The organism is Enterobacter sp. 186315 (assembly GCF_053290175.1).
The window spans coordinates 57,672-98,069 of record NZ_JBPTTK010000016.1 but is presented as its reverse complement, the minus strand read 5'-3'; the positions used below and the strand labels follow the sequence as shown (position 1 = coordinate 98,069).

The window sequence follows — 40,398 nt, the reverse complement described above, 5'->3', positions numbered from 1 at the left end:
CATGTCACTTTGAGTGCCCACACAGATTGTCTGATAAATTGTTAAAGAGCAGTGCAACGCGGCTTTCGCTCACCGTTGCGAGGTGGCGTATATTACGCTTTCCTCTTTCAGAGTCAACCCGTTATTTCAGGATTTTTTCTCTTCAACCGACCGGGTTGTTTGTGAAGTGATTCACATCCGCCGTGTCGATGGAGGCGCATTATAGGGAGCTCCCAAGGAATGACAAGCGGAAAAATACAATTTTATTTCAACCGCTCACCTTTTCGCCAAAACGCCTATTTTTGATGCTTTTTAATCTCTTTTGGCAGTTCTGCCAGGCTATTAACCACCCAATCAGCCGCATTCTCGGCTTCTGGGGTAACGGGCTTACCGGTACGAACGAGAACTTTAGTGCCTACGCCGGCAGCCGCCGCCGCCTGCATATCTTCCAATTTATCGCCCACCATATAAGAAGCCGCCATATCGATGTGCAGGAATTCTTGTGCGGAGATAAACATGCCCGGATGCGGCTTACGACAGTCGCACGTCTGACGGTACTCTTCTACTGTTCCCTGAGGATGGTGCGGACAATAATAGATACCGTCGAGATCGACGCCGCGATCGGCCAATGACCAGTCCATCCATTCGGTCAGCGTTTCAAACTGCGCTTCGGTGAATTTACCGCGTGCAATACCCGACTGATTGGTGACCACCACCAGCGCATAACCCATCTCTTTCAGCTGGCGCATTGCATCTATTGCGCCCTCGATAAACTCGAACTCATCGATCTCATGGACATAACCGTGATCCACATTAATAGTGCCATCACGGTCGAGAAAAATTGCGGGTACTGATTTTGCCACCGGTTTGCTCCTGAAAAAGGCATGTTCAGCTAGTATCTCATGAATCGCAGCGCAATAAAGTGCTCATCGCACAGAGTTGGATTGATTTAGACGTCTGGATGCCTTAACATCCATTTTGTTTACGGGCATCACCCGTATCTGGCAGAAGAAAATGCCACGGCTAACTTACATACGATAAAAATAATCTAATGATTAAACTTTCCAATATCACCAAAGTGTTCCAGCAGGGGAACCGAACCATTCAGGCGCTGAACAACGTCAGCCTGCATGTTCCTGCTGGTCAAATTTATGGCGTCATTGGCGCATCGGGTGCGGGCAAAAGTACGCTGATCCGTTGTGTTAACCTGCTTGAGCGGCCAACGCAGGGCACCGTGGACGTTGGCGGACAGGAACTTACCGCCCTCTCAGAGAAAGAATTAACCAAAGCGCGTCGTCAGATCGGCATGATTTTCCAGCACTTTAACCTGCTGGCATCCCGCACGGTATTTGGCAACGTTGCCCTGCCGCTTGAGCTGGACAATACCCCGAAAGATGAAATCAAGCGCCGCGTGACCGAGCTGCTGGATCTGGTGGGCTTAGGTGATAAGCACGACAGCTATCCGGCAAACCTTTCCGGCGGTCAAAAACAGCGTGTGGCAATTGCCCGTGCGCTGGCAAGCAATCCAAAAATTCTGCTGTGTGATGAAGCCACCAGCGCGTTAGATCCGGCAACGACCCGCTCTATTCTGGAACTGCTGAAAGACATTAACCGTCGCCTCGGTCTGACCATCCTCCTTATTACGCATGAAATGGACGTGGTGAAACGCATCTGCGACTGCGTTGCCGTGATCAGCAACGGTGAGCTGATTGAGCAAGACACCGTGAGCGAAGTGTTCTCGCATCCTAAAACGCCGCTGGCACAGCAGTTTATTCAGTCCACGCTGCATCTGGATATTCCGGAAGATTATCTGGAGCGTCTGAAATCAGAATCGACGGCGGACAGCGTGCCGATGCTACGCATGGAGTTCACCGGTCAGTCCGTGGATGCGCCGCTGCTTTCCGAAACCGCGCGCCGCTTCAACGTAAACAACAACATTATTAGCGCGCAGATGGATTACGCAGGCGGCGTGAAGTTCGGCATCATGCTGACTGAAATGCACGGCACACAGGAAGAAACACAGGCGGCGATCGCCTGGCTGCAAGAACATCATGTAAAAGTAGAGGTACTGGGTTATGTCTGAACCGATGATTTGGCTGCTGGTTCGCGGCGTGTGGGAAACGCTGGCAATGACCTTCGTATCAGGTTTCTTTGGTTTCGTGATTGGCCTGCCGGTCGGCGTTCTGCTGTACGTGACGCGTCCTGGGCAAATTATTGAGAACGCGAAGCTCTACCGTACGCTCTCTGCCTTCGTGAACATCTTCCGTTCGATCCCGTTCATTATTCTGCTGGTGTGGATGATTCCCTTTACCCGCGTGATCGTTGGGACCTCTATTGGTCTTCAGGCGGCGATTGTCCCGCTGACCGTCGGTGCAGCACCGTTTATCGCCCGTATGGTGGAAAACGCCCTGCTGGAAATTCCAACCGGTTTGATCGAAGCGTCACGCGCTATGGGTGCAACTCCGCTTCAGATCGTGCGTAAAGTTCTGCTTCCTGAAGCGCTGCCGGGCCTGGTGAACGCCGCGACCATCACGCTTATCACGCTGGTTGGCTATTCCGCGATGGGCGGTGCCGTTGGCGCGGGCGGTTTAGGTCAGATTGGCTATCAATACGGTTATATCGGCTATAACGCTACCGTGATGAATACGGTTCTGGTATTGCTGGTCGTTCTGGTTTACTTAATCCAGTTCTCTGGCGATCGTATCGTCCGGGCTGTTACTCACAAATAACGTTAAACACAACACAAACTCGACGAGTTAAGGATAAAACATGGCGTTTAAATTAAAGACCTTTGCAGCGGTAGGCGCGCTGATCGGCTCTCTGGCACTGGTGGGTTGTGGTCAGGACGAGAAGGATCCGAACCATATTAAAGTGGGCGTGATTGTGGGCGCAGAACAGCAGGTTGCTGAAGTAGCGCAGAAAGTCGCGAAAGAGAAATACGGTCTGGACGTTGAGCTGGTGACCTTCAATGACTACGTTCTGCCAAACGAAGCGCTGAGCAAAGGCGACATCGACGCGAACGCCTTCCAGCATAAACCGTACCTGGATCAGCAGATCAAAGACCGTGGCTATAAGCTGGTTGCTGCCGGTAACACCTTCGTTTATCCAATCGCGGGCTACTCCAAGAAAATTAAATCTCTGGACGAATTACAGCCGGGTTCTCAGGTTGCGATTCCTAACGATCCAACCAACCTGGGCCGCTCCCTGCTGCTGCTGCAAAAAGTGGGTCTGATCAAACTGAAAGACGGCGTTGGCCTGCTGCCGACCGTTCTGGACGTGACCGAGAATCCAAAAAATCTGAAACTGGTTGAGCTGGAAGCACCACAGCTGCCGCGCTCCCTGGACGATGCGCAGATTGCCCTGGCGGTTATCAACACCACCTACGCAAGCCAGATTGGTCTGACCCCTGCGAAAGACGGTATCTTCGTTGAAGATAAAGACTCTCCGTACGTCAACCTGATCGTAACCCGTGAAGACAACAAAGATGCCGAGAACGTGAAGAAATTCGTTCAGGCGTATCAGTCTGACGAAGTTTATCAGGAAGCCAACAAGGTCTTTAACGGCGGCGCTGTTAAAGGCTGGTAATCTGACCTCAGTGTAATATCATCAGGACGGGCATTTGCCCGTCTTGTCATTTATGCAGCTAACTGATTCAATATCTGCCGATTTGATTATCCACTGAGGAACTATTATGCGTGCTTTACCGATCTGTCTTTTAGCACTGATGCTGAGCGGCTGTTCTATGCTAAGCAGATCTCCTGTTGAACCTGTTCAAAGCACTGCAACCCCGCCAAAAGCGGAGCCAGCGAAACCGAAAGCCCCTCGCCCTGCGCCGGTAAGAATTATCACCAAAGCCGAAGACTTAGTGGGCAAGCCGTTCCGCGAGCTGGGTGAAGTAAGCGGCGATTCCTGCCAGGCGACAAATCAGGATTCCCCACCGAATATCCCAACCGCCCGCAAGCGTATGCAGATCAATGCTTCCAAAATGAAAGCGAACGCAGTTCTGCTGCACAGCTGCGAAGTCACCAGCGGTACGCCGGGCTGCTATCGTCAGGCCGTTTGCGTCGGTTCTGCGCTTAACATCTCTGCTAAATGAGTTCATTTCAGTTCGAGCAGATAGGCGTTATCCGCTCCCCGTATAAAGAGAAGTTTGCCGTTCCGCGCCAGCCTGGTCTGGTGAAAAGCAGCGGCGGCGAGCTTCACTTAATCGCGCCTTACAATCAGGCCGATGCGGTGCGCGGGCTGGAAGCATTTAGCCACCTGTGGGTTATTTTTGTGTTTCACCAGACGATGGAAGGCGGCTGGCGTCCAACCGTGCGCCCTCCTCGTCTGGGTGGGAATGCAAGAATGGGGGTGTTCGCCACCCGCTCAACCTTCCGCCCGAATCCGGTGGGCATGTCTCTGGTTGAACTGAAAGGGATCCGCGCTCACAAGGAGCAGGTTATCCTTGAGCTGGGCAGCCTCGATCTGGTGGATGGCACGCCGGTTATCGACATCAAGCCTTACCTTCCTTTCGCAGAAGCTCTGCCTGACGCACGCGCAAGCTATGCCCAGCAGGCGCCGCAGGCCGATATGCCGGTCTGCTTCACGCCGGAACTGGCCATTCAGCTTATTGAGCTGGAAAAGCGCTACCCGCGCCTGCGGGATTTTATCGTTGAAGTGCTGGCTCAGGATCCACGTCCTGCCTATCGAAAAGAAGAGGACGCCGGGAAAACCTACGCCGTCTGGCTGCTGGATTTTAACGTCCGCTGGCGCGTCACCGAGGCGGGATTCGAAGTCTTCGCCCTGGAACCCAGGTAATTTTATTTTCCTCTCTTTTGGCATCTTTGCCACACTGGTAAACTAAACCACTTTTTTTGTGTCAGGCTGGCGTTTCAGCCTGTTCCAATCGTAGAAATGGAACCGTAACAACATGCGTACTAGCCAATATCTGCTCTCCACTCTGAAGGAGACACCTGCCGACGCCGAAGTGATCAGCCACCAGCTGATGCTCCGCGCCGGGATGATCCGCAAGCTGGCCTCAGGTTTATACACCTGGCTGCCGACCGGCGTGCGCGTCCTGAAAAAAGTCGAAAACATCGTGCGTGAAGAGATGAACAACGCCGGTGCAATCGAGGTGTTAATGCCGGTTGTTCAGCCCTCTGAGCTGTGGCAGGAGAGCGGTCGCTGGGAGCAGTACGGTCCTGAACTGCTGCGTATTGCCGATCGCGGCGATCGTCCGTTTGTTCTCGGCCCAACGCATGAAGAAGTCATCACCGATCTGATCCGTAACGAGCTGAGCTCTTACAAACAGCTGCCGCTGAACTTCTTCCAGATCCAGACCAAGTTCCGTGATGAAGTCCGTCCGCGCTTTGGCGTGATGCGCTCTCGCGAGTTCCTGATGAAAGATGCCTACTCTTTCCATACCTCTCAGGAATCCCTGCAAGAGACTTACGACAAGATGTACGACGCCTACAGCAAAATCTTCTCCCGCATGGGTCTGGATTTCCGCGCCGTGCAGGCTGACACCGGCTCGATCGGCGGTAGCGCATCTCACGAGTTCCAGGTACTGGCCCAGAGCGGCGAAGACGATGTGATCTTCTCTGACTCCTCAGACTACGCGGCGAACATCGAATTTGCAGAAGCGCTGGCACCGAAAGCGCCACGCGCGGCGGCAACCGAAGAGATGAAGCTGGTAGATACGCCAAACGCTAAAACCATCGCCGAGCTGGTCGAGCAGTTCAATCTGCCGGTTGAGAAGACCGTTAAAACCCTGCTGGTGAAAGCGGTTGAAGGCAGCAAAAGCCCGCTGGTTGCCCTGCTGGTGCGTGGCGATCACGAACTGAACGAGGTGAAAGCAGAAAAACTGGCGCTGGTTGCCAGCCCGCTGACCTTTGCAACCGAAGCGGAAATCCGCGCGGTGGTGAATGCCGGTCCTGGCTCACTGGGCCCGGTCAATATGCCTGTTCCGGTTGTGATTGACCGCACCGTTGCGGCAATGAGCGATTTCGCTGCTGGCGCCAACATTGACGGTAAGCACTACTTCGGCATCAACTGGGATCGCGATGTAGCGACGCCAGAAGTGGCGGATATCCGTAACGTGGTCGCCGGCGATCCAAGCCCGGACGGTCAGGGTACACTGATGATCAAACGCGGTATCGAAGTGGGCCATATCTTCCAGCTGGGCGATAAGTATTCCCGCGCGATGAACGCAGCGGTTCAGGGCGAAGATGGCCGTAACCAGGTGCTGACCATGGGTTGCTACGGTATCGGGGTGACCCGCGTGGTGGCGGCGGCGATTGAGCAGAACTATGACGAGCGCGGCATCGTCTGGCCAGACAACATCGCACCGTTCCAGGTTGCTATTCTGCCAATGAACATGCACAAGTCTTACCGCGTGCAGGAGCTGGCCGAGAAGCTGTACGCTGAGCTGCGTGCGAAGGGCATTGACGTGCTGATGGACGACCGTAAAGAGCGTCCGGGCGTGATGTTCGCGGATATGGAGCTGATCGGTATTCCACACACCATCGTTATCGGCGACCGTAACCTCGACAGCGACGAGATTGAATACAAATACCGTCGTAACGGTGAGAAGCAGATGATCAAGACGGGCGACATTCTTGATTACCTGGTCAACGCCATCAAGGCGTAAAAAACAAAAACCCCGCTGATGCGGGGTTTTTTATAGGGCTGAACCGCTTATTGACTGGAACAGTCTTTGCCCGCAACAAACTTCGCCTCTTTATCGGCCACCAGCGTTTTCACCATTTCACCGCTATCCGGATTCGGCTCCATCGTAAAATGACCGTCAAGCGTCAGTAATACCGGCTTGCTGTCGTTGCCGCGCGCGACGGCGAAATCACGCTCCAGCTGCGCGTTGTTCGCCACGCTGACTTTCTTACCGGTGGCACAGTCGGTAAAGATTGCCGCATCGGCCATATAGAAGTACATGCCGCGCATTGCCATCGGTGTCGCTGGCAGTGCCGCTTTCACCGGGGCCAGGGTGTAGTTGAACTGCGACTCAATCGGGTTGCCTTCACGATCGAGCATCTCCATCCCTTCACCTTTGGCGCGGAAATAGATCTTATCGCCGGTGGTGTCGGTCAGGATCAGCTTCTCAGCGGTACGCGCCCAGGTGCCGTAGGTGGCGAACGAAGACGGTTCTTTTGCCCCCTGATAGCGCTGGTTCATCACCCAGGTACCATCTTTTTCCAGGAACAACGAGGTTTCGATCCCTTCACAATCCGCGCAGGGCAACACGCCGCGCCAGCTTTGCTGCATAGGCTTTAATTCTTGCGCCTGCGCAGGTTGCAGGACCTGCGTTTCCGCACGGTTGTTACACCCGAAAAGTGCAAAGAGCGTACTCACTGCCAGGACTGACAATAGTGCTTTTCTCACTGAAAATTCCTTATAAAAATTGGTGTTCCTTTTCGTCACTCGGTGGGGCGACGAACTTTACCGCGTAGTGCTTTGACTGTGGATTTCTGCGACTTCGACGACAATCGGCGCTCTTTCGATGCGCGGGTAGGTCGCGTCGGCCGACGGCTTTTTTGCACTGCGGTTAACTCTTTAATCACGGCGACCAGCCTGGCGAGCGCCGCTTCCCGGTTCAGCTCCTGGCTGCGGTACTCCTGGGCTTTAATCACCATCACGCCGTCGCTGGTGATCAGATGATGGCTGGCGGCCAGCAGGCTTTCTTTATAATACTCTGGCAGGCTGGAGGCCCGGATGTCAAAGCGCAAATGAATAGCCGTTGAGGCCTTATTAACGTGCTGCCCGCCCGCTCCCTGAGCGCGGATCGCGGTGATCTCCAGCTCATTATCCGGAATGCTGACGTTACGGGAGATAACGATCATGCGGACGGTTGCCAGGCGGTCAGATGAATTTCAAGATTATTCTGAGAATCAGAGAGCCAGATCGCCCCGTCCTGAATGGTTGCCTGGAGGACCATCGTTCTGCCAGCAAAGGCGCTCAGCTGCGCCAGCTGCTCATCGTCCAGATACCAGACGGTGAGGTTTTTAAACTGTCCGCATTTGTTCTTGTTCTGCTGCCACCAAATCTCCGCCGCGCGCTGGTTATAGGCGAACAGCGCCACCTCGCCGGACTGGGTACAGGCTTTTTTGATTCGGCGCTCGTCCGGCAGGCCGAGTTCAATCCACAGATCGATGCCCATATGGTCGTTACGCAGCCAGGCTTCCGGCTCGTCTTCCGCACTCAGACCACGGGTGAACTGTAATCGTTCATCGGCATATTTGATCCACGCCAGCAGGCGCAGCATCATGCGCTCCTGGGTTTCAGACGGGTGGCGCGCCAGCGTCAGTGACGCATCGAGAAACTGGTTGCGGTCAAGATCCGCCACGTTGACCACAGCTTTATAAATTGTCGCTTTCAGCGCCATGAGAGAACTCCTTTCGATTCAGGGATACATTGTAGCGAATCCGGGACCAAAAGGCTGTTACGAGGTGATGTTGCCCGCCATCAAGGCGCTGATATTGCTTGAATGAGTGTGGTATAGTCACCTTGCTAAACCGAGTTTATCTTCGTAGGCTTAATGATATCTCACAGTAAAGTCAGTACGCTGGCAGGAGGGGATGTGAATAATTATTGTGAGCTAATTCGCAAACGGTATGCGGAAATCGCCAGCGGCGATCTGGGATACATTCCTGACGCGTTGGGCTGTGTATTGAAAGTGCTAAATGAAGTGGCCTCTGATGAGAGCCTTTCAGAATCGGTCAGGGAAAAAGCAGCGTATGCTGCGGCGAATTTACTGGTGAGCGATTATGTCGATGAATGATACCTATCAACCCATCAATTGTGATGACTATGACAACCTCGAACTCGCCTGCCAGCATCATCTGGTTCTGACGCTGGAATTAAAAGACGGCGAAGTGTTGAAGGCCAAAGCCAGCGACCTGGTTTCACGTAAAAATGTGGAATATCTGGTCGTGGAAGATGCCGGTGCGACGCGGGAGCTTCGCCTGGACAAAATTGCCAGCTTTAGCCATCCGGAGATCGGCACCGTCGTGGTGAGCGAATCCTGAATATCGTCAACGGGCAGCCTGGCTGCCCGTTATCTTTTCCACGTCAGACACACGCCCTCTTCCGCCCATCCCTCTTCGGTAATAAAGACGCCCGCAGCCGCAATCAGCGTTTCTCCATAAAAAAGCAGCGGCGTGGTATCGCGCAACCAGGGCGGCACATTGCTCTCCTGCCAGATTTTCTTCAGCTTGCGCCCGCCGTTACGCCCGACGATATGCAGCATTCCGCTGGCCTTAAAGCGCACGGTGACGGGCTCATGAGCCTGCGGCAGGCGAATATGACCCGGACGGGTCAAGGACACAACGCCCGCATCAAACGGCAGAACGAGCGGGTCAGCAGGCGCAGGCCAGTCGAGAACCACCTCAGCGAGCGAGGGTCGGGACTTTACCCACCACAGCTGGCTTTTGTAGCGCCGGATCTCAAAGCCGTTGAGATGCAAACAGGGGGTGGCGTCTTCGCGCGCCAGAGCCACTTCATCCCAGATACGCTGGAGCATAGCCCTGGACGGCATTGCCGCGTTCTGCCCGGCCAGCCAGCGTCGCAGCAGCGCAGCACGACGCGCAGCGCTCAGCGTTTCCAGCGGCGCGATAGCCAGCGCACCATCAGGGGAAACCATCTTAGCCAGCTCTTCGCTTAACAGCTCATCAAGCAAACTTTCCTGCTCGGCACAAAGCTGCGCGCTTCTGGCGGAGGCCTGCGCAAAATGCGGCCAGCGAGCAGCGAGCAAAGGCAGCACGCGAAGACGCAGAAAGTTGCGGTCGAAGCCGTCGTCCTGATTGCTGTCGTCCTCAATCCAGCGCAGGCTGTGTTCCTGCGCCCAGGCCTCCAGCGAGGCGCGGCTCTCGCCGAGCAGCGGGCGAATAAGCTGCGTGCCGGCAAAACCGCTGCGCTCGGGCATGGCGGATAATCCCGCCGGGCCGCTTCCCCGCTTAAGGGCGAGCATCAAGGTTTCGCACTGATCGTCTATATGCTGCGCCGTCACCAGCGCTTCACCGGCGTTCAGCGCACCGGCAAAGGCGGCATAGCGGGCCTTACGCGCCTGCGCCTCGATCCCCAGCCCCTCGTCCTCAAGCGTGACCCGTTCAACCCGCAGCGGGATATCCCATTCGGCACAGAGCGCTTCGCAGTGCGTCACCCAGTCGTCGGCATACGGGCTTAAGCCATGATGAATATGGATAGCGCGAAGCTGCACGTCCGGCGCCTGGTCGCGCCAGAGCATCAGACGGTGCAGCAGAACGGTGGAGTCCAGACCACCGCTGAATCCCACCAGCAGCTGGCGGTAGGGTGAAACGGCGTGAGCGATAGCGGGTAGGGTCATAGAGATTTTGCGCAAAAAAATGCCCGAACAAGACGGGCATTATCACACATGACGGGCATCACTGCTGGTAAAGCTCCAGCGGCAGGCCATCGGGATCGTTGAAAAAGGTGAATCGCTTGCCGGTAAAGGGATCGACCCGAATCGCTTCGCACTTCACGCCGTGGTCTTCGAGATGCTTCACGGCGCCGTCGATGTCATCCACGCTAAAGGCGAGATGGCGAAGGCCGCAGGCTTCCGGACGGGAAGGACGAGCCGGCGGGAAAGGGAATGAAAACAGCTCGATCACGTACTGCCCGTTCAGAGCGAGATCGCCTTTCCAGGAATCGCGCTCTTCACGATAGGCTTCGCCAAGCAGCGTAAAGCCCAGAATGTCGCAGTAAAACGACTTACTTTTCTCATAGTGGGTCGCAATGATCGCTATATGATGAACCTGTTTTAAACCCAGCATAGCTTCTCCTTTTTTTGAAGCCGAAACGTTACAACCGAAAACCCGCCTCGCGCAAGCGCTCGCCTTTATTTTAGGACTCGAACCCAATAGACGCCCTGCTCATCGCGCTTCGCGCCGTGGATGTCGGTTTCAAAGCCCGGATAGTGGCGGCCAACGGAGCAGAGCATCAGCAGGAAATCGAGCACCGCCCTGCTCTGTTCGGTGATCATCTCACCCGGCATCAGCAGCGGCACGCCTGGCGGATACGGCAGGATCATGTTTGCCGACACGCGACCAACCAGATTTTCCAGCTCGACCGTTTCGACCTCTCCCTTCACCTGCCGCTGCCAGGCCTTGTGCGGCGTAAGCTTCATTTCCGGCAGCACGTCGAATGCCTGAAGCATCAGACGCGGCAGATCGTGCTGGCGGATGAGCTTGTGGATCCCCTGCGCCAGATCCTGAATGCGCATATTGCGGTAGAAGTCCGGATCTTCCGCATAGAGATCCGGCAGCATATTTTTGACCCGCAGGTTGAGATCGTAGGCACGCTTAAACTCCATTAGCCCGCGCAGCAGCCCCATCGCTCGGGTTTTGTCGATCCCGATGCTGAACAGGAACAGCAGATTATACGGCCCGGTTTTTTCGACCACCACGCCACGCTCGTCGAGGAATTTCGCCACCAGCGCGGCGGGGATCCCCTCATCGTTCATCACGCCCTGCTCGTCCATGCCCGGCGTCAGGATCGTCACTTTTACCGGATCGAGGAACATATGGTCAGCGTCCGCATCGCGGAAGCCGTGCCAGCTCTCACCGGGCGAAACGGGCCAGCATTCGGCCTCGTCGATCTCTTCCGGCTGCCAGATATCAAAGAACCAGCCGTCGGCTTCATCTTTAAGGCGCTGGACCTCTTTGCGGAAGTGCAGCGCGCGCTCCACCGAACGGTTGATCAGCCGCTTGCCGGGATTGCCGCGCAGCATCGCCGCCGCCGTTTCGATAGAGGCCACCAGCGGATAGCTCGGCGACGTGGTGGTGTGCATCATAAAGGCTTCGTTGAAGGTGTCTTCGTCGTACTCGCCTTTGATGTGAATCAGCGACGCCTGGGAAAACGCGGCCAGCATTTTGTGGGTCGATTGCGTTTCGAAGAACACTTTGCCCGGCACGCGTTCGCCGCTCATCCCGCTTTTGCCCGAATAAATCGGGTGGAAATTGGTGTAGGGCACCCACGCGGAATCAAAGTGGATCGACGGCACGTCGAGCGTCTGCTTGATCCAGTTGGTGTTATAGAGCAGCCCGTCATAGGTGGAGTTGGTAATAACAGAGTGAACGGGCCAGCTCGCGCCGGGGATCGCCGCTACCTTGCGTTCGATAGCATCATGGGTAAATTCGCGACGCGGAATGCCGCCCAAAATCCCAAGCGCGTTGCGCGTTGGTGAGAGCCAGAGCGGCACGACGTCGCTCATCATCAGCAGGTGCGCCAGCGATTTATGGCAGTTACGGTCAATCAGCAGCGTGCTGCCCGCAGGCGCGGCGTACATGCCGACGATTTTATTCGACGTCGAGGTGCCGTTGGTCACCATGTAGCTCTGCTCGGCGCCAAAGGTGCGGGCGATGTACTCTTCGGCCTCCAGATGCGGCCCGGTGTGATCGAGCAATGACCCTAACTCGGTGACCGAAATCGAGACATCCGCCTTCAGCGTGTTGCCGCCAAAGAAATCGTAAAACAGGCAGCCAACCGGGCTTTTCTGGTAAGCCGTGCCCGCCATGTGCCCCGGCGTGCAAAAGGTGTATTTTCCCTCTTTCACGTAGGTGAACAGCGCGCGGGTAAACGGCGGCGTGATATTTTCGAGATATTCCTTCGTGTACTGCTGAATACGGGTCGCAATATCGTCCGCAACGCCGAGGGAGTATTCAAAGAACCACAGCGCCATGCGCATATCATTGGCGCTGACGTCCATCGTCGAATGGGTGTTGATAAACGCATACAGCGGAAGATATTCGTTCAGCTTATTGATGTCGCTGCACAGCTCCAGATCGTACTCGTCCCAGTCAAAAATGACGCCGCAGATGCGCGGGTTGTGTTCGATGAATTTCAGCAGGTCTGCGCTGTTGTGCGGCCATATCAGCTGATATCCGCGAGCCTGCAATGATTGCTCAAGCTCCTTGATGGGTTCATCTTTGTAAAAGACGCCGTGTGGCCCCATGATGGCAATGATGTTCACGGTCTACCTCCTTGAAAAACATTAGCTAAGCATAGCCAGGGTAAACCGCAGCTATAAAAAAAGCCGCAACAATGTGCGGCTTTTCAGATAATTGTGAAGCTTATGCGTAACCGTAGGTCATCAGACGCTGATAGCGGCGGTTGAGCAGGTCTTCTTTGCTCAGCACGTCGAGATCGGCCAGGTCAGCCAGCAGCTGCGCCTTCAGGGAAGCAGCCATCACTTCCGGCTTACGGTGCGCGCCACCCAGCGGTTCTGGGATCACGGTGTCGATCAGTTTCAGCTCTTTCAGACGCGGCGCAATAATGCCCATCGCTTCTGCTGCCAGAGGCGCTTTGTCGGCGCTCTTCCACAGAATAGAGGCACAGCCTTCCGGGGAGATAACGGAATAGGTGCTGTATTGCAGCATATTCACTTTATCGCCCACGCCGATTGCCAGCGCACCGCCGGAGCCACCTTCACCGATAACGGTACAGATGACTGGCACCTTCAGGCGAGACATCTCGCGCAGGTTGCGCGCAATGGCTTCAGACTGACCGCGCTCTTCCGCGCCCACGCCCGGATACGCACCCGGGGTGTCGATGAAGGTGATGATTGGCATGTTGAAACGCTCAGCCATCTCCATCAGACGCAGCGCTTTACGGTAGCCTTCTGGCGCTGGCATACCAAAGTTACGGCGAATTTTCTCTTTGGTTTCACGGCCTTTCTGGTGACCAATGATCATCACCGGGCGACCGTCCAGACGAGCGATACCGCCGACAATTGCTTTGTCGTCAGCATAAGCGCGATCGCCTGCCAGTTCGTCAAATTCATCAAACGCCAGGCGGACATAATCCAGGGTGTACGGGCGCTGTGGATGACGCGCCAGCTGGGCAATCTGCCATGCGCCGAGATCGGCAAAGATTTTGCGCGTCAGTTCTACGCTTTTTTCGCGCAGACGATGCACTTCTTCGTCGATGTTAATATCCAGTTTTTCATCCTGACGGCTCACTGCTGTCAGAGAATCGATTTTCGCTTCCAGCTCTGCAATCGGCTGTTCGAAATCAAGGAAATTCAGACTCATAGTATTCCTGTATTAGTCAAACTCCAGTTCCACCTGCTCCGAACCAATGAGGCCACGGAGATCGTTTAGTAAACGATCGCTCGGAGAGACACGCCACGTTGCACCAAAGCGCAACCGCGCACGTGCATCCGCCCTCTGATAGTAGAGATGTACTGGAATTGTCCCCGAGCGGTGGGGTTCCAGAGACTGACGGAGTCGGTTTAAAAGCTGGTCATCAATTTGCCTGTCCGTCAGCGAGATAGCAAGCCCGCGAGCATATTTTTCACGGGCTTCGTCAATGTCCATCACTTCGCGGGCGGTCATTTTAAGCCCCCCGCTGAAGTCATCAAAGCTGACCTGTCCGCTGACGATAAGTATGCGGTCTTTTTCCAGCAATTGCTGGTATTTATCCAGCGCGTCGGTGAACAACATCACCTCCAGACGCCCGGAACGGTCATCCAGCGTACAGATGCCGATACGATTGCCGCGCTTGGTGACCATTACCCTTGCAGCAATCACGAGCCCCGCAGCCGTGGTGATTTTACCACGATCTGTCGGATGCATGTCTTTTAGCCTGTGGCCGCCGACATAGCGCTCAATTTCTTTAATGTACTGGTTGATCGGGTGACCCGTCAGGTACAGACCTAACGTTTCACGTTCGCCATCCAGCACCACCTGTTCTGGCCAAGGCTGGCAGTTGGAATAGGACTGTTCTATCTGCTCTGGCTCTTCCGCCAGCACGCCGAACATATCCGCTTGCCCTATCGCTTCCGCTTTAGCGTGCTGATCTGCCGCTTTCAGCGCATCGCCCAGCGAGTTCATCAGCGCGGCGCGGTGCGGACCAAGCCTGTCGAACGCCCCGGACATGATCAGCTTTTCAAGCACGCGGCGGTTCAGTTTTTTGGTGTCGGTACGGGCGCAAAGATCGAACAGCTCGCGGAAATAGCCGCCGTTGTTACGCGCTTCGATGATAGCCTCAATCGGCCCTTCACCCACGCCTTTGATCGCGCCGATGCCGTAAACAATTTCCCCGTGCTCGTTAACGTGGAAATGGTACAGACCCGAGTTGATATCCGGCGGCAGGATCTTCAGCCCCATACGCCAGCACTCGTCCACCAGGCCAACAACCTTCTCGGTGTTGTCCATATCGGCGGTCATTACCGCCGCCATAAATTCGGCAGGATAGTGCGCCTTCAGCCACAGCGTCTGATAAGAGACCAGCGCATACGCAGCGGAGTGGGATTTGTTAAAGCCGTACCCGGCAAATTTCTCTACCAGGTCGAAGATTTTTATCGCCAGTTCGCCGTCAACGCCGTTCTTTCTCGCCCCTTCTTCGAAGGTGCCGCGCTGCTTGGCCATCTCTTCCGGCTTTTTCTTACCCATCGCACGACGCAGCATGTCCGCGCCGCCGAGGGTGTAGCCAGAGAGCACCTGGGCAATCTGCATAACCTGTTCCTGATACAGGATGATGCCGTAGGTTGGCTCCAGAACCGGCTTCAGGCTTTCGTGCTGCCACTGAACGTCCGGGTAGGAAATCTCTTCGCGCCCGTGCTTACGGTCGATGAAGTTATCTACCATCCCTGACTGCAACGGGCCCGGGCGGAACAGCGCCACCAGTGCGATCATATCTTCGAAGCAGTCGGGTTGCAGGCGCTTAATCAGATCTTTCATGCCGCGGGATTCAAGCTGGAATACCGCCGTGGTTTCCGAGCGTTGCAGCATGTCGAAGCTTTTCTTGTCATCCAGCGGGATGGCGGCGATATCCAGCGGCGGCTCGCCGTTCTTCTCGCGGCGGGCGTTGATCATCTCCAGCGCCCAGTTGATGATGGTGAGCGTACGCAGGCCGAGGAAGTCGAACTTCACCAGCCCGGCGTATTCCACGTCGTTCTTGTCAAACTGGGTAACCGGGTGCTGGCCCGCTTCGTCACAGTACAGCGGCGCGAAATCGGTAATTTTGGTCGGGGCGATAACCACCCCACCGGCGTGTTTACCGGCGTTACGCGTCACCCCTTCAAGCTTACGCGCCATGTCGATCAGCGCTTTGACCTCTTCGTCCGCCTCGTAGATTTCCGGCAGCTGCGGTTCGGCTTCAAAGGCTTTTGCCAGCGTCATGCCCGGATCGGGCGGCACCAGCTTGGAAATGCGGTCAACGAACCCGTACGGGTGACCCAGCACGCGGCCCACGTCGCGGATAACCGCCTTCGCGGCCATCGTACCGAACGTAATAATCTGCGATACCGCGTCGCGGCCATACATGTCCGCCACGTGTTCGATAACCTGGTCGCGTTTCTCCATGCAGAAGTCGACGTCGAAGTCGGGCATTGAGACACGTTCCGGGTTAAGGAAACGTTCGAACAGCAGGTCGAACTCCAGCGGGTCGAGATCGGTAATTTTCAGCGCATAGGCCACCAGCGAACCTGCACCGGAACCACGGCCCGGCCCTACCGGCACGCCGTTATCCTTCGACCACTGGATGAACTCCATAACGATCAGGAAGTAGCCGGGGAAGCCCATCTGGTTGATCACCTGGAGTTCAATATCCAGACGCTCATCGTACGGAGGACGTTTTTCTTTGCGTTCGGCTTCATCCGGGAACAGAAATTCCAGGCGCTCTTCGAGACCTTCTTTGGATTTCGCGACCAGGAAATCTTCCGTGGTCATGTCGCCCGTCGGGAACTGCGGCAGGAAGTATTCGCCGAGGCGCACGGTCACGTTGCAGCGCTTGGCAATTTCTACGCTGTTTTCCAGCGCTTCCGGCAGATCGGAGAACAGCTCGCACATCTCGTCTTCGCTGCGCATGTACTGCTGCGAGGAGTAGTTACGCGGACGTTTGGGATCGTCGAGGGTAAAGCCGTCGTGGATGGCAACGCGGATCTCATGAGCGTCAAAGTCGCCAGGCTCAAGGAAACGGACGTCGTTGGTCGCCACTACCGGCAGGCCGCGCTCTTCAGCCAGCGCGACCGCCGCGTGAAGATAGCTCTCTTCATCGGCACGACCGGTGCGGATCAGCTCCAGATAGTAGCGATCCGGGAAATATTCTTCGTAGAACGATACGCACTGATCAACGAGCGCGCTATTGCCGCGCATCAGGCATTTGCCAACGTCGCCCATCCGGCCGCCGGAGATCAGCAGCAGCCCTTCGTTGAGCTCCGCCAGCCAGTCCCGGTCTATCCACGGGCCAAGCGCGCCGTAGCCGCGCTGATAGGCTTTCGAAATCAGCAGCGTGAGGTTCTGATAGCCGGTATTATTCATGGCCAGGACGGTGATCTGCGTCAGTTCATCGCCGATCAGATCGCTTTGCACATGAAAATCAGCGCCGACGATAGGTTTCAGCCCTGCGCCATGCGCCGTTCCGTAGAACTTCACCAAGCCACACAGGTTGGTAAAATCGGTGATCGCCAGTGCAGGCATACCTAACGCGGCCGCCTTTTTCACCAGCGGCCCGGTCTTTGCCAGCCCATCGATCATGGAGTAGTCGCTATGCACCCGCAGGTGTACGAAACGTGGTTCAGCCATCTTCAGATTCCGCGTTACTTAATTGCTTGCGTCTTGATTCAGGACACCAGTCCCAGCGCGCGTTTCACCGGGCCAAAACTGCGCCGATGATGTTGAGTTGCGCCATGTTCAGCCAGCTTTTCCAGATGGAAAGCGGTCGGATATCCCTTGTGCTGGGCGAAGCCATACTGGGGATAAGTGAGGTCCAGCGCGGCCATTTCGGCGTCGCGTGTCACTTTGGCAATAATAGAAGCTGCGCTAATTTCTGCGACCCGGCTGTCGCCTTTCACCACCGCCATAGAAGGCACAGGCAGTGCGGGACAACGGTTGCCGTCAATCAGCACATATTCCGGGGCAATTTTCAGGCCCGCTACCGCACGCTGCATGGCCAGCATGGTCGCGTGCAGAATGTTCAGTTTGTCGATCTCTTCCGGCTCGGCACGCCCGAGGCTCCAGGCCAGGGCTTTCTCCGTGATTTCGTCAAAGAGCGCGAGGCGGCGTTTTTCAGACAGTTTTTTAGAGTCATTCAAGCCGATAATCGGACGCGCAGGATCGAGGATCACCGCCGCCGTCACCACGGCACCGACTAACGGGCCGCGACCAACTTCATCCACGCCCGCCACGAGATGCGTGTGTGGGTAAACAAATTCCATCATTGTGCGAGCTCCAGCACCGCGTCAGCCGCCTGCTCATCGGCATTACAGCGGATCTGCTGGTGCAGTTCACGGAAAGTATCGTGCATCTGGTGGCTGGTTTTTCCGTTCGCAATAAGCGGCAGCAGCGCATCGGCTAACGCCTGCGGCTGACACTCTTCCTGCAACAGCTCTTTGACCAGCTCGCGCCCGGCAAGGAGGTTTGGCAATGAAACGTAGTCCGTTTTCACCAGCCGTTTCGCCAGCCAGAAGGTGAACGGCTTCATGCGATAGCCCACCACCATCGGACATTTCGCCAGCATACACTCGAGCGCCGCCGTACCGGATGCCAGCAGTGCCGCATCGCTCGCGACCATCGCCTCGCGGCCCTTGCCGTCCAGCAGATGAACGTGAAGATCCGGTGCGACCTCCGCTTTGATGCGCTCAAACTGCTCGCGGCGTTTGGCATTCACCAGCGGCACAACCACTTCGAGATCGGGATAGGTCTGGCGAAGGATCTGCGCCGTTTTCAGAAAATCAGCGCTGAGCATTTCCACTTCGGCACCGCGGCTTCCAGGCAGCAGCGCCAGACAGTGTGTGTCGTGGGGAATGCCCAGCACGTCACGCGCGGCGTTTTTATCCGGATCCAGCGGCATGGCATCCGCCATGGTGTGTCCGATAAAGCGGCACGGGACATTAAATTTGTCGTAAAACGCTTTTTCGAAAGGCAGAAAAGCCAGCACCAGGTTGGTGGACCGTCCGATTTTGAAAACGCGTTTCTGTCGCCACGCCCAGACGGACGGACTGACGTAGTGAATAGTTTTGATGCCCTGCTTTTTCAGGTTCCCTTCAAGAGTGATATTGAAATCGGGCGCATCGATACCGACAAACACGTCGGGTTTGAGGTCGGTAAAACGGCGGGTGAGATCGGCACGGATATGCAGCAGACGACGCAGGCGACCCAGCACTTCGACGATGCCCATCACGGCCAGCTCTTCCATTTCATACCAGGCTTCACAGCCTTCTGCCTGCATCAGCGGGCCGGCAACGCCAACAAAGCGCGCGTTAGGGACGCGGGCCTTGAGTGCGCGGATAAGGCCTGCACCAAGAATATCGCCGGAGGTTTCTCCGGCGACCAGGGCTATCGTAAGCGGACGACTGTCGACCATTAACGAATCAGACCCCTTGTTGAACGCTCAAAGAACTCCATGAACGCGTTCACTTCCGGGTGCTTATTCGCCAGCTCGGCAATTTCCGGCTTCGCCTCTTCCAGCGTTTTTCCGTTGCGGTACAGTTGCTTGTACGCGTTACGGATAGCTGTGATTGCTTCGCGGCTAAAGCCACGACGCTTGAGGCCTTCGATGTTTACGCCAAACGGCGTTGCATGGTTGCCCTGCGCAATAACGTACGGCGGGACGTCTTGCGCCACGCCGGAGCAGCCGCCGACCATCACGTGTGCACCAATGATGCAGAACTGATGAACCGCGGTCATGCCGCCAATAATTGCGAAGTCATCGACCGATACGTGTCCTGCCAGCGTTGCGTTGTTGGCAAGAATACAGCGGTTACCCACTACACAGTCATGCGCAATGTGCGCATTAACCATAAACAGGTTGTCGCTGCCCACCTTCGTCAATCCACCGCCCTGTACTGTTCCACGATGAATGGTGACGCTTTCGCGAATGCGGTTACGATCGCCGATTTCCACACGAGTCGGCTCGCCAGCATACTTAAGATCCTGGTTAGCTTCGCCGATGGAGGCGAACTGATAGATCTCGTTATTGCAGCCAATAGTCGTATGACCATTCACCACAACGTGAGATTTCAGAACTGTACCCTCACCAATTTCGACATGGGGTCCAACAATACAGAATGGGCCAATGTGAACATTCGCACCAATAATGGCGCCAACTTCCACAATCGCAGTAGGATGAATAAAGGCGGATTTATCAATCACGTATCAGGCCTCCCGGCTACGAGCACACATCATTGTCGCTTCGCAAACAACTTTACCGTCAACCAGAGCTACGCCTTTAAAGCGAGTCAGGCCACGGCGCGTTTTTTCAAAAGTGACTTCCATGATCATCTGATCACCAGGCACGACTGGACGCTTGAAGCGCGCTTCATCGATACCCGCGAAGTAGTACAGCTCACCTGGCTCCAGTTTGCCTACGCTTTTAAACGCAAGAATACCGGTAGCCTGTGCCATCGCTTCCAGGATCAACACACCCGGGAAGATAGGCTTACCAGGGAAATGCCCCTGGAAGAATGGCTCGTTAACGGAGACATTTTTCACTGCGCGCAGAAAACGACCTTCTTCAAAATCCAGCACACGATCTACCAGCAAAAACGGGTAGCGGTGCGGCAGAAGTTCTAAAATCTCTTCAATATGCAGAGTATGAGTGTCGGTAGTCAAAATACTCTTCCTGTCAAAATGTACTGAATAGCAATAATAACACGGCCTGCCGGTTTATAAGAAAGCCGACAGGCCGGGAAATTTAGCATTTAATTGATGAATGCTTAGTCTTGTTGATCGATCTTGCGCTCAATGGCTTTGAGTCGCTTGCTCATATCATCAATATTCATCACCAGAGCTGCTGTTTTACGCCACACCTTGTTAGGTTGCAGCGGGATACCAGAGGAATAGACGCCTGGCTCGGTGATAGGACGCATCACCATACCCATTCCGGTCACCGTGACTTTGTCGCATATTTCCATATGCCCGTTAATCACGCTGGCACCACCAATCATACAGTAACGGCCAATTTTGAGGCTGCCCGCCATGATGACACCACCAGCAACGGCAGTATTGTCGCCAATCACAACGTTATGTGCAATCTGACACTGATTATCGATGATAACACCGTTACCAATAATGGTGTCGTCAAGCGCACCACGGTCGATGGTCGTACAGGCACCGATCTCAACGCGATCGCCAATAATAACGCGACCAAGCTGTGGGATCTTCACCCAGTTGCCACGATCGTTGGCGTAGCCAAAGCCGTCAGAACCGATGACGGTGCTGGACTGAACGAGGCAATTCTCGCCGATCTCGACTTCGTGGTAAACGGACACATTCGCCCATAAACGGGAACCTGCGCCGATCTTTGTGTTTTTCCCAACGAAGCAACCCGGGCCGATCACGACGTTATCACCGAGCACAACCCCGGACTCGATAACGGCATTCGCACCGATTGAAACGTTGTTACCCAGCGTCGCCGTCGGATCGATTGCTGCACTGGCAGCAATGTTCTGCGCCGGCTGCGGCGTGGTATCAAGAATTTGAGCCATGCGTGCGTAGGTCAGGTAGGGATTTTTCACTACCAGCGCAGCGCCTGTGGCAAAGGGAAGATCGTCCTGCGTCAGAACAACGGCAGACGCCTGGCATTGAGCCAGATGTTCACGGTACTTAGGGCTTACCATGAAGGTGATGTTGCCCTTTTGAGCAGATTGCATGGACGCAACAGCGGTGATGACGATATCGCCATCACCGTGTAATTCTGCATCCAACTGCTGAGCTAAATCAGCCAGTCGAATAGAAGGCATTACTTATTTAACCTGTTTCAGAACATCAGCGGTGATGTCTTTAACATCGCTGCTGTTGAAAGCAACGGCATTCGCATCAACAACCAGATCGATGCTCTGATCGGCAGCTACTGATTTAACAGCAGACTGAATGCGGGTAACCAGTTTGCCACGTTCTTCGTTAGAACGACGCTGACGATCCTGCTCGAAAGCTTGTGCTTTCTGAGAGAAGGTCTGGCGCTGAGCCATTACGTCTTTTTCCAGCTTGCTACGATCAGCAGACTTCATGGTAGAACCATCACGCTGCAAACGCTGCATTTTGGACTGAAGATCGTTTTCCATACGTTGCAGTTCGCTCGCACGGCCTTTGAATTCGTTTTCCAGAGTCGCAGAAACGCCAGTTTTCTGTGCAACCTGCTGGAACAAATTACCCATGTTGACGATTGCAATTTTGTCTGCTGCCTGAGCAGAAGTTGCCATCGCTAAACCGAGACCTGCAGCTAATAACCACTTTTTCACAATTAACTCCTTACCATCCCATTGGCACCCGAAAGTACCGTTCTTTGCGTGGCAAGGCGATCGTTTTACCGATCGCCGGTTGTCAGCGCTACACAGCCAACGCATTCCTTTGCAGCGGATTATTACCAGGTTTTACCAATGTTAAACTGGAATTGTTCCGCTTTGTCTCCATCGTATTTCTTAAACGGCTGGGCGTAAGAGAAGACCAACGGCCCCAGCGGTGACATCCATTGTAATGCGATACCGGCAGACATGCGAATGTTGCTCGGATCGCTGTAGTCCGGAATACCTGCCGCGCGCGTCTGGGCAGTGTTCTCCCAGTTGGTATCCCAAACGGTACCCGCATCCACGAAGAACGAGGTACGCACAGAGTTCGCATACTTGTCGCTGATGAACGGCGTAGGCGTGATGAACTCCAGGCTTGCAACACCCATGGCGTTACCGCCTACTGCATCATCTGAGCTACAGACGTTGGCATTGCCCGCGCCATCTTTCGCTGGTTTGTCGCAGTTATCCGAGTCGTTCCCGCCGTAATACGCTGCTTTCGGACCAATGTTGTTGGACTGGAAGCCACGAACGGTACTTGAACCACCGGCGTAGAAGTTTTCATAGAACGGCAGCTCTTTGCCACCTAAACCATCGCCATAGCCCCAACGTGTACGGCCCAGAACAACCCACTTGTGGTCGTCATCAATTGGGAAGTACGACGCGGTGTCCAGCGTCACTTTGTAGAACTCGTTATCAGAACCTGGAATCGTCACTTTACCGTTCAGGTTGACACGCGAACCCTGCGTCGGGAAGTAACCACGGTCGAGGCGGTTATACGTCCAGCCATAGTTGAAGGTGAAGTCATCGGCGGCAAAGCCGTTGCTGTCACTCGACGTGCTCGCTGACTGACCGATGGAATCCAGATAACGCCACATCGCCACCTGCGGTTGCATATTGGACAGGTCGTTATGCACGTAACCTAAACCAGCACGCAGGGTGTTGTATTCGTTGATCGGGAAGCCAAGCGTGCCATCTACACCGTAGCTCTTGTTGGTATAGGTAGACAGGTCTGCGTCGTCTGCTTTGAAGTCGTTATAGAAAATACGACCGCCCAGGCTCACACCGTCAACGGTGAAGTATGGGTTAGTCACAGAGAACTCAGAGTAGGTCTGGTAGTCGTTTTTCGTGCCGTTGATACCAACAGAGTAACCCGTACCCAGCCAGTTATCCTGCTGGACACCGACCTGGAAGCTCACGCCACTTTCAGTACCGTAACCCACACCGAAGTTGAAGCTACCGGTGTTACGCTCTTTAACCTTATAAACGACATCAACCTGATCGGGACGACCCGGTACACGCTGCGTATCGGTATCAACCGTTTCGAAGTAGCCCAGACGGTTCAGACGCTCTTTACCCTGGTCTACCAGATCGCTTCCCAGCCACGCCCCTTCCATCTGACGCATTTCACGGCGCAGAACGGAATCTTTAGAGGTATCGTTGCCTTCGAAGCGGATCTTACGCACGTAGAAACGGTTACCCGCGTCCACATTGACGTGTAGCTTAACGGTTTTATCCGTGTCGTTGATCTCTGGTTGAGTTTGTACGCGCGGGTAGGCATAACCATAGCGGCCGAGCAGCTTCTTAATGCTGTCTTCCATTTTGGTGACTTTAGAGCCACTGTACAGATCGCCCGGCTGAATTTTTGTCAGCGACTCAATCTCAGCAGAATGCCCGGCCAGGTTGCCACTTACTTCAACGCCAGAAAGCTTGTACTGATCGCCTTCAGTGATGTTAACCGTAATGTAGATGCCTTTCTTGTCCGGAGTCAGACTGACCTGAGTCGAATCAATGTTGAAACGCGCGTAGCCGCGATCCAGGTAGTAGCTGCGCAGGGTTTCAAGGTCGCCCGCCAGCTTCTGTTTCTGGTATTTACGATCGCCTACCACGTTCCACCACGGCACTTCATCGCGCAGCTGGAAGGTGGAGATCAGTTCGTCGGTGCTGAAAGCGTGGTTACCGACGATGTTGATCTGTTGGATCTTCGCCGAAACACCTTCCTGGAACACCAGCTTCAGATCGACGCGGTTACGCGGCAGCGGTGTAACAACCGCCTTCACGCTGGCGCTGTATTTACCGACGCTGTAGTAGAAGTCTTCCAGACCTTTTTCAATGTCTGAAAGGGTTGTGCGGTCCAGAGATTCCCCCACACGAACGCCAGATGCTTCAAGGTTCTGCTTGAGCATGTCATCTTTTACCGACTTGTTGCCGGAGAAAGTGATACTGGCGATCGTTGGACGTTCTTTTACCTGAACCAGCAGCGTATCACCATCGCGTAGGACGCGGACGTCCTCAAAGTTGCCGGTGGCAAACAGAGCACGGATGGTGTTACTGATATCATCATCATTAACCGTATCGCCAGGGCGCACAGGCATACTGAGGAGGGCCGCACCAACGGCGACACGCTGAAGGCCTTCGAAATGAATGTCTTTCACTACGAACCCGTCAGCACCGTATACGGTGGCGCTGCTAAACAGCAGCGACGCTATGAGCAACTTTTTCATCGCCATCGTTATTATGCGTTCTTCCTAACTAACTCTCTTACAACCGAGAGAAATCATTGAAAAGTGCAAGCCCCATTAACAGCACCAGCAAAATCGAGCCAATGCGATAACTAAAGTCTTGAACTCGCTCGGATACCGGTCCGCCTTTTAGCTTTTCAATCGCCAAAAACAGCAGATGACCCCCGTCTAATACGGGAAGCGGGAACAGGTTGATTATCCCGAGGTTCACGCTAATGAGCGCGAGAAACATGAGATAGTAAATCACCCCGAATTCCGCTGACATCCCAGCCCCCTGAGCTATCGAAATAGGCCCACTGAGGTTGTTCAGTTTCACATCACCGGTTATCAATTTCCCCAACATGTTGACCGTTAGCTTCATCAGTTGCCATGTTTTATCCGTGGCTTCAAGGATGGCGCTAAACGGCCCATACTGGCGTATTGTCTTGTACTCATCTGGCAGTGGGATCACTTTCGGCACTACGCCAGCAAAACCTTCCGCTTTTCCGCCGCCCGATTTGGTATCCGGGATTAGCGTCAGTGAGAGCGGACTCCCCTGCCTTTCAACGTCCAGTGCGAGTGACGTACCTGGATTATCGCGCACCAGATTAACAAAGGTCATCCATTGTGTTAATGGTTGACCATCGACTTTAACGATCCTGTCGCCCGCTTGCAAACCCGCTTTACTCGCCGCCGAGTTCGCCTGTACTTCGGCTAATACCGGTTCGATCTGCGCGCCGCGCGGTCGAATCCCCAGTGATGAAACCGGATCTTCTTTGTCAGGCTCGAAACGCCAGTGGCGTAAATCCAGAACTTTCTCCTGCCGCTGGTCAGCACCGAACGGCGACACGCTGACGGTGGTCTGCTCGTCGCCGATTTTCGCTACCAGTTGCAGTCGCACGGCATCCCAATCAGGGGTTTCGATACCGTCAATCGCTTTAAGTTCCATCCCCGGCATAATTTGCGCACTCGCCGCGATGGAGTCAGGGGCAATTTCACCCACAACCGGGCGTACGCCAGGGACGCCGATGATAAACACCAGCCAGTAGGCGAAGATAGCGAAGATGAAATTGGCTACCGGTCCGGCAGCAATGATGGCGGCACGTTGTCCAACGGTTTTGTTGTTAAACGCGCTGTGTCGTAGTTCAGGGGCAACCGGCTCGACGCGTTCGTCGAGCATTTTGACATAGCCGCCCAGAGGAATGAGTGCGATGACAAACTCGGTGCCACGCTTGTCGGTGCGCTTCCAGAGCGATTTACCAAATCCGATGGAGAATCGCTCTACCCGCACACCGCAGCGCCGAGCAACCCAGAAATGGCCAAATTCATGCACGGTAATCAGTACACCCAGTGCAACAATGAACGCCGCCAGATTCCAGAGAATGCTCAGCATAAAACCTTCCGTTAAATCGTCCCGAATACCAGTAAAAGCAGGCAAGCAAACACTGGAACAGCCGCTGTCAGGCTGTCAATGCGATCCAGTATACCGCCATGTCCTGGGATAAGGTGACCACTATCTTTAATCCCTGCTTCGCGCTTAAACATGCTCTCGGTTAAATCACCAAGAACAGAGGCCAGCGCAGCGAAAATAGAGCATACCAGCAGCGTTGACGGTGCAACTTCAAGATTCGCCCAGACGCCGTAGCCCCAGGAGATAATCGCTGCTGTAAACAGGCCGCCAATGAATCCTTGCCAGGTTTTTCCCGGCGAAACTTTCGGTGCGAGCTTATGTTTGCCAAACAGTTTACCAAACATATAAGCACCGGAGTCAGCTCCCCAGACGAGGATCATCACGTAGAGCAGCCACAATGCACCGCTGTAGTGGTTGTCATCATAGTGCCACGCGCGCAGCGCGAGCATTCCCCAGAAAAAGGGAACAATGGTGAGCAGACCAAAAATCAGGCGTAAGATTTTAGAGTTACGCCACAGCGCCGCCGAGCCTGGATAAAAAAGCACCAGCAACAGCGCCGCAACCCACCAGCCTAACGACACCCACAGTGCGCCAGCCACCAGCGGTTGATGAATATCATGGTGATATTCAGGCAAAGTAAACAGCATCAGGGCCAGGATTAAGCCACAGAGCACCGCCAGCCATACCCGCTGCGTGCGCGAGGTAAAGCCGCTAAACTGTCCCCATTCCCACGCGGCGAGCATACACACCACCAGCGTGACAATAGCGAATCCCACTGGAGGCAGTAAAAACAGCGCCGCAATGACAATGGGTATTAATACAAAAGCGGAAATCAGGCGATACTTCAGCAAAAGCTACCCCCATCAGGCTTTGTCGCCACCAGGCTCTGTACCGCCGAAACGACGCTCTCGGTTGGCAAAGGCATGAAGCGCACCTTCAAAGTCTTGTTCATCAAAATCGGGCCAAAGAACATCAGTAAAGTAAAGTTCGGCATAGGCGATTTGCCAAAGCAAAAAGTTACTTATGCGGTGTTCTCCCCCTGTCCTAATTACCAAATCCACGGGAGCCAGTTCATTCATGCAGATTTGCTGACCCAGCGCCTCTTCATCAATCTGGTCGGGTCTCAACAGCCCTTCCTGAACCTGTTCGGCCAGATGCCGAACGCCCTGGATAATATCCCAGCGTCCGCCGTAATTCGCCGCGATATTGAGCGTCAGACCGGTATTATTTTCCGTCAACGCTTCTGCTTTACGAATCCGTTCCTGCAAACGTGAGTTAAAACGACTGGTTTCACCGATGATACGCAGACGGACATTGTGGCGGTGCAGGCTTTTTACTTCGCTGTCGAGCGCCCACACGAACAGTTCCATCAACGCAGTCACTTCCTGCGCAGGTCGGTTCCAGTTTTCACTGCTAAAAGCATAGAGCGTTAACGCATCAATGCCGTTATTGGCGGCAAAAGAAACGGCGCGGCGAACGGATTTCGCCCCAGCTTTATGCCCAAAGGCTCGTATCTTCCCTTGTCTTTTCGCCCAGCGGCCGTTGCCATCCATGATGATTGCTACATGACGGCAGCCATGAGCTGGCAAGTTTTCGCTTATTGGTTGATTCGCAGACAACATAACGCGTTTTTAGTCCCTGAAAAGGATTTAACGGTACTCAGGAATACTGAAGCCTAAACATAAAAAAGCCGTGTCAAACCACGGCTTACCTGACCACATAAAGCCAAATACCTGCGATCAGGTGGCGCAGACTATATCACTGAAGCCCTACGCTAACAAATGGCACGACGACTACTGGTTGGTTTATCACCAGCTTGCGAGATGCGTCACCTGTTTACGTGCAATAATACGCGCCCGTTCATCCACCGCCAGCACCTCTTCCACGCTCTGTGGCTCACGCAAATCCATCATGTCCAGCACCGACAAATTCAGTGCCGCAATATCGGTAAAGCGGATTTGCTGATTCAGAAATGCCTCAACGGTAATCTCATTGGCTGCGTTAAGTGCCGTCGTTGCCGCCTGGCCCCGATCGAAGGCCGTCATCGCAAGCTTCAGACACGGATAACGGTCGTAGTCAGGCTCACTGAACGTCAGCGAACTCAGCTTGCAAAAATCGAGCGGCTTCACGCCTGATTTCACCCGGTTTGGCCACGCCATGGTGTGCGCGATAGGGGTTCGCATGTCCGGCTCACCCAGCTGTGCCAGCACGCTACCGTCCTGATATCGCACCATCGAATGAATCACCGACTGCGGGTGGATCAGCACTTCCATCTGTTTCGCCGACGCGTTAAACAGCCAGCGGGCTTCAATGTATTCCAGACCTTTATTCATCATGGTGGCGGAATCAACGGAGATCTTACGCCCCATCGACCAGTTCGGATGACGACACGCCTGATCCGGCGTCATTGCGCTCAGTTCAGACAGCGGCGTTTCACGGAACGGGCCACCAGACCCGGTAAGCAGAATGGATACCACGCCATTTTGCTCCAGGTCAGCGTACCCCAGGTTCTGTTGAAAGGGTTGGGGTAAACTCTGAAAAATCGCGTTGTGCTCGCTATCTACGGGCAACAACCGCGCCCCGCGCTGCTTCACCGCTTCCATGAACAGGCGTCCGCAGGTCACCAGAGACTCTTTGTTGGCCAGCAGCACCGTTTTACCGGCATCAATAGCGGCAAGCGTCGGCAGAAGACCCGCCGCCCCGACGATTGCCGCCATCACCTGATCGACCTCGCTCAATGCCGCCATGTCGCAGGCCGCCTTTTGACCGCTCAACACTTCCGTGCGGCTGCCTTTCTCAGAGAGGTGCGCTTTAACCTGGCGCGCGCTGTTCTCATCATCCATGACCGCGTAGCGAGGCGAAAACTCCAGACACTGCTCTACCATGCGCTGCACGTTCTTTCCGGCCACGAGAGCCGTCACGGTATAGAGGTCAGGATTATGGCGAACAACGTCGAGAGTGCTGCAACCTATAGAGCCCGTTGAGCCAAGGAGAGTTAAATGCTTCATGAGATGCCCGGAGAAAGTTAGACCAGATAAAAGCAAAACGCCGCCAGCAAGCCAAAGGCTCTCTGAACGGCGTTTATCAGTTTACGACAGAAATCAGAACTGCATCAGTTCCGCTTCTTTTTCTGCCAGCGCCGCGTCAATTTTCTTGATAGCGGCGTCAGTCATTTTCTGCACGTCGTCCTGGGAACGACGATCGTCGTCTTCGCTGATCTCTTTGTCTTTCAGCAGGGCTTTCACTTTATCGTTCGCATCGCGACGCACGTTACGCACGGAGACACGACCCTGCTCGGCTTCACCACGCACCACTTTGATTAGGTCTTTACGACGCTCTTCGGTCAGCGGAGGCAGCGGAACGCGGATATCAGTGCCGGCAGAGCTTGGGTTCAGGCCCAGGTCGGACGCCATGATCGCTTTCTCAACGGCAGGACCCATAGAACGGTCGAATACGTTGATTTTCAGCGTACGGGTATCTTCAACGGTGACGTTAGCCAGCTGACGCAGCGGGGTAGGCGTGCCGTAGTATTCCACAACGATGCCATCCAGCAGGCTTGGGGAAGCACGGCCGGTACGAATTTTGCTGATTTGGTTTTTGAACGCTTCTACGCATTTTTCCATGCGTACTTCTGCATCTTTTCTGATGTCGTTAATCACGTTACGGATCCTTGAAAACTTGTCTCAGGCAGACTATCCGCCAGCACAGCTGCTACAGGTGTGCTAAGTATAGTCGCGTTTAATTCATGACAACGCCAAAGGCGCGTCCGGGTAAGATACCACTACAAAATAAAGCGGAATCTTACCTGTATTTATCGTCAACGGAAATTATTCCGTGATCAAAGTGCCTTCTTTTTCGCCCATGACAACGCGACGCAGCGCGCCAGGCTTGTTCATGTTAAAGACACGGATCGGCAGTTTGTGGTCGCGAGCCAGCGTGAAGGCGGCAAGATCCATCACTTTCAGCTCTTTATCCAGCACTTCGCTGTAGGTCAGCTGATCGTACATGGTGGCAGACGGATCTTTTGCCGGATCGGCAGTAAACACGCCGTCAACTTTGGTCGCTTTCAGCACCACATCGGCTTCGATTTCGATACCGCGCAGGCAGGCGGCGGAATCGGTAGTAAAGAACGGGTTACCCGTACCGGCGGAGAGGATCACCACGCGGTTGTTGCGCAGCAGGCTGATGGCTTCTGCCCAGCTGTAGTTATCGCAAACGCCATTCAGTGGAATTGCGGACATCAGGCGGGCGTTCACATAGGCGCGATGGAGCGCATCACGCATCGCCAGGCCATTCATTACGGTTGCCAGCATCCCCATGTGGTCGCCCACAACGCGGTTCATCCCCGCTTTCGCCAGACCAGCACCACGGAAAAGGTTGCCACCGCCAATGACCACGCCAACCTGAATACCCAGTTCGACCAGTTCTTTGATTTCCTGTGCCATGCGATCAAGGATGCTTGCGTCAATACCGAAGCCTTCGGATCCTTGCAGCGCTTCGCCACTCAGCTTAAGCAGAATGCGTTTGTACACGGGTTTTGCATTGGTAGCCATGTTTCTTTCCTGAGACTGTCAACGATTAAGATGGGGGTTAATTCTGGCGACATCATATGTCGCATATCAGCACAGAGATAGGGAGCCTGTCTGATTTGATGTGACGGGTGACAAAAAGAAGCCGCCCTCAGGCGGCTCCTTTTTCATCATTAAGACTGCTTGGACATTGCAGCAACTTCTGCTGCGAAGTCAGTCTCAACTTTCTCGATGCCTTCGCCCACTTCGAAGCGGATGAAGCCAGTTACGTCAGCGTTGTGCTCTTTCAGCAGCTGAGCAACAGACTTGCTTGGATCCATTACGAAAGGCTGGCCAGTCAGAGAAACTTCGCCGGTGAATTTCTTCATGCGGCCTTCAACCATTTTCTCTGCGATTTCTTTTGGCTTACCAGACTGCATCGCGATGTCCAGCTGAACCTGGTACTCTTTCTCTACCACTTCAGCAGACACGTCTTCTGGCTTAACGAATTCTGGCTTGCTTGCAGCGATGTGCATTGCCAGCTGTTTAACCAGCTCTTCGTCAGCGCCTTTAGCCGCAACCAGAACACCGATACGTGCGCCGTGCTGGTATGAACCCAGAACGTCACCTTCCAGAGAAGATACGCGACGGATGTTGATGTTCTCACCGATTTTAGCAACCAGAGCAACACGTTCTTCTTCGAACTGTGCTTTCAGAACTTCAACGTCAGTGATTTTGCCAGCAACAGCTGCGTCCAGAACTTTGTTCGCAAATGCCTGGAAACCGCCATCTTTTGCTACGAAGTCAGTCTGGCAGTTAACTTCCAGAATGATGCCGTAGTTGCCGTCGATCTTGGTGATGATCACGCCGTCAGCAGCAACGTTGCCTGCTTTTTTAGCTGCTTTGATCGCACCGGATTTACGCATGTTTTCGATTGCCAGCTCGATGTCGCCGTTCGCTTCAGTCAGCGCTTTTTTGCAATCCATCATGCCTGCGCCAGTACGCTCACGCAGCTCTTTTACCAGGGATGCGGTAATTTCAGCCATTCTTAAATCCTCGGGAGATGTGAACTGCCCGGCCAGAAGCCAAACAGTATAAATTGAAAAAAGGGGCCGATAATTGGCCCCTATTCATACACGGTACTAATAAGGGGTGTCGCCTTATTATTCAGCTTCTACGAAGCTTTCTTCCGCCTGAGAAGCCAGATCCTGAGAACGGCCTTCACGAACGGTAGCTGCTACAGCACCCAGGTACAGGCTAACGGCACGGATTGCATCGTCGTTACCCGGGATAACGAAGTCAACACCGTCCGGATCGGAGTTGGTATCAACGATAGCGAATACCGGGATACCCAGGTTGTTAGCTTCTTTGATTGCGATGTGCTCGTGGTCTGCATCGATTACGAACAGCGCGTCTGGCAGGCCGCCCATATCTTTGATACCGCCCAGGCTGTTTTCCAGCTTGTCCAGTTCACGAGTGCGCATCAGCGCTTCTTTCTTAGTCAGCTTATCGAAAGTACCGTCCTGAGACTGGGTTTCCAGATCTTTCAGGCGTTTGATGGACTGACGAACGGTTTTCCAGTTGGTCAGCATGCCGCCCAACCAGCGATGGTTCACGAAGAACTGATCGCAGCTGTTAGCAGCATCTTTCACAGCTTCGCTTGCAGCGCGCTTAGTACCAACGAACAGAATCTTACCTTTACGGGAAGAGATCTTGCTCAGCTCAGCCAGGGCTTCGTTGAACATTGGTACAGTTTTCTCAAGGTTGATGATGTGAACTTTGTTACGCGCGCCGAAGATGAAAGGCTTCATTTTCGGGTTCCAGTAACGGGTCTGGTGACCGAAGTGAACACCAGCCTTGAGCATGTCGCGCATGGAAACAGTTGCCATGTTTAAAACCTCTATTTAAAAGTTGGGGTTATGCCTCCACGTATCCCATGTTACCGACCCCAAGGGGCACCCCGGAACATGTGCCGATACGTGTGTGTTATTACACAAAGTGAGATTTGTCGCCTCCGTCCATACTGTGTATATGAAATGGATCGGAAGTCCGGCGCGCTTTATACCACAAAACGCCGTCGGAAACCAACAGTTGTTGGCGGAGTGTGCTGCTAATGATTCTCAATTTGGCACGGGGTGCGCCTGACTGATACCATTAACGGCACTCAGACTAGTATTGTCGAAAAAATCGACACCGATGGACAGATTACATGGCTATCTCTATTAAGACCCCTGAAGAAATTGAAAAAATGCGCGTCGCCGGTCGTCTGGCCGCTGAAGTGCTTGAAATGATCGAGCCGTTTGTTAAACCGGGCGTCAGCACCGGCGAACTGGATCGCATCTGTAACGACTATATTGTCAACGAGCAGCACGCCGTTTCTGCGTGTCTCGGCTATCACGGTTTCCCGAAATCCGTCTGCATCTCCATTAATGAAGTGGTGTGCCACGGTATTCCGGACGACGAAAAGCTGCTGAAAGATGGCGACATCGTGAATATCGACGTGACCGTCATTAAAGACGAGTACCACGGCGACACCTCGAAGATGTTCATCGTGGGCAAACCCACCATTCTGGGCGAACGTCTGTGTAAAGTGACGCAAGAGAGCCTCTACCTGGCGCTGAAAATGGTGAAGCCGGGTATTCGCCTGCGCACTATCGGTGCGGCTATCCAGAAATTTGTGGAAGCAGAAGGCTTCTCCGTGGTGCGCGAATACTGCGGTCACGGCATTGGCCGCGTCTTCCACGAAGAGCCGCAGGTTCTGCACTATGATGCCGATGACGGCGGTGTGGTGCTGCAAAAAGGCATGACCTTCACCATCGAGCCAATGGTTAACTCCGGCGATTACCGCATCCGCACCATGAAAGATGGCTGGACGGTGAAAACCAAAGACAGAAGCTTGTCTGCGCAGTACGAGCATACTATTGTGGTAACAGACAACGGCTGCGAAATTATGACGTTGCGCAAGGATGACACCATCCCGGCAATACTGACGAACATTGAATAATAAAAAGCCGGCAAATGCCGGCTTTTTTAATGGCGATAGCTTTTTCTTATGGGTGGCACGCGATGAGTAATCTCTTACCCGAACAGTATGCTAACACTGCACTTCCCACCCTCCCCGACCAGCCCGATAACCCGGGCGTCTGGCCGCCGCAGGAGCTGACCTGTGCCCATATCAAAGCGCACCTGATCGCGTTCCAGCGCTGGCTGGGCAGCGCGTTTGACGCGGGCATTTCGGCTGAAGAGCTTATTGAGGCGCGCACCGAATTTATCGACCAGCTTCTGCAACGTCTGTGGATCGATTACGGCTTCGGCCAGATAAGCGACGTGGCGCTGGTTGCCGTCGGGGGATACGGTCGCGGTGAGCTTCATCCGCTTTCGGATATCGACCTGCTGATCTTAAGCCGCAAAAAGCTGCCGGACGATCGGGCGCAGAAAATCGGCGAGCTGCTCACGCTGCTGTGGGACGTGAAGCTGGAGGTCGGGCACAGCGTGCGTACTCTGGAAGAGTGTCTGCTCGAAGGGTTATCGGATCTGACCGTCGCCACCAACCTGATTGAAACGCGCCTGCTGATTGGCGATGTCGCCCTGTTTCTGGAGCTGCAAAAGCACATTTTCAGCGACGGCTTCTGGCCGTCTGAGAAGTTCTTCGCCGCGAAGGTCGAGGAGCAAAATCAGCGCCACCAGCGCTACCACGGCACCAGCTATAACCTCGAACCCGATATCAAAAGCAGCCCCGGCGGCCTGCGCGACATCCACACCCTGCAATGGGTCGCCCGTCGCCATTTCGGCGCCACGTCGCTCGACGAGATGGTCGGTTTCGGCTTTTTGACCGAGGCCGAGCGTAACGAGCTGAACGAGTGCCTGCACCTGCTGTGGCGCATCCGTTTTGCCCTGCATCTGGAGGTGACGCGCTACGATAACCGCCTGCTGTTTGACCGCCAGCTGAGCGTTGCCCAGCGCCTGAACTACAGCGGCGAAGGTAACGAGCCGGTCGAGCAGATGATGAAGGATTTCTTCCGCGTCACCCGCCGCGTGGGCGAGCTGAACCACATGCTGCTGCAACTCTTCGACGAAGCGATCCTGGCCCTGACCGAAGATGAAAAGCCGCGCGCGATCGATGACGAATTCCAGCTGCGCGGCACGCTTATCGATCTGCGCGATGAAACGCTGTTCATGCGCGAGCCGCAGGCGATCCTGCGAATGTTCTACACCATGGTGCGCAACAGCACCATCACCGGCATCTACTCCACTACCCTGCGCCATCTGCGCCATGCCCGTCGTCACCTGACCCAGCCGCTGTGCTACATACCCGAAGCGCGCTCGCTGTTTCTCAGTATGTTGCGCCATCCCGGCGCGGTTCGCCGTGGCCTGCTGCCCATGCACCGCCACAGCGTGCTGTGGGCCTATATGCCCCAGTGGTCGCACATCGTCGGGCAGATGCAGTTCGATCTTTTCCACGCCTACACGGTGGATGAACACACCATCCGCGTGATGCTCAAGCTCGAAAGCTTCGCGCAGGAAGAGACGCGTTCGCGCCATCCGCTGTGCGTTGAGCTGTGGCCGCGCCTGGCGCACCCGGAGCTGATCCTGATCGCCGCGCTGTTCCACGACATTGCCAAAGGGCGCGGCGGGGACCACTCAATTCTCGGCGCGCAGGACGTGCTGAAATTTGCCGAACTGCACGGTCTGAATTCACGCGAAACCCAGCTAGTTGCCTGGCTGGTGCGTAACCACCTGCTGATGTCGGTCACGGCGCAGCGTCGCGATATTCAGGATCCCGAGGTGATTAAACAGTTCGCAAAAGAGGTGCAAACGGAGAACCGCCTGCGCTATCTGGTGTGCCTGACGGTGGCGGATATTTGCGCCACCAACGAAACGCTGTGGAACAGCTGGAAGCAGAGCCTGCTGCGCGAGCTCTATTTCGCCACCGAGAAACAGCTGCGTCGCGGGATGCAAAATACGCCGGACATGCGCGAGCGCGTTCGCCATCACCAGCTTCAGGCGCTGGCGCTGCTGCGGATGGATAATATTAATGAAGAGGCGTTGCATCAGATTTGGGCGCGCTGTCGCGCCAACTACTTTGTGCGTCACAGCCCGAACCAGCTTGCCTGGCACGCGCGCCACCTGCTTAAGCACGATCTGTCGAAACCGCTGATCCTGCTGAGCCCGCAGGCCACGCGCGGCGGGACGGAGATCTTTATCTGGAGCCCGGATCGCGCCTACCTGTTTGCCGCCGTGTGTGCCGAACTCGACAGGCGTAACCTGAGCGTTCACGACGCGCAGATCTTCACGACCCGTGACGGGATGGCAATGGATACCTTTATTGTGCTTGAGCCGGACGGCAGCCCGCTGTCGCCAGACAGGCATGAAGGCATTCGGTTTGGTCTGGAGCAGGCGATTACCCAGCACAGCTGGCAGCCGCCGCAGCCGCGTCGCCAGCCGGCGAAGCTGCGCCACTTTACGGTGGATACCGAGGTCAATTTCCTGCCGACCCACACCGAGCGAAAATCGTTCCTCGAACTGATCGCGCTGGACCAGCCAGGGCTTCTCGCCCGCGTCGGCCAGGTGTTTGCGGATCTGGGAATTTCGCTTCATGGGGCAAGAATTACAACCATTGGCGAGCGAGTAGAAGATTTATTCATAATCGCTACGGCCGACCGGCGTGCCCTTAATAATGACCTGCAACTTGAAGTGCAACAACGGTTGACAGCAGCCCTCAATCCAAACGATAAAGGGTGACGTTTTTTTTAGTGAAATGGAAAGAGTAAACAATGCAGCAGTTACAGAACGTTATTGAGTCCGCTTTTGAGCGCCGCGCCGAGATCACTCCGGCAAATGTGGATACCGTTACCCGTGAAGCCGTAAACCAGGTGATTTCCCTTCTGGATTCCGGCGCACTGCGTGTGGCTGAGAAAATCGACGGTCAGTGGGTAACTCATCAGTGGCTGAAAAAGGCCGTGCTGCTCTCTTTCCGTATCAACGATAACCAGGTTATCGACGGAGCAGAAAGCCGCTACTTCGATAAAGTGCCAATGAAATTTGCCGATTATGACGAAGCGCGTTTCCAGAAAGAAGGTTTCCGCGTAGTGCCGCCTGCGGCAGTTCGCCAGGGCGCATTCATCGCGCGTAACACCGTGCTGATGCCATCCTACGTCAACATCGGTGCTTACGTGGATGAAGGCACCATGGTAGACACCTGGGCGACCGTGGGTTCTTGCGCGCAGATCGGTAAAAACGTTCACCTGTCCGGCGGCGTCGGCATCGGTGGCGTTCTGGAGCCACTCCAGGCTAACCCAACCATCATCGAAGACAACTGCTTCATCGGCGCACGCTCCGAAGTGGTTGAAGGCGTGATCGTGGAAGAAGGCTCCGTGATCTCTATGGGCGTTTACATCGGCCAGAGCACCCGTATTTACGACCGCGAAACCGGCGAAGTGCATTACGGCCGCGTTCCGGCTGGCTCCGTGGTGGTATCCGGCAACCTGCCGTCGAAAGATGGCAAATACAGCCTGTACTGTGCGGTGATTGTGAAGAAAGTCGACGCGAAAACGCGTGGCAAAGTGGGCATCAACGAACTGCTGCGCACCATCGACTAATCGGGTATAACAAAAAGCGGGGGCAACCCCGCTTTTTTTATATCTGATGGTGGCGAAAATAGATTTTTTCGTTAATTATTCAAAGGTTATGTTGAGCTCAAAGGTACCGCTATGTACGATAATCTGAAAAGTCTGGGCATTACCAATCCTGATGAAATTGATCGTTATAGCCTCCGTCAGGAAGCGAACAACGATATTCTGAAAATCTATTTTCACAAGGACAAAGGAGAGTTTTTCGCTAAAAGCGTGAAGTTTAAATACCCACGCCAGCGTAAGACCGTTGTGGCTGATGGTGTCGGTCAGGGATACAAAGAGGTTCAGGAAATCAGCCCTAACCTGCGCTATGTGATTGATGAACTCGATCAGATTTGCCAGCGCGATCGTACCGAAGTCGATCTTAAGCGTAAGATCCTTGACGATCTGCGTCATCTCGAAAGCGTTGTGACCAATAAGATCAGCGAAATCGAAGCGGATCTTGAGAAGTTAACGCGTAACAAATAAGTTAGGTGCGGCCTGATGCCCTCACCCCGGCCCTCTCCCACAGGGAGAGGGTGAAATTCTTATCTCTGCTCATCCAGCTGTAACGCCACGTACAGCAAAAGCCTGTCGTCAAAATTCCCCAGATCCAGCCCCGTCAGCTCTGAAATGCGGTTAAGCCGATACTCCAGCGTATTGCGGTGAATAAACAGCGCCTTCGAGGTTGCCAGCGGCTGCACGTTATGGCGAAACCACGCCTGTAGGGTGCGGCGCAGCAGGCCGTTGTTGTCCATCGCTTTCAGGCGCACCAGCGGACGCGCCAGCTCGTTGGCCTGCCAGCCGCCGCGCAGGCTGTCGAGCAGCACCGGCAGCATCAGATCCTGGTAAAAATAGCTGCGGCTCTCCGGCATTCGCTGTTTGCCCACCATCATGGTGGTACGCGCGGTACGCCACGAACGGGCGATGCTCCCGGGGCCGGTGAAGTAGTTTCCCAGCGCGACGCGAAAACGCAGCTGGCCGTTCTCTTTCATCCGCGCGATAAGCTGATCCACGCGGCGGCGATGATCTTCCGCGTCCCAGCGGCCAAACTGATTCAGGGCGGGCTTCAGCACGACCATTTCGGTCAGGGACACAATCGCCACCAGGTTGTTACGCTCCGGGGTGGCGAGCGCGTTTTGCAGCTGTTGCAGCTCCGCCATCGCGCTGTCGACGCCGAGCTGGCCGCTGTCCACCTCAATGACGGCGACCACGCGCGGCTGGTTGAGGTCGATCCCCAGACGCTGCGCCCACTCGCTCAACGCGGGCGTGTGTTCTTCTGCCTGGATCAGGTTCATCACCAGTTCTTCACGCAGGCGGCTGTCCTGGGCCAGCAGATGCATCAGGCGCGACTGCTCCAGCATCATCTCCGCCGTCATGCACACCAGCTCGCCGTATTTACGTAGCGATTCCGGTTCGCCCGTCAGGCCGATGACGCCGACGATTTCGCCCTCCAGACGCAGGGGTAAGTTAATGCCCTGGCGGACGCCGTGAAGGTGTTTGGCGACCGCATCGTCAATATCCACCACGCGTCCCTGTGAGAGCACCAGCAGCGCACCTTCGTGCAATTCCCCAATGCGCTCACGATCGCCGCTGCCAATAATGCGCCCACGGGCATCCATTACGTTGATATTGGTATCGATGATGCGCATCGTGCGCGCCACGATATCCTGCGCCATTTTGGTATCAAGATGCCAGCCAGCCATGTAACCCTCCTCTGAGCAGAGCTCAAGCATAGGGGAGTTCGATCGGCGCTGCATTGTGCGGATGCACAAACTGAGGGGGAGAAGTATGGACTTGTGGAAAGGGTCACAGAAAAAAGAAACCCCCGCCCGGTGGCGGGCAGGGGTTGGCGGGGATTACTGCATCAGCAGGTAGAGCGAGGAGTCACCGCGCTGAATATTCAGGGCCAGCACGGAAGGTTTGCTGTCGAGAATTTTGCGCAGTTCAGCGATGTTTTTCACCGGCTGCTGGTTAGCGCCCATGATGACATCGCCTTTTTTCAGGCCGATACGGGCAGCCGGAGAATTCGCTTTCACGTTATTCACCACCACGCCTTTATCGTCGCCCTTGTTGCTCATCTCGGCACCTTCGATGCCGCTGAAGATAGAGCTGGAATCCACCTGATTCTGGCTGCTCTGCTGCAATTCAAGGCTGACGTTCACCGGTTTACCGTCACGCAGCAGACCGAGGGAGATTTTGCTGCCCACCGGCATAGAACCGACTTCCGCACGCAGCGCGGCGAAGCTGCTGATTGGCTTACCGTTCAGGGAGGTGATCACATCACCCGCCTTGATACCCGCTTTCGCCGCCGACGAGTTCGGCATCACCTGGCTTACGAACGCGCCGCGCTGGGCGTCAACTTTCATCGCTTTCGCCAGCTCTGAGTTCAGTTCGGTGCCGAGGATCCCCAGCTCACCGCGTTTCACCTGGCCGTACTGCACCATCTGCGCCGTCAGGTTTTTCACCATGTTGCTTGGGATAGCAAAGCCGATCCCGATGTTACCGCCGTCCGGTGCCAGGATCGCGGTGTTGATACCGATCAGCTCACCGTTAAGGTTAACCAGCGCGCCGCCGGAGTTACCACGGTTGATCGCCGCATCGGTCTGGATAAAGTTTTCGTAGTTTTCAGCGTTGAGGCCGCTACGACCCAGTGCGGACACAATCCCGGAGGTCACGGTTTCGCCCAGACCAAACGGGTTACCGATCGCCACAGTGTAATCACCTACGCGCAGCGCATCGGAGTCGGCAAGCTTAATCGCCGTCAGGTTTTTCGGATCCTGGATCTGGATAAGCGCAATGTCGGAGCGCGGATCTTTGCCGACCACTTTAGCGTCGAACTTACGGCCATCGCTCAGCTGTACTTTAATGGTGCTGGCGTTATCGACAACGTGGTTGTTGGTGACGACATAGCCTTTGGCCGCGTCAATAATGACGCCGGAACCCAGCGCCATGAATTTCTGCTGCTGGCCGCCGTTGCCGCCCTGGGAGTCATCCCCTGCGCCACCGCCCTGACAGAACGGCGAGCTCTGGAACGGTGAACCGTCCTGGCAGAACGGCGAGTTGTCGCCGAAGAACTGCTGGAAGTTGCGCGGCATACGCGGCGTGTTGACCGTCGTGCTGCCCTCAACGTTAATACTCACCACCGATG

38 protein-coding genes (1 of these 38 cut by a window edge) are annotated in these 40,398 nt (G+C 54.9%); 12 read left to right on the top strand and 26 right to left on the bottom strand.

Features of this window, described 5'->3' with window-relative positions; translation table 11 throughout:
• Positions 1-275: 275 nt before the first annotated feature.
• The gene (gene gmhB / locus ACSVHP_RS17040) at positions 276-842 is read right to left on the bottom strand and encodes a D-glycero-beta-D-manno-heptose 1,7-bisphosphate 7-phosphatase (RefSeq protein ID WP_447552518.1); all 567 of its coding nucleotides are present in this window, start codon (positions 840-842) and stop codon (positions 276-278) included.
• Positions 843-1,030: 188 nt separating this feature from the next.
• Between gmhB and metN the strand changes: the two genes are divergently transcribed.
• From metN to proS, 6 genes are all read left to right on the top strand, one after another.
• Positions 1,031-2,062: a methionine ABC transporter ATP-binding protein MetN gene (metN, locus tag ACSVHP_RS17035; RefSeq protein WP_447552517.1), complete on the top strand. Its 1,032-nt coding sequence runs from the start codon at positions 1,031-1,033 to the stop codon at positions 2,060-2,062.
• Positions 2,055-2,708: a methionine ABC transporter permease MetI gene (locus ACSVHP_RS17030; RefSeq protein ID WP_234675589.1), complete on the top strand. Its 654-nt coding sequence runs from the start codon at positions 2,055-2,057 to the stop codon at positions 2,706-2,708. The genes metN and ACSVHP_RS17030 overlap by 8 nt, the downstream gene beginning before the upstream one ends.
• Positions 2,709-2,748: 40 nt before the next feature.
• The gene (gene metQ / locus ACSVHP_RS17025) at positions 2,749-3,564 is read left to right on the top strand and encodes a methionine ABC transporter substrate-binding lipoprotein MetQ (protein WP_119938460.1); all 816 of its coding nucleotides are present in this window, start codon (positions 2,749-2,751) and stop codon (positions 3,562-3,564) included.
• A 106-nt stretch (positions 3,565-3,670) separates the two neighbouring features.
• Positions 3,671-4,075: an Rcs stress response system protein RcsF gene (gene rcsF, locus ACSVHP_RS17020; protein ID WP_234675587.1), complete on the top strand. Its 405-nt coding sequence runs from the start codon at positions 3,671-3,673 to the stop codon at positions 4,073-4,075.
• The gene (gene tsaA, locus ACSVHP_RS17015) at positions 4,072-4,779 is read left to right on the top strand and encodes a tRNA (N6-threonylcarbamoyladenosine(37)-N6)-methyltransferase TrmO (protein WP_447552516.1); all 708 of its coding nucleotides are present in this window, start codon (positions 4,072-4,074) and stop codon (positions 4,777-4,779) included. The genes rcsF and tsaA overlap by 4 nt, the downstream gene beginning before the upstream one ends.
• Positions 4,780-4,891: 112 nt before the next feature.
• A complete protein-coding gene (proS, locus tag ACSVHP_RS17010) occupies positions 4,892-6,610 on the top strand; it encodes a proline--tRNA ligase (protein ID WP_417315146.1) in 1,719 nt (572 codons plus the stop codon).
• 47 nt (positions 6,611-6,657) lie between these two features.
• Here the strand turns inward: proS and nlpE are convergent, their stop codons facing one another.
• Genes nlpE through ACSVHP_RS16995 form a run of 3 tightly spaced genes read right to left on the bottom strand, consistent with a single transcriptional unit; the run spans position 6,658 to position 8,356 of the window.
• Positions 6,658-7,356, bottom strand: a complete 699-nt coding sequence (nlpE, locus tag ACSVHP_RS17005) for an envelope stress response activation lipoprotein NlpE (protein ID WP_447552515.1) — start codon at positions 7,354-7,356, stop codon at positions 6,658-6,660.
• Between the two features lie 35 nt (positions 7,357-7,391).
• Complete coding sequence (gene arfB / locus ACSVHP_RS17000; RefSeq protein ID WP_417315143.1) at positions 7,392-7,814, bottom strand: alternative ribosome rescue aminoacyl-tRNA hydrolase ArfB; 423 nt, start codon at positions 7,812-7,814, stop codon at positions 7,392-7,394.
• Entirely contained in the window at positions 7,811-8,356 is a 546-nt protein-coding gene (locus ACSVHP_RS16995; RefSeq protein WP_234675582.1) for a YaeQ family protein, read from the bottom strand. Before ACSVHP_RS16995 ends, arfB begins: the two co-directional genes overlap by 4 nt.
• Before the next feature lie 195 nt (positions 8,357-8,551).
• Here ACSVHP_RS16995 and ACSVHP_RS16990 point away from each other — a divergent pair, with 195 nt between their 5' ends.
• Together ACSVHP_RS16990 and rof are read left to right on the top strand one after the other, a co-directional pair.
• Positions 8,552-8,752 (top strand): YaeP family protein, encoded by a 201-nt coding sequence (locus ACSVHP_RS16990; protein ID WP_006173580.1) that lies wholly within the window; start codon positions 8,552-8,554, stop codon positions 8,750-8,752.
• Positions 8,739-8,999: a Rho-binding antiterminator gene (gene rof / locus ACSVHP_RS16985; RefSeq protein WP_234675581.1), complete on the top strand. Its 261-nt coding sequence runs from the start codon at positions 8,739-8,741 to the stop codon at positions 8,997-8,999. Before ACSVHP_RS16990 ends, rof begins: the two co-directional genes overlap by 14 nt.
• A gap of 29 nt (positions 9,000-9,028) precedes the next feature.
• Here the strand turns inward: rof and tilS are convergent, their stop codons facing one another.
• The 20 genes from tilS to rpsB form a co-directional block, all read right to left on the bottom strand.
• Positions 9,029-10,315 carry a tRNA lysidine(34) synthetase TilS gene (gene tilS / locus ACSVHP_RS16980; protein ID WP_447552520.1) on the bottom strand — a complete coding sequence of 429 codons (1,287 nt, stop codon included), beginning with the start codon at positions 10,313-10,315 and terminating at the stop codon, positions 9,029-9,031.
• A gap of 58 nt (positions 10,316-10,373) precedes the next feature.
• Positions 10,374-10,763: a VOC family protein gene (locus ACSVHP_RS16975; protein ID WP_234675580.1), complete on the bottom strand. Its 390-nt coding sequence runs from the start codon at positions 10,761-10,763 to the stop codon at positions 10,374-10,376.
• 65 nt (positions 10,764-10,828) lie between these two features.
• A complete protein-coding gene (locus ACSVHP_RS16970; RefSeq protein ID WP_447552513.1) occupies positions 10,829-12,961 on the bottom strand; it encodes a lysine decarboxylase LdcC in 2,133 nt (710 codons plus the stop codon).
• Positions 12,962-13,061: 100 nt separating this feature from the next.
• Positions 13,062-14,021, bottom strand: a complete 960-nt coding sequence (accA, locus tag ACSVHP_RS16965; protein ID WP_013095666.1) for an acetyl-CoA carboxylase carboxyl transferase subunit alpha — start codon at positions 14,019-14,021, stop codon at positions 13,062-13,064.
• Between the two features lie 12 nt (positions 14,022-14,033).
• Complete coding sequence (gene dnaE, locus ACSVHP_RS16960) at positions 14,034-17,516, bottom strand: DNA polymerase III subunit alpha (RefSeq protein WP_447552512.1); 3,483 nt, start codon at positions 17,514-17,516, stop codon at positions 14,034-14,036.
• 38 nt (positions 17,517-17,554) lie between these two features.
• Positions 17,555-18,151 carry a ribonuclease HII gene (gene rnhB, locus ACSVHP_RS16955; RefSeq protein ID WP_234675577.1) on the bottom strand — a complete coding sequence of 199 codons (597 nt, stop codon included), beginning with the start codon at positions 18,149-18,151 and terminating at the stop codon, positions 17,555-17,557.
• A complete protein-coding gene (lpxB, locus tag ACSVHP_RS16950; RefSeq protein ID WP_447552511.1) occupies positions 18,148-19,296 on the bottom strand; it encodes a lipid-A-disaccharide synthase in 1,149 nt (382 codons plus the stop codon). Before lpxB ends, rnhB begins: the two co-directional genes overlap by 4 nt.
• Positions 19,296-20,084 (bottom strand): acyl-ACP--UDP-N-acetylglucosamine O-acyltransferase, encoded by a 789-nt coding sequence (gene lpxA / locus ACSVHP_RS16945; protein WP_234675575.1) that lies wholly within the window; start codon positions 20,082-20,084, stop codon positions 19,296-19,298. Before lpxA ends, lpxB begins: the two co-directional genes overlap by 1 nt.
• A 3-nt stretch (positions 20,085-20,087) precedes the next feature.
• A complete protein-coding gene (fabZ, locus tag ACSVHP_RS16940; RefSeq protein ID WP_007373234.1) occupies positions 20,088-20,543 on the bottom strand; it encodes a 3-hydroxyacyl-ACP dehydratase FabZ in 456 nt (151 codons plus the stop codon).
• A 104-nt stretch (positions 20,544-20,647) separates the two neighbouring features.
• Positions 20,648-21,673: a UDP-3-O-(3-hydroxymyristoyl)glucosamine N-acyltransferase gene (lpxD, locus tag ACSVHP_RS16935; protein ID WP_234675574.1), complete on the bottom strand. Its 1,026-nt coding sequence runs from the start codon at positions 21,671-21,673 to the stop codon at positions 20,648-20,650.
• Positions 21,674-21,676: 3 nt separating this feature from the next.
• A complete protein-coding gene (gene skp / locus ACSVHP_RS16930) occupies positions 21,677-22,171 on the bottom strand; it encodes a molecular chaperone Skp (protein ID WP_234675573.1) in 495 nt (164 codons plus the stop codon).
• Between the two features lie 122 nt (positions 22,172-22,293).
• The gene (gene bamA, locus ACSVHP_RS16925; RefSeq protein ID WP_234675572.1) at positions 22,294-24,726 is read right to left on the bottom strand and encodes an outer membrane protein assembly factor BamA; all 2,433 of its coding nucleotides are present in this window, start codon (positions 24,724-24,726) and stop codon (positions 22,294-22,296) included.
• Between the two features lie 31 nt (positions 24,727-24,757).
• Positions 24,758-26,110, bottom strand: a complete 1,353-nt coding sequence (rseP, locus tag ACSVHP_RS16920) for a sigma E protease regulator RseP (protein ID WP_234675571.1) — start codon at positions 26,108-26,110, stop codon at positions 24,758-24,760.
• 11 nt (positions 26,111-26,121) lie between these two features.
• Positions 26,122-26,979, bottom strand: coding sequence for a phosphatidate cytidylyltransferase (gene cdsA / locus ACSVHP_RS16915; protein WP_417315127.1), 858 nt, complete (start codon positions 26,977-26,979; stop codon positions 26,122-26,124).
• A gap of 12 nt (positions 26,980-26,991) precedes the next feature.
• Positions 26,992-27,750: a (2E,6E)-farnesyl-diphosphate-specific ditrans,polycis-undecaprenyl-diphosphate synthase gene (gene ispU, locus ACSVHP_RS16910; protein ID WP_234675569.1), complete on the bottom strand. Its 759-nt coding sequence runs from the start codon at positions 27,748-27,750 to the stop codon at positions 26,992-26,994.
• A gap of 186 nt (positions 27,751-27,936) precedes the next feature.
• The gene (gene ispC, locus ACSVHP_RS16905; RefSeq protein ID WP_447552510.1) at positions 27,937-29,136 is read right to left on the bottom strand and encodes a 1-deoxy-D-xylulose-5-phosphate reductoisomerase; all 1,200 of its coding nucleotides are present in this window, start codon (positions 29,134-29,136) and stop codon (positions 27,937-27,939) included.
• Positions 29,137-29,229: 93 nt separating this feature from the next.
• Positions 29,230-29,787, bottom strand: a complete 558-nt coding sequence (gene frr, locus ACSVHP_RS16900; protein WP_234675567.1) for a ribosome recycling factor — start codon at positions 29,785-29,787, stop codon at positions 29,230-29,232.
• A gap of 168 nt (positions 29,788-29,955) precedes the next feature.
• Positions 29,956-30,681, bottom strand: coding sequence for a UMP kinase (pyrH, locus tag ACSVHP_RS16895; protein WP_004098747.1), 726 nt, complete (start codon positions 30,679-30,681; stop codon positions 29,956-29,958).
• A 149-nt stretch (positions 30,682-30,830) separates the two neighbouring features.
• Entirely contained in the window at positions 30,831-31,682 is an 852-nt protein-coding gene (gene tsf, locus ACSVHP_RS16890) for a translation elongation factor Ts (RefSeq protein ID WP_014882627.1), read from the bottom strand.
• A 117-nt stretch (positions 31,683-31,799) separates the two neighbouring features.
• Positions 31,800-32,525: a 30S ribosomal protein S2 gene (gene rpsB, locus ACSVHP_RS16885; protein WP_234675566.1), complete on the bottom strand. Its 726-nt coding sequence runs from the start codon at positions 32,523-32,525 to the stop codon at positions 31,800-31,802.
• A gap of 320 nt (positions 32,526-32,845) precedes the next feature.
• Between rpsB and map the strand changes: the two genes are divergently transcribed.
• From map to ACSVHP_RS16865, 4 genes are all read left to right on the top strand, one after another.
• The gene (gene map / locus ACSVHP_RS16880; protein ID WP_234675565.1) at positions 32,846-33,640 is read left to right on the top strand and encodes a type I methionyl aminopeptidase; all 795 of its coding nucleotides are present in this window, start codon (positions 32,846-32,848) and stop codon (positions 33,638-33,640) included.
• A gap of 62 nt (positions 33,641-33,702) precedes the next feature.
• The gene (glnD, locus tag ACSVHP_RS16875; protein WP_417315121.1) at positions 33,703-36,378 is read left to right on the top strand and encodes a bifunctional uridylyltransferase/uridylyl-removing protein GlnD; all 2,676 of its coding nucleotides are present in this window, start codon (positions 33,703-33,705) and stop codon (positions 36,376-36,378) included.
• 32 nt (positions 36,379-36,410) lie between these two features.
• Positions 36,411-37,235, top strand: a complete 825-nt coding sequence (dapD, locus tag ACSVHP_RS16870; RefSeq protein ID WP_008501915.1) for a 2,3,4,5-tetrahydropyridine-2,6-dicarboxylate N-succinyltransferase — start codon at positions 36,411-36,413, stop codon at positions 37,233-37,235.
• Between the two features lie 111 nt (positions 37,236-37,346).
• Complete coding sequence (locus ACSVHP_RS16865; protein WP_008501916.1) at positions 37,347-37,736, top strand: DUF3461 family protein; 390 nt, start codon at positions 37,347-37,349, stop codon at positions 37,734-37,736.
• A gap of 59 nt (positions 37,737-37,795) precedes the next feature.
• On the opposite strand, the gene cdaR is transcribed toward ACSVHP_RS16865, so the two are convergent.
• Positions 37,796-38,953: a DNA-binding transcriptional regulator CdaR gene (cdaR, locus tag ACSVHP_RS16860; RefSeq protein ID WP_014068966.1), complete on the bottom strand. Its 1,158-nt coding sequence runs from the start codon at positions 38,951-38,953 to the stop codon at positions 37,796-37,798.
• Positions 38,954-39,106: 153 nt separating this feature from the next.
• Positions 39,107-40,398, bottom strand: the 3' portion of a protein-coding gene (gene degP, locus ACSVHP_RS16855) for a serine endoprotease DegP (protein WP_417315119.1). It continues 151 nt past the right edge of the window; the window shows 1,292 of its 1,443 coding nt (coding positions 152-1,443); the start codon falls outside the window, past its right edge; the stop codon is at positions 39,107-39,109.

What these genes read in the sequence shown, in the direction of transcription:
- ACSVHP_RS16975 (WP_234675580.1), bottom strand. Translation starts at nt 10,763, where the DNA reads ATGCTGGGTTTAAAACAGGTTCATCATATAGCGATCATTGCGACCCAC.
- dapD (WP_008501915.1), top strand. Translation starts at nt 36,411, where the DNA reads ATGCAGCAGTTACAGAACGTTATTGAGTCCGCTTTTGAGCGCCGCGCC.
- ACSVHP_RS16995 (WP_234675582.1), bottom strand. Translation starts at nt 8,356, where the DNA reads ATGGCGCTGAAAGCGACAATTTATAAAGCTGTGGTCAACGTGGCGGAT.
- pyrH (WP_004098747.1), bottom strand. Translation starts at nt 30,681, where the DNA reads ATGGCTACCAATGCAAAACCCGTGTACAAACGCATTCTGCTTAAGCTG.
- proS (WP_417315146.1), top strand. Translation starts at nt 4,892, where the DNA reads ATGCGTACTAGCCAATATCTGCTCTCCACTCTGAAGGAGACACCTGCC.
- rcsF (WP_234675587.1), top strand. Translation starts at nt 3,671, where the DNA reads ATGCGTGCTTTACCGATCTGTCTTTTAGCACTGATGCTGAGCGGCTGT.
- rpsB (WP_234675566.1), bottom strand. Translation starts at nt 32,525, where the DNA reads ATGGCAACTGTTTCCATGCGCGACATGCTCAAGGCTGGTGTTCACTTC.
- bamA (WP_234675572.1), bottom strand. Translation starts at nt 24,726, where the DNA reads ATGGCGATGAAAAAGTTGCTCATAGCGTCGCTGCTGTTTAGCAGCGCC.
- dnaE (WP_447552512.1), bottom strand. Translation starts at nt 17,516, where the DNA reads ATGGCTGAACCACGTTTCGTACACCTGCGGGTGCATAGCGACTACTCC.
- ACSVHP_RS17030 (WP_234675589.1), top strand. Translation starts at nt 2,055, where the DNA reads ATGTCTGAACCGATGATTTGGCTGCTGGTTCGCGGCGTGTGGGAAACG.
- metN (WP_447552517.1), top strand. Translation starts at nt 1,031, where the DNA reads ATGATTAAACTTTCCAATATCACCAAAGTGTTCCAGCAGGGGAACCGA.
- rof (WP_234675581.1), top strand. Translation starts at nt 8,739, where the DNA reads ATGTCGATGAATGATACCTATCAACCCATCAATTGTGATGACTATGAC.
- tilS (WP_447552520.1), bottom strand. Translation starts at nt 10,315, where the DNA reads ATGACCCTACCCGCTATCGCTCACGCCGTTTCACCCTACCGCCAGCTG.
- lpxD (WP_234675574.1), bottom strand. Translation starts at nt 21,673, where the DNA reads ATGCCTTCTATTCGACTGGCTGATTTAGCTCAGCAGTTGGATGCAGAA.
- rseP (WP_234675571.1), bottom strand. Translation starts at nt 26,110, where the DNA reads ATGCTGAGCATTCTCTGGAATCTGGCGGCGTTCATTGTTGCACTGGGT.
- tsaA (WP_447552516.1), top strand. Translation starts at nt 4,072, where the DNA reads ATGAGTTCATTTCAGTTCGAGCAGATAGGCGTTATCCGCTCCCCGTAT.
- accA (WP_013095666.1), bottom strand. Translation starts at nt 14,021, where the DNA reads ATGAGTCTGAATTTCCTTGATTTCGAACAGCCGATTGCAGAGCTGGAA.
- cdaR (WP_014068966.1), bottom strand. Translation starts at nt 38,953, where the DNA reads ATGGCTGGCTGGCATCTTGATACCAAAATGGCGCAGGATATCGTGGCG.
- glnD (WP_417315121.1), top strand. Translation starts at nt 33,703, where the DNA reads ATGAGTAATCTCTTACCCGAACAGTATGCTAACACTGCACTTCCCACC.
- arfB (WP_417315143.1), bottom strand. Translation starts at nt 7,814, where the DNA reads ATGATCGTTATCTCCCGTAACGTCAGCATTCCGGATAATGAGCTGGAG.
- ispC (WP_447552510.1), bottom strand. Translation starts at nt 29,136, where the DNA reads ATGAAGCATTTAACTCTCCTTGGCTCAACGGGCTCTATAGGTTGCAGC.
- rnhB (WP_234675577.1), bottom strand. Translation starts at nt 18,151, where the DNA reads ATGATGGAATTTGTTTACCCACACACGCATCTCGTGGCGGGCGTGGAT.
- map (WP_234675565.1), top strand. Translation starts at nt 32,846, where the DNA reads ATGGCTATCTCTATTAAGACCCCTGAAGAAATTGAAAAAATGCGCGTC.
- metQ (WP_119938460.1), top strand. Translation starts at nt 2,749, where the DNA reads ATGGCGTTTAAATTAAAGACCTTTGCAGCGGTAGGCGCGCTGATCGGC.
- ACSVHP_RS16865 (WP_008501916.1), top strand. Translation starts at nt 37,347, where the DNA reads ATGTACGATAATCTGAAAAGTCTGGGCATTACCAATCCTGATGAAATT.
- lpxB (WP_447552511.1), bottom strand. Translation starts at nt 19,296, where the DNA reads ATGGTCGACAGTCGTCCGCTTACGATAGCCCTGGTCGCCGGAGAAACC.
- tsf (WP_014882627.1), bottom strand. Translation starts at nt 31,682, where the DNA reads ATGGCTGAAATTACCGCATCCCTGGTAAAAGAGCTGCGTGAGCGTACT.
- ispU (WP_234675569.1), bottom strand. Translation starts at nt 27,750, where the DNA reads ATGTTGTCTGCGAATCAACCAATAAGCGAAAACTTGCCAGCTCATGGC.